This window comes from Nocardia sp. CC201C (assembly GCF_030010695.1).
Lineage (GTDB): Bacteria > Actinomycetota > Actinomycetes > Mycobacteriales > Mycobacteriaceae > Nocardia > Nocardia otitidiscaviarum.
In genome coordinates, this window is the sequence record NZ_JASCXP010000005.1 from 1 (window position 1) to 47,826 (window position 47,826).

Sequence of the window (47,826 nt, forward strand, 5' to 3'; positions counted from 1 at the left end):
TGCTCCGCGAACGCAGTGCTCCGCGAACGCAGTGCTCGGCGGACTCAGTGCTGGCGGGGCAGCAGGTGGACGCCCGCCTTGTCCGTGGACAACGCCAGCGAGCTGATGTACTGGATCTCGCCCTCCGGCCCCGGCACCGCCGAGGCGATCATGTCGGGCCGCTCGAACTCCATGCCGGTCACCACACAGGGCAGCGTCTCGCCGGACGGGTTGCCGTGCTCGTCGAACATCGGCGCGTCGATGCCGTCGTCGGCGCGGCGCAGGTAGTACCGGCCCTTCGTGGCGATGGCCGTGACCGGCGTCGCGACGAAGGCGACCACGATGGCGACCAGCGGCGAATACGGCTTCAGCAGATCGCCGAACAGGCCGAAGAAGGTGGCGATGGACAGCACCGTCGACAGTCCGAAGCCGACCAGGCCCACCGGGTTGAAGTCGTAGAGCATGCCGCGGCGGAACTCCGGCACCTTGGGCGAGAGCTTCAGCACGTACTTGTTGATCGCGATATCCGTTGCGACGGTGACGATCCAGGCGATGCCGCAGTTGGCGTAGAAGCCGAGGATGTTGTTCAGGAAGTCGAACATGTTGGCTTCCATGAGCACCAGCGCGATGGCCAGGTTCACCACCAGGAAGACCAGGCGGCCCGGGTAGGTCTTGGTGACTCGGGTGTAGGAGTTGGTCCAGGCCAGCGAGCCCGAGTAGGCATTGGTCACGTTGATCTTGATCTGTGAGATGACCACCAGCACCACGGCGAGGGTCATGGCCAGCCAGCCCGGCACCATATCCTTGTAGATCTCCAGGAACTGGTGCACCGGCTGATTCGCGATGCCCTGCGCCGCAGGCAGATTCGCGATCAGGTAGACCGCCAGGAACAGGCCGACGACCTGCTTGAGCGCGCCGAAGACCACCCAGCCGGGTCCGGCCAGCAGCATCCAGGTCCACCAGCGGCGCGCGTTCTCCGGCGTCCGCGGCGGCATGAAGCGCAGATAGTCGATCTGCTCGGCGATCTGCGCGATGAGCGACAGGCACACGCCCGCGGCCAGCAGGGTGCCCGACAGGCTCACGCCCGCGCCGTCCTCGCCGCCGTAGGCGAAGAACGCCGACACCGAATCGGGATGGCGCACCAGCAGGAATCCGAACGGCAGCACCATCAGCAGCAACCACAGCGGAGTCGTCCACACCTGCAACTTGGCGAGGGTGTTCATGCCGTAGATGACCAGCGGGAAGATGATGAGCGTGGAGACCAGATAACCCAGCCAGAGCGGCACGCCCAGGCCCAGCTCCAGGCCTTGGGCCATGATGGAGCCCTCGAGTGCGAAGAAGATGAAGGTGAACGAGGCGAACACCACATTCGTCACGATGGAGCCGTAGTAACCGAATCCGCTACCGCGCGTGATGAGATCGAGATCGAGGTTGTAGCGCGCGGCGTAATAGGCCAGCGGAAATCCGGTGAGCATGACGACGATCGCGAAAATACCTATGCCCAGCAGCGCGTTTCCGGTGCCGTGCGCGATGCCGATATTCGCTCCGATGGCGAAGTCGGCCAGGTAGGCGATACCGCCGAGGGCGGAGACCCCGACCACCGCCGGACTCCATTTGCGATAGCTGCGCGGGGCGAATCGGAGGGTGTAGTCCTCCAAAGTCTCCTTGGCGGCGGCTATTCCATCGGAATCGGTCGCGCGGGTATCGATATCGACCACGTGCTACTCCCGTCAAAACCTCTCAGCGTGCACAGCAACCATGTGAACTTCGTACAGGGATGTGCACGGGCAATTGCCGATCCATTACGCCGCCGTTACGGCATCCTCGCCGGTGGTGTGGATCACAGATGCTGGCTATCGGCTGGCGTACCGGTTACGCGTGCGCCCGCGACGAAGCGCACATACACCTCTAGCTGTATGTGCAATATCCCTACGTCTACCTGGACGTTTAGTCATCAGAATCAGAGCAATCGGGTGAGCCCTTGTCTAGTTACGTGCAGAGCTGTATGTTTGTGGCCAGTTCGATCCGAACGGATCGCGAATGTGAGGAGTTCGATGACGAACAAGGTCTACGTCGTCGGCGTCGGCATGACGAAGTTCGAGAAGCCGGGCCGCCGCAAGAACGAGGACGGCAGCGACTGGGACTACCCCGATATGGCGCGGGAGTCCGGGACCAAGGCTCTCGCGGACGCCGGAATCGACTATCGGGAAGTGCAGCAGGCCTACGTCGGCTACGTGTACGGCGAGTCCACCTCGGGCCAGCGCGCCGTCTACGAGCTCGGCATGACCGGCATCCCGGTCGTCAATGTGAACAACAACTGCTCGACCGGTTCGACCGCGCTCTACCTTGCGGCGCAGGCCATTCGGGGCGGGCTCGCGGACTGCACCCTCGCTCTGGGCTTCGAGCGCATGAAGCCGGGTTCGCTGGAGTCCACCTGGGACGATCGCGAACAGCCCATGGGCAAGCACATTCTCGCCCTCGCCGAGATCTCCGAGGTGCTGTTCCCGGTGGCGCCGTGGATGTTCGGCGCGGCCGGGCGTGAGCACATGAAGCAGTACGGCACCACCGCCGAACACTTCGCCAAGATCGGCTACAAGAACCACAAGCACTCGGTCAACAACCCGTATTCGCAGTTCCAGGACGAGTATTCGCTCGACGACATCCTGGGCGCGCGCATGATCTACGACCCGCTGACCAAACTCCAGTGCTCGCCCACGTCCGACGGCTCCGGCGCGGTCATCCTGGCCAGCGAGGCGTTCGTGGACAAGCACGGCCTCGCCGGACAGGCGGTGGAGATCGTCGGCCAGGCCATGACCACCGACTTCGCCTCCACCTTCGACGGCACCGCCAAGAACCTCATCGGCTACGACATGAATGTCCAGGCCGCGCGCAGCGTGTACGACCAGGCCGGGCTGGGCCCGGAGGACTTCCAGGTCATCGAACTGCACGACTGCTTCTCCGCCAATGAACTGCTGCTGTACGAGGCCCTGGGCCTGTGCGGCGAGGGCGAAGCCGGGAAGCTCATCGACGCGAATCAGACCACCTACGGCGGCACGTGGGTGGTGAACCCCTCCGGCGGGCTCATCTCCAAGGGGCATCCGCTGGGCGCGACCGGTCTGGCGCAGTGTTCGGAACTGACCTGGCAGCTGCGCGGTCGGGCCGACAAGCGCCAGGTGGACAACGTGACCGCCGCACTCCAGCACAACATCGGGCTCGGCGGCGCGGCCGTCGTCACCGCCTACCAGCGCGCCGAGCGCTGAGGCAGCCGACCTTCCCATCCCAACCGACCGCCGCGTCCGGCAGCGCCGGGTCCGCGGCACAGCACAGGAGTTTCCCCATGGGCCACATCGAAGCCAGCAAAACCCTCAACGCCACCCCCGAAGCCCTGTGGGCGGTCGTCTCCGACCCGCAGACCTGGGACAAGTGGTTCTCCATCCACGAGCGCTGGATGGAGGAGCCGCCCGCCACCCTGGCCCCCGGCGCCAAGCTGGTCGCCAAGATCGTCATGCTCGGTATGGCGAACAAGATCGAGTGGGTGGTGGAGAGCGTCGACTCGCCCAACCAGATGGTGCTCAGCGGCACCGGCATGGCCGGGGTGAAGGTGCGGTTCACCTTCGACATCACCGCCGAGGGCGAGGGCACCAAGTTCGCCGTCTCCGGCGACTTCGAGGGCGCGCTCATCAAGGGCGCGCTCGGCAAGGCGGTCGAGAAGGACGGCCTGACCCAGCTGGACAAGACCCTCGCGCAGCTCGACAGCCTCGCCACGGCGGCCTGAGATGACAAGCACCGCAGTCGAATTCGACCCCAAGGGGCTCGACGTCTGGAGCGACGAGGAGCCCTTCGAGGTCACGCGGGAGCGGATCGCCGAATACGCTGCCGCCACCAACGATCCCATCGAAGCGCATCTGAAGGGCGATATCGCACCGCCGATCTTCGGGATCGTGCCGGTCTTCGACGCCATGATGGTGCCGATCATCGACGTGGTGCCGATGGACGTCTTCGGGCGGGTCGTGCACGGGGAGCAGGACTTCCACTTCCACCGGCCGATCCGTCCCGGCGACAGGTTGCGGTCGCGGGCCAAGGTCATCGGCTACGAGGGCCGCGACAACGGCTCCACCATCACCGTGCTCATCGAATGCCGCGCCGAGGACGGGGAACTGGTCAACGAGCAGTATCTGACCGCGTTCTTCCGCAATCTCGACGCCGGGCCGCGCGTGGGCGACACCGCTCCGGCGCACAAGTTCGATCCGGCGCTGGCGGAACGGGATCCGCTGGCGACGGTGTCCGCGCACGTGGACGCCGACCAGACCTACCGCTACTCACCGGCCTCCGGTGATCCGGTGCCGATCCACCTGGACGAGCAGGTGGCCAAGGACGCCGGACTGCCCGGCATCATCGCGCACGGCCTGTGCACCATGGCCATGTCGTCCTGGGGCGTGCTCACCGCGGTGGCGGACTCCGATGTGCACCGGCTGCGGCGGTTCGCGGTGCGCTTCTCGAAGATGGTCTTCCCCAACGACGACCTGGAGACCCGGATCTGGCGGACCGGCAGCGCGGACGGGCGCACCACCTATGCCTTCGTGACCGCACGCGGTGACGATCTGGTGCTGACCGACGGCGTGGCCGTCATCGCCGACTGAAAACCGCCCAGCCACAGACATTTCGAAGGAGAGTTTCCATGGGTGCACTCGAGGGCCGGGTGGCCGTCATCACCGGCGCCGGTCGCGGCATCGGCCGGGAGCACGCGCTGCTGTTCGCGCGTGAGGGCGCGGCCGTCGTCGTGAACGACCTGGGCGGCAGCAATGCCGGTGAGGGCTCCGACGCCGGCCCGGCGCAGGAGGTCGTGAACGAGATCGTCGCCGCAGGGGGGCGAGCGGTAGCGAACACCGACAACATCGCCGACTGGCAGGGCTCGAGAAGCCTGGTGGACCAGGCCGTGTCCGAGTTCGGCCGCCTCGATGTGGTGGTGAACAACGCGGGCATCCTGCGCGACGGCTTCATCGCGGGCATGGACGAAGCGCAGTGGGACGCGGTCATCGCCGTGCACCTCAAGGGGCACGCGGCGGTACTGCGGCACGCCGCCGCGTACTGGAAGGACCAGTCCAAGGCGGGCAACCAGCCCAATGCCGCGGTCGTCAACACCGCCTCGGCGTCGGGCACCACCGTCCCGAACGCCGGTCAGGCGAATTACGGTGCGGCCAAGGCGGGTATCGCCGCGCTCACCCTGGTGGCCGCCGATGAGCTGGCCCGCTACGGCGTGCGCGTGAACGCCATCGCCCCGATCGCCCGCACCCGCCTCACCCTGGCCACGCCGGGCATGGGCGCGATGATGGCGGCCGAGGCGGATGCGGTGGAGGAGGGGGGATTCGACGCCTTCAGTCCCGCCAACATCTCCCCGCTGGTGGCCTACCTGGCCACCGAGAAGTGCCCGATCACCGGCAAGGTGTTCGCGGTGCAGGGCGGCGCCATCTCCGAACTGGCGGGCTGGCACGACGTGAAGACCATCGAGACCGAAGGTCCGTGGACCCTCGACGATATCGCCAACCGCCTACCCTGACCTCTATTGACCCCACAGATCTTCGAAAGATCGAGGAGAACAACGATGTTCGAGTGGTCCGAGACCGACGAGATGATCCGCGGCGCGGTCCGCGCGTTCATCGACAAGGAGGTCCGCCCCAACCTGGACGCCCTGGACAGCGGCGAGATGTCCCCCTACCCGGTCATCCGAAAGCTGTTCAGCGAGTTCGGCATCGACGTCATGACCGGTGAGATGGTCGCCAAGATGCTGGCCAAGCAGCGGGTGAAGGAGGAGGCGCTGGCCGCGGGGGAGCCGCTGCCGGAGAGGCCGAAGCAGGACTCCGGCGGTGGTAGCCCGTTCGGCGGTCAGGAATCGCTGATGGCCGTGCTCATCGGCGAACTGTCCGGTGTCTGCATGGGTTTGGTGAGCGCCATGGGCGTGTCCATCGGTCTCGGGGCCACCACCATCATGTCGCGCGGCACGCTCGCCCAGAAGGAGCGGTGGCTGCCCGATATCGTGACCATGAAGAAGGTCGCGGCCTGGGCGATCACCGAACCGGATTCGGGTTCCGATGCGTTCGGCGGGATGAAGACCTACGTCAAGCGCGACGGCGAGGATTACATCCTCAACGGGCAGAAGACCTTCATCACCAATGGTCCGTACGCCGACGTGGTGGTGGTCTACGCCAAGCTCGACGAGGGCGACGGCGCGGAAAAGCGGGATCGCAAGGTGCTGACCTTCGTGCTGGACAAGGGCATGGAGGGCTTCACCCAGGGCAAGCCGTTCAAGAAGATGGGCCTGCACTCCTCACCGACCGGTGAACTCTTCTTCGACAATGTGCGGCTCACCAAGGATCGTCTGCTCGGGGAGACCGAGGAGCACAAGGGCGGCGACGGACGCGACAGCGCCCGTTCGAGTTTCACCGCCGAGCGGGTCGGCGTGGCCTTCATGGCGCTGGGCATCATCAACGAATGTCACCGCCTCTGTATCGATTACGCCAAGAACCGCAAGCTGTGGGGCCAGGAGATCGGCCGCTTCCAGCTGGTGCAACTCAAGCTGGCCAAGATGGAGGTGGCGCGAATCAATGTGCAGAACATGGTGTTCAGCGCGCTGGAGCGGGGCCGGGCCGGAAAGCAGCCCACCCTGGCGGAAGCCTCGGCCATGAAGCTGTACGCCTCGGAGGCCGCCACCGAGGTGGCCATGGAGGCGGTGCAGTTGTTCGGCGGCAACGGCTACATGACCGAGTACCGGGTGGAACAGCTGGCCCGCGACGCCAAGTCGCTCATGATCTACGCCGGTAGCAACGAGATCCAGGTGACCCACGTGGCCAAGGGGCTGCTCGCGCAGTAGCGGTCACGCCCGGAGCCGCCCGCGCACGGCGGGCGGCGCCGGTGCTCGCGGGGTGCGTATACACGCACTCGTGGTCGGCGGGCCGGCGCCGTGCGCGTGGACCGGGCGCACGCGGGGAAGCGGGCCGGATGATCGCCCGAGCCCGTCCAGCGCGGTATCGCGGCTCGGTGCTCTCGGGTACCCGGCGATTCGCCCGAATCCGTGCGGGATTGCGGTGGGGCGATGAATCATCGAAATAGTGACCCGGCCGGTGTTCCGGCCGATGCCGACTTGGAGGCGAGATGAGTACGGCGGCGACAATCGCGGGCAAGGTCGTGGTGATCACGGGAGGGGCGCGCGGCATCGGTTTCGCGACCGCGCGCGCCCTGCGGGATCTCGGGGCGCTGGTGGCCATCGGCGATGTGGACGAGGCCAAGGTCAAGGAGGCGGGCGCGGATCTGGGGCTGGAGGTCTACGGGAAGCTCGACGTCACCGATCCCGACAGCTTCGCGGCCTTCCTGGACGAGGTCGAGCGGCGGTTGGGGCCGCTCGACGTGCTGGTCAACAATGCCGGGATCATGCCCGCGGGCCGCTTCGCCGACGAACCCGACCGGGTCACCCGGCGCATCCTCGACATCAATGTGTACGGCGTGGTGCTGGGCAGCAAACTGGCCGCGCAGCGCATGCTGCCGCGCGGACGCGGCCACATCATCAATATCGCCTCGTTGGCGGGCGAAGCGCCGACCCCGGGGCTGGCCACCTACTGCGCCAGCAAGGCCGCGGTGCTCCAGCTCACCGAGGCGCTGCGGCTCGAGCACCGCGACTCCGGCGTGCATTTCTCCGCCGTCGCCCCGACCTTCACCAATACCGAACTCATCGCCGGTACCGAGGGAGCCAAGGGGCTGCGCAACGCCGAGCCGAAGGACATCGCCGACGCGGTCGCCGGACTCATCGCCAAGCCACGCCACCGCGTGTCGGTGACCCGCGTCGCGGGTGCGCTCGTCCACCTCCAGTACTTCCTGCCGCGGGTGGCCAACGAATTCCTGGCGCGCTCGTTCGGGCTCGATCACGTGTTCACCGACGAGGTCGACCAGGACGCGCGGCGCGCCTACGAACAGCGCGCCCGCGGCGAGAACTGAATCGGGCGACCGTCGCCCACGCGGCGGCTCGCGGTACGGCCGGGATCCCGGCCGTGGGCGGCGACCGTCCCGGCGGTGATTCCACCGTGCGCAGGCGGGCGCGGCCTTCCCGCGCGTGCGGACCGCCGGCGCGGCCGATCATCTCGGTCGTGCTCACACCGCCCGCGGGCGGGTGCGGCTCGACGATCCGGATCACCGAACGAATTCGATCAGCTCACACCGCGCGCAGGCGGGTGCGGCTGGCGTAGACGTGCTCGGCGATGAGGGTCGCGATCCGGTCCGGGGCCTCCAGCATGGGGACGTGTCCGACGCCGTGGATCATGATGCGGTCCGCGGTGTCGGGCAGTTCCTTCAGGAAGCGGCGGGCGTAGACCCGGTTCGGAATGATGTGGTCGTGCTCGCACATCAGCAGCCGCACCGGGGTGGGCAGATCGCCCAGATGCTCGAGGCAGGGTGCGCGCAGGCCGCTGACCAGCATGGGGATCATGGCCTTGCAGTTCAGGGCCGAGGTGATGGCCGCCTCCACGCCGCGCCGGTGCGCGGCCGAGAAGTTCTTGGTGAGCAGGGCCGCGACGAGCTGGCGGATCGGCGCGCTGAACGCGACCGCCTCGGGCAGGCGCTTGCCGATCTCCACCACCGGTACCAGCGACAGGAATTTCATGCCCACCCGGATCTGCAGGCTGGACGGGGTTTGCCAGCCGCCCGCCGGGGCGATGGCGGTGAGCGTGCGCGCCCGGCCGCGGCGGGCCAACTCGAAGCCCACCCAGCCGCCCAGCGAATTCCCGGCTATATGGCAGGAGCGCCAGCCCATCTCGTCGAGTTGATCCTCGATGCGATCGGCGAGGGCGCTGACGTCCAGGTACCAGCCCTCGAAATCCGGTCCGCCCCAATGCCCGGTGAAGGCGGGGGCGAAGACCTCGCAGTGGTTGGCCATCCGCTGCGCCACCTGTTCCCAGCAGTGCGGGGAGAGCATGAAGCCGTGCAGCAGGAGCAGCGGTTCGCCGGAACCCATGTGGAGGGCTCTCATCGGCGCGAGCGGGGTGGTGGGCGCGGTGGTGCCTGACGTCATCGTCATCACCCCTTCCTGGACCTCGATGTCCACGAGAAGAGTGGGATAGCCGCATTGTACGGTCGTACCGTGCCCACCATCATCTCTACGATCAACGTCAACGGGATCCGCGCGGCCACCGGCAAGACCGGGAAGGGGATGCTCGAGTGGCTGGACGTCACCGAGGCCGACGTCATCTGCCTGCAGGAGACGCGGGCAACCGAGGAGCAGACGCGTAAGGCGCTGGCTCCGGCCCTGGATGCCGGATGGTTCCTGAGCCACGCCGAACCGGGCGTGAAGGGACGGGCGGGCGTGGGTGTGCTGTCGCGGCGCGAGCCCCGCGCGGTGCGCGTCGGCATCGGCCACGACGACAACGGAACCTGGGTTCCCAGTACCGAATTCGGTGCCACCGGCCGCTATATCGAGGTCGACTTCGATGAGCTGACCGTGGCGAGCGTGTACGTCCACACCGGCGAGGCGGATACGCCCATGCAGGACGAGAAGTACCGCTTCCTGGACGCGGTGGGCGCGCGCATGCTGGCGCACACCGGCGATTTCGTCATCTGCGGTGACTGGAATATCGGCCACACCGAACTCGACATCAAGAACTGGAAGGGCAACGTCAAGAACGCCGGATTCCTGCCGGGGGAGCGGGCCTGGGTGTCGAGCATGCTGGCCGCCGGATACGTGGACGTGGTGCGCGAACTGCATCCGGGCGAGCCCGGACCCTACAGTTGGTGGTCCTACCGCGGCCGCGCCTACGACAATGACGCTGGCTGGCGCATCGACTATCACCTGGCTCGTGGCGAGATCGCCGTGCGCGCCAAGCAGGCCGTGGTGGAGAAGGCTCCGACCTATGCGCTGCGCTGGTCCGACCACGCTCCCGTCACGGTGCAGTACCGGTGACGGTGTCGCCGCGGCTGCGCGCCTGGCTGTTGCTGGGCGTCGCCCTGGTGGCGCTGGCGGTGGCGGTGCTCGGCTCGCGTGGCGGCGACTCCGGCCGAGAGGCGGCCTCGCCCAGCGGAAATCGCCCAGCGGCCACCTCGACCACCGCGGCCGATCGGGACGCCGGGATAGCGAGCACCGCGCCGAAACCCGGCCCCGCCAACGGAAATCGCGGAACCCCGACGACGGCGGCCGCGCTCAGCCGGGTCCCGGGCGTCCCCGACCGCGCCTACCGCACCCTCGTCGAGATCGACGCGGGCCGCTGGCCGGACTCCGCCGACGCTCCCGGAACCCACGGCGGCGACCGGTATTTCAACCGCTCCCGAGCCCTGCCGAGCAAGGACGCCGCGGGCAATCCGATCACCTACCGCGAATGGGACGTGAACCCCAAGCAGCGGGGCCGGGGCCGCGACGCCGAACGCATCGTCACCGGCAGCGACGGCTCCGCCTACTACACCGGCGACCACTACGACACCTTCACGAGGATGCGCTGATGCCCCAGCCGATCTCGCTGTCCCAGTTCCTGTCCGCCGACGCTGTCCGCACGGAATCGGCCGCCCCGCACCCGAAATCCGGGGTCACCGACGCTGTCCCGGACACGGGCCGGACGGAATCGGCCGGTGATACGCCCGGGGCGTCGAGCGCGGCCGGATCAGGCCCGGATGCGGCCGCATCGGCTGTGGCAGGGGCCGAGCGAGCCGAAACGGCCGAGGGAACGGGCGCGGTCGAGCGGAACCGGGCGGGGCGGACGGATGCACGCGCCCAGGATCCGCGGGAGCGACGTGGCGTGGGAGGGAACGGGGCTGATGAGTCGGGCGTGCCGGGTCCGGCCGCTCCCGTGCGGCCGACCGACCGGACCGACCCGGTAGCACCCACGCCCGTGCTCGGCGCACTCGACGTGAGCGCCCCCGAGTTCGGCGGTGTCCGCTACGCGGTGCCGGACGGCTATGTGGTGCGCGAGGTGCGCGGGCGCAGTATGCGCACGGTGGCGGGTGTGCTCGACGAGTTCGCCGCCGCCTTGCAGTTCCCGTACTACTTCGGCGGCAATCGCGACGCCTTCGACGACAGCCTGCGCGACCTGGACGACCGCCTCGGCCCCGCGCGGGGCTATGTGATCGCCGTGCGCGACGCGGACCAACTGCTCGCCGACGCACCCGAGCAGCGGTCCTGGTTCGACTCGGCCATGACCGACGCGGCGGACTACTGGGCGCGGCGCGGGGTGGTCTTCCGTGTGGTGTTGCAGGGTGCCGTGCCGCCCGCCTCCGCGACGGCGTCGCTGGTATTCGATACGCGGGAAGCCGACTGACTCCGGCGAACCGGGCAGCTTTGCCGCCGACCGGGTCAGTGGTGACCCCGTCCGTTGCCCGGTCACCGTCACCTCCGCGCGGATCCGATCGGCGTGCAGGAAAGCCGTGGCGTGCGATCGATCAATCGATGGTGGTCAAAACCGTGGTCCTGGGGGCGCGCAACACCTTGGTCGCCTCGTGCATCCCGGACTGGGCGGCGTCCTCCATATGCGCGTCGAAGGCAGCCGTGCTCTCTCACACCTGCACCGCGTAGATCGCGCCGGCGTCGTCGAGATTCGCGTACTCGAGAGCCGCACCGAGGTTCAGCGCAGCCGCTGCGCCAGGTCCTCGGCCAGCAGCACGAACACGTCGGTGGTCTGGTCGATGAGTTCGTCGCGGGTCATGGCGAGGTCGCCTTCGACCCAGCTGGCCAGGATCTGCACCAGGCCGCCGACCAGGTAGGTGGCGCGGAAGGCGATGGCCGGGTCGGGGTCGGCCTCGGTGAGGCCGTAGAAGTCGATGCCCTCGGCGGCGACCAGGTTCGCGAAGGTGCGGATGGTGTGCAGGGTGCGGGAGCGCAGTTCCGGGGTGGCCGCGCTGACCAGCAGCGCCACCCGGGTCTTGCGCGGGTCGTCGGCGAGGACGCCGATTCCGGCGGATACGGCGGCGTGCGCCTTGCCGTGGGTGTCGTCGGGAGCGGTGAGCAACGCGCGCAGTACCGTCGCCGCCAACTCCTCGGCGATGCCGTCGAACAGCGCGGTGAGTACGGCGTCGCGGCTGTCGAACTGTTCGTAGTAGTAGCGCTCGTTGAGTCCGGCGCGGGCGCAGAGTCCGGCGACGGTGAGCCGTTCCAGACCCTCGCTGCCGAGGATGTCCAGGGCGGCGGCGAGCAGGGCCGCCCGGCGTCCCGCGCGTCGTTGTTCCGCGGAGACGCCACCGTAGGTTCGCTGCCCGGTCACGAGTCGATTCTGGCATGGTCGCGTTTTTGGCAGGGGTCCTTGCCAGAATCGTAATTCTGGGGGATGCTCTTGCCAGATGGACGTGCGTCCCCCTGACTGGAGGCAACGATGCCCGCACGCGAGCCCGGATACTTCTCCGACGATTCGATGATTCGCCGCGTCATGCGCAAGCGGGCGGTGGGACTCACCTACGGCCAGCGAGCGCTGGTGATCGGCGCGGTCAATCCGCTGCTGTACGTCGGCACCGCCGAGAACACCCAGCACCGGACCACCCCCTACACCCGGCTCGCCCTGACCGGCCGCCTGTTCGAGGCCGTCTTCCTGGGCAGCAAGGCCGAGGCCGACCGGGCCCTGGCCTTCACCCGCAAACGGCACGCCCCGGTGAGCGGCGCACTGCCGGAGGCCGCGGGGGACAAGCATCCGGCCGGGTCCCGCTACTCCGCCCGCGACCCGCACCTGATGTACATGACCATGGCGTTCACCTTCGACTCCGCCGAGGTCATGCACGACCTGCTGGTCCGCCGCCTGACCGACACCGAGCGCGAGGGCCTCTACCAGGACTATGTGCGCTGGGGTGAACTGTTCGGCATGCCGCGTTCGGCCGCCCCCGCCAGCTACCGCGAGTTCCGCCGCTCCTTCGACGCCTACCTGGCCTCCGACGAGCTGTACCTCACCGACGAGGCCGAACTGGTCGGCTCCTATCTCATGGGGCAGCGGGTCGCCTACCCGCTGCCGCTGCCGTTCCAGTCCGCCGCGTCGGGATTCTCGCTGCTCGTGCAGGGCAGCCTGCCGCCCCGCATCCGGGAGATGTACGGGGTGAGGTGGGGCCTGCCCGAGGAGGTCGCCTTCCGCGGCCTGACCCGGGCCGTTCGCACCGCCCATATCGCCCCGCCGCTGGTGCCCGCCCCGCTGCGCGGCCCCCTCTCCGGCCCCAGCCACCCGCTCTATCGCCTGCTCACCCGCCGGGAACAGCAGCTGGTGAACTCCGGTCGGCCCAGCATGCCGGGGGTGGATCCGCGTCCGCTGGCGGCGCGGCTCGGCGCCTGACGGGCGGTGCGGGCGGCCCCGTGCGGCCGGGCGGGGTGGCCCGAAATCCCGCTGGACGCGGCATGGGAAGATCGGGGCATGTCCAGTCCTGCACCCACCCCCGATCGCAAGCAGCGGGTCCTGTCCGGGATCCAGCCGACCAGCGGGTCCTTCCACCTCGGCAACTACCTTGGCGCGGTGCAGTATTGGGTGGGCATGCAGGAGGACTACGACGCCTTCTACTTCATCCCGGATATGCACGCCATCACGGTGACGCAGGATCCCAAGCAACTGCGCGAGCGCACCAAGATCTCGGCTGCCCAGCTGCTCGCCGTCGGCGTCGACCCCAAGAAGTCGACGCTGTTCGTGCAGTCGCACGTGCCCGAGCACGCCGAACTGACCTGGGTGCTGAACTGCATCACCGGTTTCGGCGAGGCCAGCCGGATGACCCAGTTCAAGGACAAGTCGGCCAAGCAGGGCGCGGACAACGCGACCGTGGGCCTGTTCACCTATCCGGTGCTCATGGCCGCCGACATCCTGCTCTACCGCGCGCATCAGGTGCCGGTCGGCGAGGATCAGCGCCAGCACCTGGAACTCACCCGAAATCTGGCGCAGCGCTTCAACACTCGGTTCAAGAAGACCTTCGTGGTGCCCGAGGCGCATATCGTGTCCGGCACCGCCAAGATCTACGACCTGCAGGATCCGACCTCGAAGATGAGCAAGTCGGCCGCCAGCGATTCCGGGCTGATCAACCTGCTCGACGATCCCAAGGTCTCGGCCAAGAAGATCCGCTCGGCCGTCACCGACACCGAACGCGAGATCCGCTACGACCCCGAGCACAAGCCCGGCGTCTCGAACCTGCTGGCCATTCTCAGCGCGCTCACCGAGACCCCGATCGTCACCCTCGAGCAGGATTACGCGGGTAAGGGCTACGGCGATCTCAAGGCCGATACCGCCGACGCGCTGATCGAATTTGTCACTCCCTTCCAGGCGAAGGTGGGAGAGTATATGGCTGACCAGGGCGAACTCGACCGCATTCTCGCCGCGGGCGCGGAGCGGGCGCGTGAGGTCGCCGGCAAGACCCTCGCGCAGGTGTACGACCGGGTCGGCTTCCTGGCTCGGCCGAGCTGATTCGGCCGGGTCGGCGCAGCGCCGATATCCGCCGCACCCGCGCGGGGCCGTGGCGGAGGTGAATGGTGCTCGACAAGGTCAAAGCGCGAATCGAGGGGTGGATCCAGGCCCGCCCGTGGCTGGACCATATGGTGCGCGCGGGCGGCCGATATCAGCGGCAGCGCGGCGACTATTACGCGGCGGGCATTACGTATTTCACTGTGCTGTCGCTGTTTCCGCTGCTCATGGTGGGTTTCGCGGTGGCGGGCTTCGTACTGGCCAACAATCCCGAGCTGCTCACCGACATACAGGAGAAGATCGTCGAGAACATTCCGGGCTCGGCGGGCGAGCAGCTCAACGACCTCATCGACCAGGCCGTCGAATCCCGCGCCGGGGTCGGCATCATCGGTTTGGCGGCGGGCCTCTACTCCGGGCTGGGGTGGGTGGCGAATCTGCGCGCGGCGCTCACCGAGCAGTGGGAGCAGAAGGCCGAGGAGCGGAACTGGTTCGTGACCAAGGGGTCCGACCTGCTCGCTCTCGTCGGTCTCGGACTCGCCTCGGTGGTGTCGCTGGGCCTGTCGGTGCTGGCGGGCAGCGGACTCGCGGGGGAACTGCTCGAAACTGTGGGGCTCGACCATGTTCCGGGCGCGACCGCCGTGCTGACCGCACTGTCGCTGCTGCTGGCGGTACTGGCCACCTGGGCGCTGTTCGTCTGGATCATCGCCCGCATGCCCAGGCATGCGGTGACCCTGCGTAGTGCGGCCCGCGCGGCCCTCATGGCGGCCATCGCCTTCGAAATCTTCAAGCAGCTGGCCACATTCGTTCTCAAGCGGGTGGCGACCAGTCCGGCCGGGGTCGCCTTCGGTCCGATCCTCGGCCTGATGGTGTTCAGCTACATCACCGCGCGCATCATCCTGTTCGCCACCGCGTGGGCGGCCACCGCCTCGGAAAACGACGTCCCGGCGGATATCCCGGCGCCGGGACCGGCGGTCATCGAACCGCGGGTGAGCGGTCCGGGGCTCACCGCCGGGGCGGGGGCGGCCCTGTTCGGCGCGGGAGCCCTTGCCGCCGGGCTGCTGTCGACGCTGCGCCGCCGACGATGAAGCTCCCCGCCCCGATCGATCGGTACCCGGTGGCGGGCGGTTTCAGTAGCGACGGCGGCTGATGCGGCGCGCCCCGGCCAGTAGCACGAGCACCAGGATGGTGCCGCCGACCATGAGGGTGACCCGCAGATTGTCGTGATCTCGGCCGCGTGGCGACAGCGCCCCGGCGTCGTCCAGTGGTGGACTCGCCACGGCCACAGCGGAATCGGTGCTCTCGGTACGTTCGGACCCGACATCCGCCAGTGATCCGATGGTCGCCCCGTCCGGCAGGGCGAAACCGTAGTCCAGCAGCCGGGCCGCCTGTTCCCACGGCCGCAGTGGACGCACCTCGGCCTGCAACAGGGTCACCACCAGTCGGCGGCCGCCCCGTTCGGCGGCGGCCACGAACGTCTGCCGGGCATCGTCGGTGAAACCGGTCTTGCCGCCCAGCGCGCCCTCGTAGTTGAAGAGCAGGTGGTTGTCGTTTCCGATGGCGAAGCCGGGATGGTCCTCGTCGCCGGGCACCAGCGGATTCGCCGGAAAGCCCGGAAAGTCCACCTGTTCGGTGCGAATCAGTTCGGCGAACAGCGGGATCTCCATGGCATCGCGGAACAGCACCGCCAGGTCGTAGGCCGAGGTGCTCATGCCCGGACCGTCCAGACCCGACGGGGTGGCGGCGCGAGTGTCCAGGGCGCGCAGCTGTTTCGCTCGCGCGTTCATCTTCGCCACCGCGGCCTCGTCGCCGCCGAGTTGCGCGGCGATGGCGTGCGCGGCGTCATTGCCCGAGGCCATGATGAGCGCCTGGAACAGTTGCCGATTGGTGTAGCGGCCACCCGGCCCGATGCCGACCCGGGTGCCCTCCACATTCGCGTCCTCCTGGGTGCCGATCACCACCCGGTCGAGATCGAGGGTGCGCAGCGCCACGGCGGCCAGCAGCACCTTGATGGTGGAGGCGGGCCGGTAGCGGCCGTGCGGATCCTTGGCGGCGAGCACCGCGCCGGTATCGAGGTCCGATACCACCCACGCGGTGGCGGAGATGTCCTCCGGCACCGTCGGCGCGCCCTCGGGCAGCACCAGGCCGCAGCCGCCGAGCTGGTCGCCACCAACGGGTTTCGCCGGAATCGGCAGCGGGGTGGGCGTGGGCTGGCCGGGGGCGGGCACCTCCGAGGTGTCGACCGGTGGTGGCGGCTGCGTCTTGTTCGGGCAGGCGTCGGTATTGGGGGTGGTGAACGGTGCCGTGGTGGTCGGATCGGCGGCGGGCGGTTGCGCGGTGGCGGGACCGATCGCCGACAAGGCGATGAGGACGACTGCGAGCAGTGGTGCGCGCAGCGCCGCGAACCGGCCGGTCCGAATGCCCCGGCATCCGCCCGCGAGGTGCCGGGCGGGTTCGGTGGCGTAGTCGTGGGGTGCTGGCCCGCGGCGAATACTCATCGTGGATGAGCTTAACGGTGGCCGATTCGCGGTCCACCGCATGTGCCGGGAACCGTCGGTCCCATATCCGGCCGGACGGTGTGCGGGCCCGGTGCCGACCGTACGGACGGGAGCTGCCGCGATGCGGTCGCGCGCACCGTATTCCGGCGCGTCGCCGACCGCGCGGAGGCCGACGACGCTCGAAGATCTCCCCCCGGAGTGGTCGCCGAATCCGGGTGACGAGCCCGTGTATCGGCGCAGCGGCGGTAACCGCTTGGGGGAGAGTGCTATTCGGTGCTCTTGTGCACGGGGCAGCCGTGCGCGAGCGGGCCGAGCAGCTTGTTGTTGTCGTAGAAGTGCTCGAGTTCGAGAATGCGCAGATCCTCGCTGACCTTGGCGATGGTGATGCCGGTCATCTCGATGAGCTCACCGGTGGGCTCGTGGCCCTGGTACGCACCGGTGTAGCGGCCCCAGTGCCGCCACTTGAAGGTGACGGTGGGTGGGCCCGCCAGTACCTCGAGCACCTCCCAGAAGAAACCGCCCGGGAAGGCGGTGTGGAAGATGTGGTGCGAGGATTCGAAGTCCTCGCCCGCCGGGTAGTAGGGGTTGTCGCCGATCAGGATGTTGTAGCTGCCGATGCGGGCGAACTCTTCGGCGTTCTGCCAGGGACCGCCGTTGACCCGGCCGCGGTAGTGCTCGGCGACCAGGGAGACCCAGGTGGCCGGGTCCTTCTTGTGCGACACCTCCATTTCGAAGACCTTCACCAGCTCCTCGACGATGGCCTCCAGCGAACCGGGGGCGTGGTCGGTGGTGCGCTCCTTGGGCATGACCTCCTTGCTCAGGTGGTAGTCCGGAGCCTCCGCGCGCCAATCCTCCGCTGCCGCAGCGGCGATCACGGCGTCGCGGCCCTGGAGGTGGAGTGGGGTCTCGGTGGCTTCGGATTCTGTTGTATCAACCGTCATTTCGTGCCTCTTGTGTCCAGACCCGATGTGGGTCAGTCGATCTCGTTTCGGACCGGTTGAACCTAACAGCGAACGCGGGCGGCGTCGCGTCGAACGCGACCGACGTGACAGCTATTGACAGCGACTAGTAAATGATAGACGCTTTCAAAATATAGTAACTAGCAAATGATCGGAGCTGTCATGAAGGCTGCGGACACCCGCCGCTGGCTGGCCCTCGGCGCGCTCTCGGTGGCCATGCTCACCATCGGACTCGATGTCACCGTGCTGACCGTGGCGCTACCCACCGTGGCCGTCGACCTGCACGCCGACACCGCCGCGCTGCAGTGGTTCACCAGCGCCTACACCCTCGCGCTGGCCGCGCTCATGCTGCCCGCCGGTGCGCTGGGCGACCGCTACGGCCGCCGCAGGTTCCTGCTCGGCGCCTTGCTGCTGTTCGGCGTCGCCTCGGTGGCGTGCGCCTTCGCGGCCACCTCCGGCCAGCTCATCGCCGCCCGCGCCGCGCTCGGGGTCGGTGCGGCGGCCATGATGCCGCTGTCCATGGCGGCCCTGCCCGGCCTGTTCCCAGACCCCGACGAGCGGCAGCGCGCCCTGACCATCTGGATCACCGCCACCGCCATCGGCCTGCCGCTCGGCCCCATCGTGGGCGGCTGGCTGCTCCAGCACTACTGGTGGGGCTCGGTGTTCCTGATCAATGTGCCGCTGGTGATCGTGGGCGCGATCGCGGTGCCGCTGCTGCTGCCGGAATCCCGCGGCGACACTGTGGTCCGCATGGACCTGCCGGGTGTGGCACTGTCGGTGCTCGGCATGCTCGGTCTCACCTACGGCTTCATCCGCTGCGGCGACGAGGGCTGGGGCGACGGCATCGCCTGGGCCTGCATCGCCGCCGGGGTGGCGCTGCTGGCGGCGTTCGCGCTGTGGCAGCGGCGGACCACCCATCCGCTGATCGATCCGGAACTGTTCCGGGCGCGCGGATTCCGCTGGGGCACCGTGTACATGGTCCTGGTGCAATTCGCCATGTTCGGCCTGTTCTTCACCATGCCGCAGTACTTCCAGGCCGTGCTGGACGCGGATGCGCTCGGCAGCGGGCTGCGGCTGCTGCCGCTCATCGCGGGTCTGCTCATCGGCACCCGGGTGACCGACCGACTCCTGCCCGCGGCCGGACCGCGCGTGGTGCTCACCTCCGGATTCGCGCTGCTCGCCGGAGGGCTCGCCCTGGGCGCATTCATCACGGTGGACAGCGGCTATCCAGTCGCGGCCACCTCCCTGACACTGCTCGGTATCGGCATGGGTTTCGTCATGCCCGCCGCTATGGGGCTGGCCATCGACGATCTCTCGGCCGAGCGCGCCGGTTCCGGCTCGGCATTGCTACAGGCGCTGCGTCAGGCGGGCGGCACCATCGGCATCGCCGTACTCGGCACGGTACTGTCCACCGCCTACCGCGCCGGACTCGGCGACCTGGATCGCGCGCCGATCAGCGACAGCGTGAATTCCGGTGTGGCGGTGGCAGATCAGCTCGGCGACGGCGCGCTGCACACGGTGCGGACCGCCTTCGTCGGCGGTATGAGCGCCATGCTGTGGGTATGCGCGGCGATCTGTCTGGCCGCGGCCGGGCTCGCGGCGCTGACCACCGGGCCGCGAGCCGGAGGTCGGACGCGCGCGGCCGATACGGGACAATCACTGCATGTCGGTTGAGTCGAAGCCCGAGACCCGCCGAGCCGCCGGGCGGTCCGGCGGGTCGCTGCGTGAGCGGAAGAAGGAGCGCACCCGCCGGGCCATCCGCGTCGAGGCTTTTCGACTGTTCCGCGAGCAGGGCTATGCCGCGACCACCGTGGAGCAGATCGCCGAGGCGGCCGAGGTGTCGCCCAGCACCTTCTTCCGCTATTTCCCGTCCAAGGAACAACTGGTGCTGGCGGACGACCTCGACCCGATCCTGATCGCGAAATACCGGGAGCAGCCGCGGGAACTGCCCGCGCTGGAAGCCATCAAACGGGCCATGCTGGAGGCTGTCGCCGCACTCGACCCGAGTCAGTTCGCGTTCGAGCGTGAGCGCGCGGATCTGGTGCGCAGCGTCCCGGAACTGCGCGGCGCGCTGGCCCGGGAGATGGACCGCAATGTCGACCTCATCGCTGGGATGGTCGCCGAACGGGTCGGCCGCGATGCCCGCGACGTCGAGGTGCGCGCCCTGGCCGGGGCGCTGATCGGAGCCGCCGAGGCGGTACTGATGGACCCCGACCGCGACCCGTTCGATCTCGCGGCCGTCGCCGGGATCATCGACTTCCTGTCGGCCGGGATGCCACTCTGAGCGGCGACTCGTCGTCCATCTCGGCGAAAAAGCCGCCCACCACGTCCTCGATCTCGGCCACGGACTCGGCGCAGTACAGCACCGGCTGGTAATGCGTGATGTCGTAGCTGATGGTGCCCATCTGGGCGATGTCCAACGGCCGCAGCTCGGCGGCGCGGAACTCTTCGATCTCGCCGTACGAGGACAGCAATCCGGCACCGTAGCAACGGACCTCGCCCTCCTCGCGGACCACGCCGAACTCCATGGAGAACCAGAAGACATCGGCCAGGAATTTCAGCGCGGTGTCGGTCTCCAACCGGGCCACCGCCGCGCCCACCTCGGAGTAGATGGCGGCGAAGCGCGGGCTCGCCAATTGATTGGCGTGGCCCAGGATTTCGTGCACCGCATCCGGCTCCGGGGTGTACAGCGGCGCGCTGTGATGGCGAATGTACTGCGTGGAGTGGAAGATCCGGTCCGCGAAGGAACCGAAGAACTCCCGCAGCGGCACCAGCCCGGCCGCGGGCACGTAGCGGAAGCCGGTGAGCGGGGTCAGGGCCGCGGACACCTCGTCGAGTTGGGGAATGCGGTCGGCGGGCAGCGCCAGCCGCTCGGCGGCCGCCCGCACCTCCGCACAGGCGTAGCGGCGGCGTTTGCGGGCCAGCTCGGCGGAGACGATCCGCCAGACCTCCTGTTCCTCGCCGGTGTAGTCGACGTGGGGCACCGGCTCCCCGGGGCGATACGACAGTGCGAGGGCGGCAATGGCATTGCGGCGGGCCCGATACTCCGGATCGTGCACGCCGGGATGCTCGTCGCTCAGATGCACCGTCACATCACCGTCGGCGCCCGTGGTCACCGGCGAGTACAGCTGAGCTTCGGTGAACATGCCTCCAGGCAAGCACTACCGCCTCACCATGACAACAAAAGCCTCTTCAGCTACACAAATTGTCTAGTTGTGCCCCGGATATCGCCGAGGGGCGCGCCGGGTGTCCTCAGCTCCGAAATGTGGTTCCTCGGGCCAGCTTCCGGTCACCGTGTGGATGAGTCGAGCGGCCACCACGGCGAGTTTGATATTGCGGTGCTGTGAGGTCTCGCGCAGCACGGCGAAGGCCTCTTCGCGGCCGCAGTGCCGCCGTCCCATCACGATGCCCAAAGCCTGGTCGATGACCGAGCGGGAGGCCAGCGCGTCGAGCAATTGATCGGTCAGCGCGGCTTGGCGCGCGGTTGCGAGCACCGCCGACAGCAGGACTCCGGTATGAGCGGCGGTCAGCGTGATCGCCTCGGTCACCGGGTGGTCGAACTCGTGGGGCTGGGCCGAGTACAGGTTCAGGATACCGACATCGTCGGGCGTGATGGCCATGGGCTCGGAGTGGATCGATCGGACACCATGTGCCAGGACCTGCGTGGGGTACTCGCCCCAGCGGTGTTCTCCGGCGGCATCGACCACCTTGATCGGCTGCCTCGTTTCGATGGCCTCCAGGCCGGGTCCGCATCCGAGGTGGTATTGGATCGCATCGGCCGCTCGCGCCCGGACGCAACTAGCGGCTGTCAGCGGTGCACGGCCGGTACGTGCGATGCTGATCGCCGTCATGGGTTGACCGGGCAGCATTCGGGAGATCGCCTCGGCCGAGCCGTACAGCGATCCCTCGATATCCGATGTGGACAGCAGCGCCGCGGTCAGCTCGGACAGTCCTACCGCGAGTTCGGATTGCATCTGTTCGTCGGTTTCCCACGCCCCACGGACGTAGTATGCGCGTCGACCACGGAAATGTGAAACAGAAGTTGATACCCGCTCGGGGCGGGACATGAGCCCGTGCTCCCCGCGTGTATCAGGCTTGCGCACGTGTCGGGGCCACGCGGGTGATCGGCCGAGGAAATATGCGCGCCGTCATCCCGCGAAACCCTCCGGTCCCGCTCCCGGCGTCATCGTGGGCGTATTGTCGCGCATCCGCGTGCCCGTGCGTCCGGGCGTGTCCATACCACTGATCGATATCGCCGAGGACGTCCGGCATGCTCAGACATACGATCTTGTCGGCCGCGTCGGCGAGCCGACCTACCGCACGGTACTCGGCGACGGGTGCGGCCACCACGACGCGGAGCGCGCCGCCGTGGTACACGGCACGTACCGCGGCCCGCACGTCGGCCACGTCGTCGACGTGGAACGCATCCCGTACCAGCACCACGGTGCGGCCCCGTAGCGGTCTCGCCGATGTTCCCGCGACAGCGGCGTGGGCGTCGTGCATCATGAGGACGCCATGCGGCACCCCGAGTGCGGTGGCGATCTCGTCGGCGATGACGACACCGTCCGGCGGCATGCCGAGGACAAGGATGTCCGGTCCCCGAAAGGCCCGGAGACGTTCGACGAGTCGGCGGCCCGCATCGCGGCGATCGGCGAATGGCATGATGAACCTCCTGTACCGGGTGAATCTCACGTGTGTCGCCGACCGCTGCGGGTCGCATCTTCCCGCGTGGCATCTCGCGCACATCGACACGCCGGCAGGAAGGCCGTCGGGGCGGGTTGGGACATGTCGCGATACCCGATGGTCGGGAGCGGAACACGGAGAGTGCGAGCGATGCCGGACATCTGGCCTTCCAAGGGTTGGCAAGGATCCAGAGCCGCGCTTCGGGACTCGGGGAAACGTGAGAAGAACTATACGCGCGATGGCGTGCCGCGGGACCGGAATCGGTCGGCTCCGGGCCCGTGTACTCGTAGCGGAACGGGTCGGTTGGTTCGGAGTATATGACCGGATAAAACGTTGCAAACAAATACAATTCATAGACCTGGGGGCCAACTACGTAGGAAAATAGTTCAACTCGTGTTCGCAGCCTGGAAATACCTTGTGCTGCATTGCTAATCGAGCGGATTGAGGTCGGCTACACGCGCGTGGAACCTACTGTCCGCGGGACGTCGGTCCTGCCACTGCAAGGATCTGGCGCCCGCGTCGGCCAGCAGCGCGAACAGTAATTCGTCATGCTCCATTGACGTATTCGCCGACTCGTAGTGGCACGACAGCACTCCGACGATGCGCCCGCTCGTCGTTATCATGGGAAGTGACAGCACAGCGTAGGCGTGCGCGTCGAGCAGCACCGTCCGGCTGGATTCGTCGAAGACCTGGCTGTGCGCGATATCGTGCACCAATACCGCCTCCGCGCGGATCACGGCCGCGGTCGCCGCCGTGCCCCCCGCGACCACCGACTCCAAGAGGGTGGGGAAGGGCTGATCGAAGCCCCGGCACGCCGCGATCCGCAACTCGCTCCGGGCGGGATCGAACAGCTGCACGTTCCCCATATCCGCCGACGAACCGGCGACGGCAGTGTCCAGCAGCACATTGAGCAGTCGCGCACGGCCGGTGGATGCCAAGAAGTAGGGGTCGAGTGCCTCCATGCCCGGATACCGTGTCCGGCCTGGGACAGCCAGGGTATCGAGCAACCGCTCGGTCGCGCTGACCTCGGTATCGACCCGGTGCTGCTGCATCGCCGCCCGCTCTCGCACCAGCAGGTCGGTCACAGTGGACCGCGACGCCTCCGCCCGTTCCCGAGCCAGATCGGCGAGGCACCGCAGTCGTTCGACTCGATCACGGGCAGTCGCGCCGGAAGTGGACCGGTCGCCGGTCGGGGCGGTATCCGCCATACGGTCAGCCTAGCCCCACCCGTGATCGGTCCAGAGAGTACTCGGTCACCGCGATCGGCAGCGTTCCAGCACCCTGTGCGCCAGCTCCGACAATGAGACTCCCTCGGCGAACGCACGGGCTCGCAGTAGCGCCAGCGCCGTATCCAGGTCATGGCCGTGCTGCGCCGCGACCACACCGGTCGCCTGGTTGACGATACTCGGGTAGTCCGCGTCGTCGAACAGGGTGCCGCGCAGCACGAGTTCGTTCGAGTCGTTCTGCTCGGCGAGCAGAACGGTGCTGGACAGTGTGTCCGCCACCCGGGCCGCGCGGGTGAGCGCGTCGTCGTTCGTACTGGACCGGCGGGAGTAGCCGCACAATGCGCCGAGCCGGCGTGACACGACCCGCAGGGGCACCGCCAGCACCGTGTGAATGCCCAGATCATCTGCGACCCGGCCGAACTGGGGCCAGGACCGGGTCACCTCCGCGCCGGTGGCGAGCACTCGGTCGGTTCCGGCGGCGATATCGAGGGTAGGGCCGTCGCCGAGCACCGACTCCGCTTCGTGTGCCGCCCGCGCCGTGTCGTCGGATACTGCCGTGAGCAACTCGTGCCGCTTGTCGTCGAAGATGACGACGGCCGCGCTGTCCATGTGCAGCTGGTCGGCGACCACGGCCATGAAAACGGGCCGCTGCGCCGGCTGTCCACCGGCGCGCCAGCGCAGCAGTCGCAGGATGTACAGGTGATAGAGCCGCGCGCAGGCGCGCTGGCGTGCCTCTGTCTGCCGATGCAGCGTGGCCATTCGCAGCCGGAACGGACGCATCGACTCGGGCCGAAGGGCGGCCTGTGACTCGTAACGCATAGCGGTCGATGCGGCATTGGCAGCGCGCTCCAATGCCTGCCTGTAGCACCTCCACGCCTCGGCGATCTCTGGGTGCGCGGCCACTGGCGACGACACCAGAACAGCTTAGCGCCGATCGCGGCCGACCGGGCCTGCTGAGCGGATTTCTTTGTGGGTCACTGCTGTTGCGCGGCGGCGGTCGTCGGCGTCTCCTCCATGAGCAGCACCACCCCGTCTCGGGAACCATCCAGCCGGGAGCACGTCACCGCGCACACGATGGAACGGCCGATGCGGTTGACCGCCGGGACATCGACCGGTCCGGTGCGCCGACCGGTGCGCAGCGTCTGCGCGATGGCGTCGTTGAGCCGGTGGGTGGGCAGTCCGAAATCGAGGGTCAGGAAGTACTGCTGGTTCACCTCGTCAGCGCGCAGTCCCCACAATTCCTCGGCGCCGCGGTTCCAGCTACGCACCCGCAGATCGGCGTCGAGAACCACCACGCCCGCCGCGACGCTGGACAGCACTCCCTCCAGGAACGTCCGGGCCTCGTCGAGTTCAGTGCTGCGAATGCGCATCTCCTCGTTCATGGTTTCGAGTTCCTCGTTACCCGACTGGAGTTCTTCGTTGGTGGTTTCGAGTTCTTCGTTGGTGGATTGCAGTTCTTCGTTGGTGGTTTCGAGTTCCTCGATGCTGGATTGCAGTTCTTCGTTGGTGGTTTCGAGCTCTTCGTTGGTGGATTGCAGTTCTTCGTAGGCGGTTTCGAGTTCCTCGCGCTTGACCTTGAGCTCGAGTGAGAGCCGGGTGGGCACCGTCGTGTCGACGAAACTCACCGCCGCACCGATATTTGTCCCGTCCGAGTTCCACAGCGGCTGCACGATCACGTCGAAGAACTGGCTGTCGTCCGGACCCAGCCGACGTTCCACCGAGGTCAGCCTGATGGCCCGGCGCTCGGCGACCGCCTGCTCGATCAATGACCGCAACTCGACCGGCCGGTAGGATATCTCCAGATCGCTGAGCGGTCGGCCCAGGTCGTGCTGGTTCAGGCCGAACTGTCCGCGCATCTGGTTGTTGATGACGGTCACTTTGCCGTCGGCATCGACCCCGGTGAGCGCGAAAGGCGCTGTTTCCAGCGCGAGTTCACTCAGCTGCCGCCGCTTGACGAATCCTTGCACCTCCTGCCCCAGACCGGTGTCCAGCCGCGGCGGAACGACGGGTTGCTGCGATGCGGCCTCCCCCGCTCGACGCCGGAAGACACGCTGGCGCATACTGGCTACCTCGAAGCGCTCGCTGTCCGACAGCAGCATCTCGGCCTTGCCCAGAAACAGGAATCCGCCGTCGCGCAACGCGAAGTGGAAGCGATCGAGGATCTGCGACTGGGCCTCCACATTGAAATACATCAGGGTATTGCGGCATATCAGCAGGTCCAGCCGGGAGATGGGGGCGTCGCGAGTGATGTCGTGGCGGCCGAAGATGACGCGGCGGCGCAGGTCGGGGCGGAAGACGAACTTGTCCCCGGTGGGTTCGAAATAGCGCCCGCGTAGTTCGGTCGACAGCGGCTCCAGCGCTTTGGCGGTGAAAAGGCCGGTGCGGGCGTCGCGCAGCGCTTCCTCGTCGACATCGGTGCCGTAGATCTTGACACGTTTGACGCATTCGTCGATACCCAGCACTTCGGCGAAAGCGATCGCGAGAGAGTACGCCTCCTCCCCGCTGGAGCAGCCCGCACTCCAGATCCGGATCTCGCCGCCCGAGGTGCCGGTGACGATTTCGGGAACGATCTCGCGCTGCAGGTACTGCCAGGCGTCGATATCGCGGAAGAAGCTCGTGACGTTGATGAGAATGGTGTTGAACAGGTACTGGAATTCCTCGGCGTTGCTCTCCAGATAGTCGCGGTAGTCGAGATACTCCATGATGCGTACCTCGTGCATGCGCTTGCGGATGCGGCGGGCCAGGGACGAGCGCTTGTAGCCGGTGAAATCGAATCCGCGCGCGTCGCGGATGAAGATCAGCAGATCCTCCAGCGGTCCGTCGACCCGCGCGGTCGTGTCGACCTCCGGCACGCCGTCGGACTGCTTGGATTCCGTCACGATCCCCTCACTTCGACCAGGCCGCGGATTACCCTGGCGATCTCCTCCAAAGGCAGCACGAAATCCACCGAACCGGTATGCAGCGCGGCATCCGGCATACCGCTGAACTCCGCATCCTCCGGGTCCTGCACGATGACGGTGCCGCCGCGGGCTTTCACCGCACTTACTCCCATCGCGCCGTCGCTGCCGGATCCGGTGAGCACACACGCGATGGCGCGTTCGCCGTACGTGCCGGCCACCGACTCGAACAGTAAATCGGCCGAAGGCCGGACGAAATGCACGAGTTCGCTGCTGGACAATGCCAGCACTCCCTTCGAGCCGACCAGCAGGTGATAGTTGGGCGGTGCCACGTACACGATGCCGGGCTCGGCGCGTACATCCGGTTCGGCCAGGCGCACCGGCAACTGAGCTCGGCGGGACAGTACGTCGGCGATGACGGTCTCGTGTCGCGGGTCCAAGTGCTGCACCACCAGAACGGGCAGGGGAAAGTCGGCTCCCAGCCCGCCCAGCACCTTGCTCAGCGCGGTGATGCCCCCGGCGGAGGAGGCCACCGCGACGATGTCGAAATTCGCGGATGAGGGTTGTCGGCCGATGTCGCCTCGCATCGACTCAGCCTAGCGCGCGGGGCCGTCCCGCGCCGACGCCGAGCCGTCGGCCTTGCGATCGCGCCGGGGCGCCTTCCGGAAACCACCGGCATCGACCGTGCGGTCCGCTACACGTCGGTGAAACTTGTTGCGGGACATCCTGACCGAGACGATCGCCACGCCGCCCTCGAACCGATCGGTTGCGGGTCGAGGGTCCGCCCGTGTGCATCACGGACGGGCCCTCGACGGCGAGCGGTCAGCGGGCGAACAGCAGCGCGCGCTTGACTTCCTGGATGGCCTTGGTGACCTCGATGCCGCGGGGGCAGGCGTCGGTGCAGTTGAAGGTGGTGCGGCAGCGCCACACACCCTCGACGTCGTTGAGGATGTCCAGGCGTTCGCGGGCGCCCTCGTCACGGCTGTCGAAGATGAAGCGGTGCGCGTTCACGATCGCGGCCGGGCCGAAGTAGCTGCCGTCGCTCCAGTACACGGGGCAGGAGGTGGTGCAGCAGGCGCACAGGATGCACTTGGTGGTGTCGTCGAAGCGGGCGCGGTCGTGCTGGGACTGGATGCGCTCGCGGGTCGGCTCGTTGCCCGAGGTGATCAGGTACGGCTTGACCGCCTTGAAGGCGTCGAAGAACGGCTCCATGTCCACCACGAGGTCCTTCTCCACGGGCAGGCCGCGGATGGGCTCGACGGTGACGGTGATGTCCTTGCCGTTCTTCGGCAGCATGTCCTTCATGAGGATCTTGCACGCCAGCCGGTTCACGCCGTTGATGCGCATGGCGTCGGATCCGCAGACGCCGTGCGCGCAGGAGCGGCGGAAGGTGAGCGTGCCGTCCAGGTAGGACTTGATGTAGATCAGCACGTTCAGGAACCGGTCGGTCGGCAGCACCGGCACCTGGAAGGAATCCCAGTGCTGGCCCTGGCCGTCCTCCGGATTGAACCGGGCGATCTTGACCGTGATGATCGTCGAGCCCTCGGGGACCGGAGCCGCCTTCTGCGGCGTTTCAGCGACAGCAGTCATCAGTACTTACGCTCCATCGGCTCGTAACGGGTCTGCACCACCGGCTTGTAGTCCAGCCGGATATCGGAGATGAGCTCCGGACCGGTCTTGTAGGCCATGGTGTGGCGCATGTAGTTGGTGTCGTCGCGATCCGGGTAGTCGTCGCGGGCGTGGCCGCCGCGCGACTCCTTGCGGTTGAGCGCGCCGACCACGGTGACCTCGGCCAGCTCCAGCAGGAAGCCCAGCTCGACGGCCTCCAGCAGGTCGCTGTTGTAGCGCTTGCCCTTGTCCTGCACGGTGATCCGCGTGTACCGCTCCTTGAGCGCGTGGATATCGGTGAGCGCCTGCTTGAGGGTGTCCTCGGTGCGGAACACGGCGGCGTTCATATCCATCGTGTACTGCAACTCGGTGCGGATGTCGGCCACCCGCTCGTTGCCGTGGTCGGACAGGATCAGCGCCAGCCAGTCCTGCACCATCTGCGCCGGGTTCTCCGGCATCTCCACGAACTCGCTGCGCTGCGCGTACTCGGCGGCGGCGATACCCGCGCGGCGGCCGAACACGTTGATGTCGAGCAGCGAGTTGGTGCCCAGGCGGTTCGAGCCGTGCACCGACACACACGCGCACTCGCCCGCGGCGTACAGGCCGGGGACGATATCGGTGTTGTTGCGCAGCACCTCACCGCGGATGCGGGTCGGGATGCCGCCCATCACGTAGTGACAGGTCGGCATGACCGGCACCGGCTCCTTCACCGGGTCCACACCCAGGTAGGTGCGGGAGAACTCGGTGATATCGGGCAGCTTCTCCTCGAGCACGTCCTCGCCGAGGTGGGTCACGTCGATGTAGACGTAGTCCTTGTTCGGGCCCGCGCCGCGGCCCTCGAGCACCTCGAGCACCATGGAGCGCGCCACGATGTCACGCGGCGCCAGGTCCTTGATGGTGGGGGCGTAGCGCTCCATGAAGCGCTCGCCGGAGGCGTTGCGCAGGATGCCGCCCTCGCCGCGGACGGCCTCCGAGATGAGGATGCCGAGGCCCGCCAGGCCCGTCGGATGGAACTGGTGGAACTCCATGTCCTCCAGTGGCAGACCCTTGCGGAACACGATCGCCATGCCGTCGCCGGTCAGCGTGTGCGCGTTCGAGGTGGTCTTGTACATGCGGCCGGAGCCGCCGGTGGCGAACACGATCGACTTGGCGTGGAACACGTGCAGGTCGCCGGTCGCCAGCTCGTAGGCCACCACACCGGTGGCCACCGGGCCGCGCTCGCCGTCGGTCAGGATCAGGTCCAGCACGTAGAACTCGTTGAAGAACTCCACGTCGTGCTTGACGCAGTTCTGGTACAGCGTCTGCAGGATCATGTGGCCGGTGCGGTCGGCGGCGTAGCAGGCGCGGCGGACCGGGGCCTTGCCGTGGTCGCGGGTGTGGCCGCCGAAGCGCCGCTGGTCGATCTTGCCTTCCGGCGTGCGGTTGAACGGCAGGCCCATCTTCTCCAGGTCGAGCACGGCGTCGATGGCCTCCTTGGCCATGATCTCCGCGGCGTCCTGGTCGACCAGGTAGTCACCACCCTTGACGGTGTCGAAGGTGTGCCACTCCCAGTTGTCCTCTTCCACGTTCGCCAGCGCGGCACACATGCCGCCCTGCGCCGCGCCCGTATGCGAGCGGGTCGGGTAGAGCTTGGTCAGTACGGCGGTGCGGACGCGAGGACCGGCCTCGATCGCCGCACGCATGCCAGCGCCACCGGCACCGACGATGATGACGTCGTAGCGGTGCTCCTGAACAGGGCGAGATTCACCAGCACTGTTGATTCGTTCGCTGCGCTCACTCATGCGAGGTGGCCTGTTCCTAACTGATGTTGGGGTCGAAGGTGAAGATGACGTAGGTGCCCACGCCCATGACCAGGATCATCGAGACGACCAGCAGGGTCTTCAGCCAGAAGCGGGTGGAGTCCTTGCGGGCGTAGTCGTCGATGACGGTGCGCAGGCCGTTGCCGCCGTGCAGCTGGGCCAGCCACAGCATGGTGAGGTCCCAGATCTGCCAGAACGGGGAGGCCCAGCGACCCGCCACGAAGGCGAAGTTCAGGCGCTTCACGCCGCCGTCGATCATCAGCATGATGAACATGTGGCCGAGCACCAGGACGATCAGCAGCAGGCCGGAGAAGCGCATGAAGATCCACGCGTACTTCTCGAAGTTGTTGCCGGAGGTGCGGCGCGGCGCGCGGGGCGCGTCCAGGCTGGCGGGGCGGTCGTAGGACTTACCGAGAACAGGTGCGCTCATTGTCAGTGCTCCGTCAGCAGGTAGAAGAACTGGCGGCCGATGCCCGCCCCGGCGAGGAGGATCCAGATGGTCAGCACGATCCAGAGCATCTGCCGCTGGTAGCGGGGGCCCTTCTCCCAGAAGTCGACCAGGATGACCCGGACGCCGTTGAGCGCGTGGAACAGCACGCACACGACCAGGCCCATCTCCAGCAGGGCGACGATGGGGGTCTTGTACGTCTCGATCGTCTGGTCGTAGGTGTCCGGGCTGACCCGCACCAGGGCGGTGTCCAGAACGTGGACGAACAGGAAGAAGAAGATCGTGACACCGGTGATGCGGTGCAAAGCCCAGGACCACATGCCGGGGTCGCCTCGGTACAGGGTCCGCTTCGGCTTGGCCGGAGCTTCTAGCGTGGTCATAGAGTGCGGTGCCTCCAACGTCGTTGATGGACCCGGTCAGATCCCTCGCGGAGCCGCGTAGGCTTACTTGATAACACCAGCTCACAGCCGGAATCGTTATCCCGGTTGCGGTGGTCCGGTCCGCTGCCGGGTACCTGAACCGATCTGTCGTGAACTCTAATCCCACGCGTTTGGGGGAACTAATTCGGCGTGCCGCTCGTTGCCGCCGAATTGCCTGAGTTAGGTTTGCCTTTCCTGATTTGCAAGGCCGGTTGTCAAGGCTGTTAACGCGCTACCGTCGTGCCCATGCGAGGAAGGTCCGATATGCCGGAAGTAGATTGGAATGCCTTGCGCCGCAACGCATTCGAAGTCATGCACAATGCCTATGCGCCCTACTCCCGATTCCCGGTCGGGGCGGCCGCTCTCACCGTAGACCGACGTATTGTGAGCGGCTGCAATGTGGAAAATATCTCATACGGTCTAGGCCTCTGCGCCGAATGTGTACTGGTCGGTAACTTGATTTCGGGCGGTGGGGGACGACTGGCCGCGGTGTCGGTCTGCGACTCGCGCGGGGAGATCCTGATGCCGTGCGGCCGGTGTCGGCAGATCCTGTTCGAGCACGGCGGTAACGAGCTGCTGGTCGACCATCGCGGCGGGCCGGTGGCGCTGCGCGCGCTGCTGCCCGACGCATTCGGGCCCGACGATCTCGCCGCCGGGCAACGCTAGCGTCCGATCGGCGGCGGGCTCGCGGTCGATCCACGGGCCGGGCGGCGGTGGCCATCGCTGCGATGTCCGGCCCGTCGCGGTGCCGGCGTGGCGGGACGGCGGGTGGCGCTACCGGCGGTGCGCGGTGCGGCACGGGGTGCGCGAAGGCATTCGCCCGGGTGCGGATCGGCTGAGCGGCCATAGGATCGACACATGCGGAGCGCGGTGGGGGTCATCACGACCAAGCGGGACGGCGGGGAGCTCAGCGACGCCCAGATCGACTGGGTGATCGACGCGTTCACCCGCGGTGAGGTGGCCGACGAGCAGATGGCGGCGCTGGCCATGGCCGTGGTGTGGCGGGGGATGACGCGCCGGGAGACCGCGCGGTGGACCGCCGCCATGATCGGCTCCGGGCAGCGTATGGACTTCACCGACCTACCGCGCCCGACCGTGGACAAGCACTCGACCGGCGGCGTGGGGGACAAGATCACGCTCCCGCTGGCCCCGCTGGTCGCCGCCTGCGGCGCTGCGGTGCCGCAGCTGTCCGGGCGCGGGCTCGGTCACACCGGCGGGACCTTGGATAAGCTCGAGTCCATCCCGGGCTGGCGGGCCGAGCTGCCGGTCGCCCGGATGCGGGAGATCCTCGCCGACCCGAAGATCGGCGCGGTGGTGTGCGCGGCGGGCGCGGACCTGGCCCCCGCCGACAAACGGCTCTACGCGCTGCGCGATGTGACGGGCACGGTCGAATCCATCCCGCTGATCGCCAGCTCGATCATGAGCAAGAAGATCGCCGAGGGCACAGGCGCGCTGGTGCTGGACGTGAAGGTCGGGCGCGGCGCGTTCATGAAGGACTTCGCGAACGCCCGCGAACTGGCAACGGCCATGGTGGAACTCGGCACCGACGCGGGCGTGCGGACGGTGGCATTGCTCACCGATATGAACACGCCGCTGGGCCGCACCGCGGGCAATGCGCTCGAGGTGGCCGAATCGCTGGAAGTGCTGTCCGGCGGCGGCCCGGCCGATGTGGTGGAACTCACCCTCGTCCTGGCGCGGGAGATGCTGGCGCAGGCCGGAATCCACGATGTCGACCCCGCGGACGCGCTGGCCGACGGGCGCGCCATGGATCATTGGCGGGTGATGATCACCGCCCAGGACGGCGATCCCGATGCCGCCCTGCCCCGGGCCGCGCACACCGAAACGGTGCCGGCCCCCTCGACAGGAACCCTCACCCGCCTGGACGCCCTCGATATCGGCCTGGCCGCCTGGCGGCTGGGTGCGGGCCGCGCTCGCCAGGGCGACCCGGTGCAATGGGGCGCGGGCATCGAAATGCACGCCAAGCCGGGCGATCCGGTGACCGCGGGCCAGCCTCTGCTCACCCTGCACACCGACACCCCCGCCGCCATTCCCGCCGCCCTCGACGACCTCCGCGACGCCTACACCATCGGCACCCCCGACGAATTCACCTCCACACCACTGGTTCTCGATCGAATCGAACCCTGACCCGGCCTCCGTCGTATGTCGAATCGAGCGGCCGAGACATCTGCCGTGACATCGATATCGACCTACGCTCGGGAGGCGTGATGCACAGAACACATTTCCGGCGGGCGAGCCTGGCCACCGCCTTGGCCGCCGCGGCAGTGGGCGCGACGCTGGCGCTGTCCGCCCCCGCCGCGGCGGGAATCGACGACAACCCCGACGGCGACTCCACCAAGACCACCCAATCGGAGGACCGCCACCCCTACTACGTCAACTGCACCCAGGTGCGACGCGAGACCAACGGCCCCCTCATGCGCGGTGAGCCCGGCTACCGCCGCGGCCTGGACAAGGACAACGACGGCATCGCCTGCAACTGACGCCGGGATGACCCGGGAGCAACGGGCGGGCAACAACACGCCACAGTGCGGATGGCCGTACCGCGACTACCCTGACGCCGCACGTTTTCCCGACTAACGTGGGTACATGACTGGACCGACGCCCCTTACCCTTGCTTCGATCCGCCAAGCGCCCAAGGCCGTGCTGCACGATCATCTCGACGGCGGGTTACGGCCCGCGACCGTGCTCGAGCTGGCGCGCGACTGCGGCTACGACCAGCTTCCGGCACACGACGCCGAAACCCTCGGGCGCTGGTTCCGAGACGCCGCGGACAGCGGATCGCTCGAACGCTATCTGGAGACCTTCGCCCACACCGTGGCCGTCATGCAGACCCCGGACGGGCTGCGGCGAGTGGCCCGCGAATGCGCGCTCGACCTCGCCGCCGACGGCGTCGTCTACGCCGAGGTGCGGTTCGCACCCGAGCAGCACCTCGAGGCCGGACTGACGCTGGACGAGGTGGTGCAGTACACCCTCGAGGGCTTCCGCGAGGGTGAGGCACTGGCCGCGGAGGAGGGCCATCCCATCCGCGTCACCTGCCTGCTGACCGCCATGCGGCACGCGGCACGCTCGCGGGAGATCGCGGAGTTGTCGGTGCGCTGGCGCGACCGCGGCGTCTGCGGCTTCGACATCGCCGGGGCCGAGGCCGGATACCCGCCCACCCGGCACCTGGACGCCTTCGAGTACCTGCGGGCCAACCACGCGCACTTCACGATTCACGCCGGTGAGGCGTTCGGACTGCCGTCCATCCACGAGGCGCTGGCCTTCTGCGGCTGCGACCGACTCGGCCACGGGGTGCGCATCACCGACGACATCGTCGACTCGACGGACGGCCCCCGGCTCGGCCTGGTCGCGAACTACGTCCGAGACATGCGGATCCCGCTCGAGCTGTGCCCGTCCTCGAATGTGCAGACCGGTGCGGTGCCGTCGCTGGAGAAGCATCCCTTCGACCTGCTGGCCCGGCTGCGCTTTCGCGTCACCGTGAACACCGACAACCGCCTCATGAGCGACACCACCATGAGCCGCGAGATGCTCAAGCTCGTCGAAACCTTCGACTACGGCTGGAGCGATCTGGAACGGTTCACCATCAACGCTATGAAGTCGGCGTTCATCCCGTTCCCCGACCGCCTCCGCATCATCGACGAGGTGATCAAACCCGGGTACGCGGTACTGCTGGGCTGAGCCGCTCGCGAGGGCGTCCGCTCCGCGACGGCTGCCCGGGGTGGCCGTGATCCTCGCAGCGTTGGTGCCCGGTCGAGTCCGTGGTTGGTGCCCGGCCGAGTCCATGCGAACCGTCGGCCCGGTCGGTCGGCGTCGCTCGGAGGCGTTCGATCATGCTCGTGTCGGCGAATCCACCGGCCCGGCCGACCATGCGTCGGCCGGGCATACTCCGGCCGTGTACGGACGGATCCGGGGGACCTCGAGCGATCCGGTGCTGACCGCGCACCTGCTGGCGGAACCGGGCCGGTTCCCGCCGCCGCGACCGCGCCTCGGTGCGCTCGCGGCCCCACGGGCCCGTTGCACGGCGCGCGGAATCCCCTCTGCGCCTCGGCTCGGCGGGGAAAAGGAGTACCGGTATCCCGATCCACCGCACCGCGCCCAACTTCGTTACCGTGGCGAACTATGAAGACTGTGCGCATTCCGGGCCGCTTCAACGGCCCGCCCGGCTCCGGCAACGGCGGCTATGTGGCGGGCCTGCTGGCCGACCAGCACGACGCCGCCACCGTGCGCGTCATCCTGCGCAGCCCGCCGCCGCTGGAGGTGGATCTGCGCTTCGCGGACGGTGACCTGTTCAACGGCGACACCCTGGTCGCGCAGTCGACCCCCGGCGACTTCGACCGAACCGCACCCGACCCGGTGGCGTTCGCGACCGCATCCACCGCCACCAGCGAATACCGGAACAACGACCTGTTCGGCCACTGTTTCGTCTGCGGCAGCCTGCGCTCCGACGGCCTGCGCATCGAACCCGGCCCGGTCGCCGACGGCATCGTGGCCGCCCCCTGGACCCCGGACGGCACCGTGCCCATCGGCGCGCCGCTGCTCTGGGCCGCCATGGACTGCCCCGGCGCCTGGGCGGTTCCCGGAATGTTCGACCGTCCGGCGGTTCTCGGCTCCATGACCGCCACGATCACCGCCCGGCCCGAACCGGGTGAACAGTGCGTGGTGATCGGAGCCTTCCACGGCGAGGAGGGCCGCAAGGCGCACACCTCCACCGCCCTCTACGGGGCCGACGACCGTCTGCTGGGCCGCTCCGAACAGATCTGGATCCGCCTCAACGCCGCCTGACGCCACGCGCCGCCCGCTCGACGCCTCTGACGCACACGCCGCCCGCTTGATGCCCCGCGCCGCCCGCCCGACACGGACTAGCGCCCGACGCCCGACGGCCGCCCGCGGACGCTGGTCGGATCGGCGCGGGCTGTCGCACACACAGCCGTGCCCGCCTTCCAAGACCTCCGGAAGGCGGGCACACCCGGTGAAACCTGCTGCCGCTCAGCCCTTGTGCACGCTGAGGCGGCTCTCGAAGCCCTGCTCCAGCGCCTTCCACGCCTCCGCCTCGGCGGCGAACGGCGGGTTCGGCGCCAGCCGGGTCGGGTCCGGGTTGAGCAGGTAGGACACGTACCAGCCCAGCGGGGTGGACACCGCCAGCGCCGTCTCCACCGCGTCGTCCTCGGCGTAATCGGCGGCGTCGGTGAACAACTCGACCGCCAGGTCGAGCTGGTCCACATCCACGGCCTTCGGGCCCTCGGCGAGGTCGTCGGCCAGTCCGGGCAGCACATAGACGTTCTCGTCGGTCACCTCGACCTCGAGCGAGCCGTCCACGGCGGCGGTCTGCACCTCACCGTAGGTGCTCACCTGCGCCAGGTCGTGGTCGTGCTCGTCGGCCAGGTAGCGGGCCAGCGCGCGCTCGGATCCGAAGACGGTGATGGTGCCGTCGGTGCCCAGGAAGACCGGCTCGTCGTCGAGATAGCAGCGCAGCGTGAAGTAGACGCCCTCGGAGGTGACGATCTTGACCGGGTCGATGCCGACCTCGTGCCAGAACGACTCGTCCTCGTCCTCGTCGTCCTCCTCGTCGAGGTCGACCGGCTCGATGTCCTCGTCGGTCTCGGCCGCGTCCTCGGCGTCGACGATGTTCTCCTCCGCCGCAAGCAGTTCGGCCTCCGCGACCGCGACCGCGTCGGCATCCACCTCCGGCGTCTTCACCACCGAGTCGACGGCGTCGAGCACGGAGTCCCAGTCCTTGGCGATGGCCGCGCCGATCTGGTCCCAGAGCTCGAGTCCCTCCTGGCCGGTGAAGGCGCTCACCCCGGCGGGCAGCGCGCCCAGCACCGGATGCGAGCCGAAGAACTTGGTGATCACGTCGAGTTCGCAGACCTCGCCGATATTGCGCACCATGTCGAGGGTTTCCTCGAGCTCGGCGACGACCTCCGGATCCGGGTCGCCCGCCGCCAGCTCCAGCACGCCGACGAGGTCGAAGACGTACTGCTCCTCGGGCTCCAGTTCCGCCGCCGACAGCCCGGCGATGATCTTCCACGCCGGGTGGTCTACGAGGTCGTTGTCGGAGTCGGCGCGAATGAACGCGGCCAGCTCCGCGACCGAGTCGAAACCGTAGAGGGAGTCCTCGTGACCGAGGAACGCCTCCCACTCGTCGTCACCGTCCCGCCAGCGCGGCGCCCACAGGGTGACGAGGTCGCCATTTGTCAGACCGAGCTCGATCGGGACGATGTCTCCAGAAGCCATGACCGGAAGCCTAGCCAGTGGTGGCGTCAGGCACTATCCGGGTTCCCCGCAACATTTCCCGGCGTGAAGGACTCGTTCAGCCGGGCAACGATTCGGGACCGCTGCGTACCGGCCTCCGCGGCCGCTCGCCCGCATGCCCAGAGGATCGATTGCGCGACCTCCGCCGGGGGTCGGGAGGTCACCGATTCGGCCAGCCAGAGGCCGGTGAGCGCGCCGTCGCCGTCCACCTCGGCGGTGACCGAACCATCCTCGGCGGTGAATCGGCCGCGCACCCGCTTCAGGTCGTAGAGCGCGGCCTCCAGCGCTTCCAGTTGGTTGGTAACCCCGGTGACCAGGGCGTCCATCTCGGCGCTCATACCGGCTTCACCCAGCTCGTCTGCCCGGTGTCGGCGTCGTCGAGGAGATCCAGCGCCTCGACCGCGGCCCGGCGGCTGGGCAGCCCCAGCCGGTCGAGCGCGTCGTCGGGCAGGCCCGCCTCCGCCAGCAGTTCACGCCGCCGCGCCTTGGCCGCGATGGCGGACCGCTTGGTCAGCCGCAGGATCTCGTCGGCGACTGCCTGTGCACCGTAACGGTATTCGCCGCGCTCGAAGGAGATCTCCACCGGCATCCCCTGATCGGTGGCGCGCACCGTGACCGTGCCCGCGCGATTGGAACTGCTCGCCGTGGTCACGTTCGGGACCTGTGCTTCGCTCATGCGGTGACCTTCCGGAAGTGGGTGGTGACCTGTCGGCCCTGGGCTGTGCTCGTTCGAGCGGGGACGGGTGGGGCGTGGGCCGGGGCCGGTGGGACGTCGGCGAGGACCATTCGGGCGAGGGCGGGGCGGTATGCGGCCCGCCCGGCGCTCGCCCGGCAGCCTGCCGCTCGGCTCGCCCGGAACCCGCGCCGTCTGCCGAGCGCCTGACCACTCATGCTGTCGCCTCCACGGTCGAGTGCGCTGCTGTACCCCGCTCGTCCATCGTGTTCCGCTCGGTCGTGCTTCGCCCATCGTGCTCTGGCGGTTGTGCTCCGCTGGTGGCGCTCCGCCGGTCGTGCTTTCCACCGGACGCCAGCCGCCAGCGGTTTCGGCTCGTCAGGCGGTCGGGCGGTAGAAACCGAGGAACCGCATCCCGCTGTTCTCGGTGCGGATCGGACCCACCTGGACCGGGTCGCCCGCCTCCACCAGTTGGCCGTTGCCGATCACCATGGCCACGTGCCCGTCCCATACCACCAGATCGCCCGGCAGCAATTCTCCCGGACCCACCCGCAGATGCCCATCGCCCTGGTGCTGGGCCAGGCGCGGCAGCGGTACGCCCGCCTCCGCGTAGGCCCACTGCGTCAGTCCGCTGCAATCCAGGCCGACGCCGGGAGTGGTGCCGCCCCAGACATACGGGGTGCCGACCGCGCCGAGCGCATTGCGTACGGCATCCGCCGCCTGCTGATTGGGCGCTTCCACGGTACTGCCGTCGGGGAGGGTGAGCTTCACCCCCTGTCCGGTTGAACTGGGCTCGGTGCGGTCCTCGGACAGCGCGCCCGTGCCCGGGGTGCTCATCGCGGCCGGGACGGTGCGTGCGGAGTCGGCGAATCGCGATGCGGTGTCGAACATCCCGGCTCCCGAACGAACCGGACTGTTCGATGCGGGTCCGAGCGCGGCCGGGGTCGTAGCGCCACCCATCGGCTCGGCCGTGCTCGGCGGACCGGCCGTGCTCGGCGGACCGGCCGTGCTCGGCGGACCGGCCGTGCTCGCCGGTGCGGTCGCGGACGCCTCCGCCTCGACCGGTAGGGGAGTGGGTATCGGCTCGGCCAGGTCGAGCAGTGCCGCCGTCTCGTCTTCGAGGTCCACCCGTACCCGGCCCACCACCGCCAGCGCCCGCCCCAGATGTTCGATGGCGGCCGCCACGATCAGGCTGACGCCCGGCGGTGTCGCCACCGCCGGGCCGAGCGCGGTCACGCTCGTGCCGAACGACCGCAGAATCTCCTCCAGCCCGCGTTCTCCCGCGCTCACCTCCCCGGACGCGCGTTCCACCACCTCGGCCACCGCCCGGCCGCGATCGGCCAGTTCCGCCACCGCCGTCTGCACCCGCAACCCGGTGCCCAGCGCGGCATCCCCGGCCTCACCCCGCCACGCGTCCGCCAGCTGGTCGATACCGGCCCGCCCCGAGCCGAGCAGCCCGTCGAGCTCATCCGACAATCGCCGCAACGCCTCCACCGCGGCCGCCACCTGCGCCGCGTCCCCGAGACTCGCCCGTAACTCGACGATCGGCCGCGCCAACGCCCCGACATCGACCCCGCTCACCGCGCACCCCCGCCCGCGTCACCCGGCGACCCCCGCCGCCCCGAGCATCGACCCCACCGCCCCGCCCGCACCCGGCACCCGGTCGGCCCGACCGCCCGCCGCGACCACCGCGCACACACCTTCTCCCCGCGCGCACGCCCGGCACCGTGCCCGGTATTCATGCGACCACCCCCGACAACCTGGGCCGCGAATCCTCACGCATGCGGTCCGCGTCCTGCCGGATAGTCATGCGACCACCTCCACCGTGCTCGGTCGCAAGGCCCCCGTACAGGTATCCGTCCCGCCCTGTCGAGCTGTCGCGCCCACAGCCGCGGTGCGATCGGTCCCGGCTTCTCGATCTGTGTCCTGCCGCGCCGTGCCGAGCGTTCCCACCCCCGCCTCCGAGGTGACCGAAAGTGGTTTCAGCGCAGGCGCGGAGGAACCCGTGTCCGGTGGTCGTCCAGGGTGTCGTCGTGGTGGGTGTGGTGTTCGGAGGGGGTGCGGTCCGCGTTCGGCTCGGTGTTCGTGCGCTCCCGTCCACGGTGGTCGGGTAGTGCTCGAGGCTGGTGTTCGTGCCGTGCCGGGTGGTCATGCGCTCGCCGCGGGGGCGGGTCGTGGTCGCCCGGGTGTGGAGGTGGCCGGTACCTCGTTCGGTGCTCATGCGCTCATCTCCCCGGTGGTCGGGCGCAGTCCCGCGGCGCGGGCGCCGTCCAGGGCGGTGTAGGTATTGGCCGAGCCGGTGGCGGTGGCGGCCATGGTGGTCAGGACGGTGGCGAGGGCGCTGATGGTGGCGAGGTGGGTGGTGTGGGCCGCGGTGTACGCGGCGAGGAGGTCGGGGGCCAGCAGGCCGAAGCGCGGCGCGAGTAGGGGCGGGCTGGCGGGCGCGGCTCGGGTGGCGGCGGCGGTGAGGTCGGCCGCCCGGAGGTTCGTGGCTGTGGCGTAGGTCGTCATGCCGGTCGGGTCGACGGTGAGGTCGTACATCCGAATCCCCCAATCACGCTTCGGCCGCCACGGGCAGCCGGGGTACGTCGGGACGTCTCGGCGGGCTGCCGACGGCGGAGTGGTTCGTTCATGGGATTGGACGCGGGCCGACCCGGGCCGGTTCCGGTCGGCGCGGAAATGCGCAGGCCGTCGGCGTGGCGCGTGGCAACTCGCCGTATCCTCTTCGTACATGCGCACCCAGATCGTCGATCATCCGCTCGCGGCCGCACTGCTCACCACCATGCGCGACGCCCGCACCCCCAATCCGACATTCCGGGCAGCGCTGCGTGATCTCACCGCGCTGCTGGTCTACGAGGCCATGCGGGAAGCGCCGGTGGAGACCTTCCCCATCACCACCCCGGTCGCCGCGGCCGAGGGCACCCGGCTGGCCGCACCGCCGCTGCTGGTCCCGGTGCTGCGCGCGGGGCTGGGCATGGTCGAGACCGCCGAGAATCTGATCCCGGACGCTCGCATCGGATTCGTCGGCCTGGCGCGCGACGAGAAGACCCACCAGCCGACGCCCTACATGGAATCCCTGCCGGACGATCTGTCCCGGACCCCGGTCATCGTGCTGGATCCGATGCTCGCCACCGGCGGCTCCATGGTGTACACCCTCGACCTGCTGGCTACCCGCAACGCCCGCGACATCACCGTGCTGTGCGTGGTCGCCGCCCCCGAGGGCATTGCCGCCCTGGAGAAGTCGGGCCACGCCATCCGCCTGGTCACCGCCTCGATGGACCGCGGCCTCAACTCCGAAGCCTTCATCGTCCCCGGCCTCGGTGACGCCGGAGACCGCCAATTCGGCCCCCGCTGAGCACTTTCCGGCCCGGCTCCAGCTCGTCGTGTCCGCACGAGGCGCAGCGCTGACCGTTCATGGTGTGGTTCACAGCTTTTCGCAGTAATCTCGGATTCCGGCGAGCCGCTGCTCGGCGGCGGCGCGCGCGGTGGCGAGTTGGGCCGGGTCCGGGACCGGTTCGAAGGTCTCCAGGTAGCACTTGAGCTTCGGCTCGGTGCCGGACGGGCGGACCACCAGGCGCAGGGCGTCGCTCTCGAAGATCAGGGCGTCGGTGCGCATGCGCCCGCGCACCTGGAGCAGATCCGTGGAAGTGACCGGCTCCCCGGCGATCTCGGTGGGCGGCTCGGCGCGCAACCGTGCCACCACGGCCGCGGCCTCGGTGGGGTCGGCCAGGCGCAGCGACACCTGGGCACCGGCGTGCACGCCGAATTCGACCGCGTAGTCGTCTAGTACGTCGTCGACGGTGCGTCCGGCGGCCCGCAGCCGCGCCACCAGATCGACCGCCGCGACGGCGGCGGAGATACCGTCCTTGTCGCGCACCGCGGCCGGGTCCACACAGTGCCCGATGGCCTCCTCGTAGGCGTAGACCAGCCCGTCGCCCGCACGGGCCAGCCACTTGAACCCGGTGAGCGTTTCCGCGTAGCGCGCCCCGCGTGCCGGAGCGAGTTTGCTCAACAGTCGTGACGAGACGATGGTGGTCGCGACCAGCGCACCCGGAGCGGCCGTGCGCAGCACGTAATCGCCAAGCAGCACCCCGGTCTCATCCCCGCGCAGCATGCGCCAGCCCCCGCGCCCCGGCACCCCGACCGCACACCGGTCGGCATCCGGGTCCAGCGCGATGGCCACATCCGCCCCGACCCGCTCCGCGAGCGCCAGCAGCAGATCGGCGGCCCCCGGCTCCTCCGGATTCGGGAACGCGACGGTGGGAAAGTCGGGATCCGCCGCGAACTGCTCCGTCACCACCTCCACATCCGCGAACCCGGCCGCCCGCAACGCCCGCACCGCGAGCTCACCGCCCACACCGTGCATGGCGGTCAACGCGATACGAATGGGCCTGCGCCACAACCGCTCAGCACCGTCGCCACCGGACGTCCCCACGGTATCGACGGCGGACTCCGGGCCGTATGCACCGGCAGCTCCGGTGGTCGGCGTCGCGCGCATGTGGGCGCTCACCTGGTCGCCGCCCGCGGTCGTACCGCCGATGCGCGCGGTCGCACCCGAGATGGAGGAGCCCCCGGTGCTGGATGTGCTGGTCGGGGTGCTGAGTTCGTCGGTGCCGGGGGTGGGCGGCGCTTCTGCTGCTGGCGGCCGTGTAGTGGCCCCGGCCGGGATCGTCGGTGCCCTGCGTGATGTGGCGGGTGCCGCACCACCGATGCGGGTCGGCAGTTCGGCGACGCGGGTGAGGTAGCGGCGCACGATCTCCTCGCCCATGTCCGCGACACTGGCATCGGCGGGGAGCGACAGCAGGCCGGGATCCGGTGCGGCGGAGGCGGGATCGGAGCGGGGGACGGGGGTGGTGACCGCTTCGATGCGGTGCTCGATCTCGGTGTCGGCGGGCGGGACGAGCTGGGAGCCGCCATCCAGGTAGAGCTTGTAGCCGTTGTCGGTGGCCGGGTTGTGTGAGGCGGTGATCTGCACGCCCGCAACCGCTTTCAGTTCGCGTACCGCGTAGGCCACGATCGGGGTGGGCAGCGGGCGGGGGAGGGGCAGCACCGTGAAACCGGCGGCGGCGAAGACTTCCGCCGTGGCGGCGGCGAATTCCGCCGACCCGTGCCGGGCGTCGCGGCCGACGATCACCAGACCGCCGCCGAGGCAACGGTCGCGCAGCCAGTCCGCGATTCCGGCGCTGGCGCGCGTCACCGTCTCCACGTTCATACCGTCCGGACCGTCCCGCAGGGGTCCGCGCAGACCGGCGGTGCCGAAGCGCAGCACGAGCGCCTCCTAGAGTCGTTCCAGCACGCCGCGCAGCAATTTCCCCAATCGTGGTGCGGCCGCATGGCCTTCGGCGAGGACCTCCGCATGCGACAGGTGCGCGCCGGTCACCCCGGCGGCGAGGTTGGTCACCAGCGAGATGCCCAGCACCCGCGCCCCCGCCGCTCGCGCGGCGATGGCCTCCAGCACCGTCGACATGCCGACCAGGTCCGCGCCGATGGTACGCAGCATCCGGATCTCGGCCGGGGTCTCGTACTGCGGCCCGGTCAGCCCCGCGTACACGCCTTCGGTCAGACTCGGATCGACTTCCTTTGCCAAAGAACGCAATTCGGGATCCCAAGCATCGACCAGATCCACGAAGTCCGCGCCGACCAGTGGAGTCCGACCGGTCAGATTGAGGTGGTCGCCGATCAACACCGGCTCGCCGACCCGCAAGCCCTGGCGGATGCCGCCCGCCGCATTGGTGAGCAGCACGGTCCGCGCGCCCGCCGCGATGGCGGTGCGCACCGGATGCACCACCTGCGCGGGTTCGTACCCCTCGTACAGGTGCTGCCGCCCCATGAGCAGCAATACGGGCGCATCACCCACGCTGACCGAGTGGATCGTGCCCTGATGTCCCTGCGCCGTCGGCGACCCGAATCCGGGCACCTCGCTCATGGGAATGGAGATGGCCGGCTCCCCGATCTCGAGCGCTGCCTCCTGCCATCCCGACCCGAGCACCACCGCGACTCGGTGCTCCTGCACTCCGGTTCGTTCGGCGATCGCCTCGGCGGCCTGCGCGGCTAGCATGCCGCCCACCCTAGTCCCACTCGATCTCCCGCGCAGTCTCCCATCCATCCCCCGCCCCCTTTGCCCGCTTCCCGGTGGCGGCGAAATACGAGAGCCCTCCGCCGCCAGTTCCTCTGCACCGGGAACCGTGTGGCTACCCGCGAGTAGGTAGTGGGTGGGGGGTGATTACGCTGCACGCATGCCGTATTTGAAGCGTGACGGGGACGTGTTCGTGCTGTACCTCGGCAATGAGGGGCAGACCGACAGCGAGAACCGTTTTCACCCGGACTGGATCGACGAGGTCCACGCGAAGCTGGATGAGGTCGAGGCGTCCGAGGGACCGGGCGCGCTGGTGACGGTGGCGACCGGCAAGTTCTACTCGAACGGACTCGACACCGACTGGCTGTTCGGCAATTTCGACAAGAACCACTGGTACCTGGACCGGGTGCACTCGCTCTACACCCGCCTGCTGGCCTTCCCCATGCCGACCGTGGCGGCGGTGAACGGCCACGCCTTCGGGGCCGGGGCCATGCTGGCCACCTCGCACGACTTCCGGGTCATGCGCGCCGACCGCGGCTTCTGGTGCCTGCCCGAGGTGCATCTGGGCATGCCGTTCACCGTGGCGATGAATGCGCTGGTCACCGGGCGGCTGACCAATCAGGTGGCGGTCGAGGCCATGACGACCGGACGCCGGTACGCGGCCGATGACGCCATCGCGGCGGGCATCGTGGACGACAAAGCGGATGCGGACCAGTTGCTGGGTGCGGCGGTGGCGCGGGCGGCGGCACTCGCGGGCAACCGCAAGCCCAACCTCGCGGTCATCAAGAAGGCGCTGCACGCGCGCACGCTCGAAGGGTTGACGACGCCGACGACGGCGGAGAATCTCGCGTTCAGCCTGGGGTGAGTGGCTGTGGTCGATGCCCCGCGCGCCAGTGGTGCGCGGGGCATCGGCGTTCCAGGCGCGCTTGCGAAGCGGTGCTGGAGCGGTGTGCATGGAGGCCCCCGGCCGAGGGGTGGTGCGGGCGAAGGCGTCGTCGGCTGCTGCTCGGGGGTGGTGGGTGCCGGAGGGTGCCGCACTTGCCCACCCCGCGCTCTGGCGCCGACTGCCCGGGCGCAGCCGCTACGGGGAAGGTGTTTGTTGCGGTTGAGCTCGGGATTACTCCTGGAATCAGGCAGGCGGCGCATCCGCGTCCGAACTCCCCGGATGGCAGGCCGGGCGGTATTGGGGGTGTCGTCCGGGGTCGGCCGCTGCGACATTCGGGTGACACAATGCGAGACTGTCTCCCATGTCAGCGCACAGCGGCGGCGATGACCCGAGTTCGAATGGTCGGCAGCGCACTGCCGACCTATCGGTGCATGCTGCCGTGGCATCGGCGGATTCGGCGCTGCTGACCGGGGCGGACGCGGTGATCGCGGGGGCGCGGGAGCGCCTCGTGGCGCTGTCGCACTCGATTCACGACGAACCGGAACTGGCTTTCGAGGAGCGGCGCAGCGCCGCCAAGGTCATCGAACCGCTCGCCGAGTACGGCTTCGAGATCGAGACCGGCGTGGGTGAGCTGCCCACCGCTTTCACAGCCAGCTACGGCCATGGAGACTTGGTGGTTGGTTTTCTCGCCGAGTACGACGCGCTTCCCGAGATCGGCCACGCCTGCGGGCACAACATCATCGCCGCCGCGTCGGTGGGCGCGGGGTTGGGGCTCGCCGCGGTGGCCGACCGGCTCGGCATCACGGTGAAGGTCTACGGCACGCCCGCCGAGGAGAGCGGCGGCGGCAAGGTGCTCATGCTCGAGCGCGGGGTGTTCGACGACACGGCGATGGCGCTCATGGTGCATCCGGGTCCGGAGGACATCGCGGGCGCGCGCTCGCTGGCCCTCGCCGATCTGCAGGTGGTCTTCCACGGGCGCGAGGCGCATGCCAGCGCGGCCCCGGAATACGGGCGCAATGCGGGGGACGCCGCCACCGTCGCGCAAGTTGCCCTCGGATTGCTGCGTCAACATCTCCTCCCCGGACAGCAACTCCACGGTATAGTCGGATCGGGCGGCGTGGCCCCCAACATCATACCCGGACACGCGGAACTGCTGTATTACCTACGAGCAGAGGATGCCGCGGCCCTCGACGATCTGATGCGACGCGCATCGGCGTGCTTCGAGGCTGGTGCCCTGGCTACCGGATGCACACACGACATCCGGCAGCTCGCGCCCACATATACCGAGCTCACGCCCGATGCGGCATTACTGTTGGCGTATCGCGAACAGATCGTCGGTCTGGGACGCGCTCCGATTGCCCCGGAACTCGAGGCGGCACGACCGTTGGGCAGTACCGATATGGGCAATGTCACCAATGTCATTCCCGGCATTCACCCGATTATCGGCATCGATGCCGGTGGAGCGGTCACGCACCAGCCCGCCTTCGCGGCCGCCGCCGTGAACGCCTCGGCCGATCGCGCCGTCCTCGACGGGGCAACGGCGCTGGCGAGAACGGCGATACAGGTCGCGAGCGATGAATTACACAGAGACAGGTTGTCGGAACGCGTCAAGCAACGGCAGTTTCAGCGACAGGAGGACATTCGGTGAGTACAACCGGCCGGTCCCCGGTGCGAGGGTTGGGCCCGGAGAAGGCGGCTTGCGTGACCACGGACGGATCCGCGAGCACCGCTTCGGGCGCAGCACGAACCGCAGGCCCGGAGGCGGCGGCTTGCGTGACCAGACCGGGCAGAGCGAGCGCCGCCACGGCAGTACAGACCGGGCGTCACGCGGTCGACGCGTGGCTGTCGGAGCACATGGAAGACCTCATTTCCTGGCGACGGCACATCCACGCGAACCCCGAGCTGTCGCGCACCGAGTTCGGCACCACCGAATTCGTGGAGACCTGGCTGGTCAAGGCCGGGCTGGAACCGCGGAAGCTGCCCAGCGGCACCGGGCTGATCTGCGACATCGGCCCCGATGACGGCCCGCGTATCGGCCTGCGCGCGGATATGGACGCGCTGCCGTTGCAGGAATACACCGGACTGCCGTTCGCCTCCACCGTGCCGGGCGTGTCGCACGCCTGCGGGCACGACGCGCACACCACGATCCTGCTCGGCACCGCGCTGGCGCTGGCCGAGGTGCCGGACCTGCCGGTCGGTGTGCGGCTGGTGTTCCAGCCCGCCGAGGAGGTCATGCCCGGCGGTGCGCTGGACATGGTCGCCGCGGGCGCCATGGAGGACGTGTCGCGGATGTTCGCGCTGCACTGCGATCCGCGTTTGGAGGTCGGGCGTGTCGGCATCCGGGTGGGTGCCATCACCTCCGCCGCCGATACCGTCGAACTGGTGCTGGATTCGCCCGGCGGGCACACGTCGCGGCCGCATCTGACCAGCGATCTGGTGTACGCCATCGGCACCGTGATCACCGGTCTGCCGGGGCTGCTGAGTCGCCGCATCGATCCGCGCACCAGCACCGTCATGGTGTGGGGCGCGGTGTCGGCGGGCAAGGCGCCCAACGCCATTCCGCAGACGGGCATGCTCACCGGCACCGTGCGCACCGGCGACCACGCGACCTGGTCGCTGCTCGAGCCCATGGTCCGCGAGATCGTGGACGGGCTGCTGGCCCCGACCGGCGTGCGGTATCAGCTCAACTACAAGCGCGGCGTGCCGCCGGTGGTGAACGACGAGACCGCCGTGCGCATGTTCGAGGAGTCGATCCGGGCGCTCGGACCGGACGCGCTGGCCGATACGCCCCAGTCCGGGGGCGGCGAGGACTTCTCGTGGTACCTGGAGGAGGTGCCCGGCGCCATGGCGCGGCTGGGTGTCTGGTCCGGGCACGGCGAGCAGCTGGACCTGCACCAGCCCACCTTCGACATCGACGAGCGCGCGTTGGCGGTCGGTGTGCGGGTGATGAGCAACCTGGTGCTGAACGCGCACTGACGCACGAAGATTCCAGGCGAGCGGGGGGGGGGGCGCCCGGGGGGGGGGGGCCCC

The 47,826-nt window shown here is 68.7% G+C and carries 46 protein-coding genes; 23 read left to right on the plus strand and 23 right to left on the minus strand.

Translation table 11 applies throughout. The features are described from left to right. Positions 1-44: 44 nt before the first annotated feature. Complete coding sequence (locus tag QK444_RS01135) at positions 45-1,697, minus strand: hypothetical protein (RefSeq protein WP_282776158.1); 1,653 nt, start codon at positions 1,695-1,697, stop codon at positions 45-47. Between the two features lie 336 nt (positions 1,698-2,033). On the opposite strand from QK444_RS01135, the gene QK444_RS01140 reads away from it, so the two are divergent. The 6 genes from QK444_RS01140 to QK444_RS01165 all read left to right on the plus strand — a co-directional run bounded on the left by QK444_RS01140 (position 2,034) and on the right by QK444_RS01165 (position 7,965). Continuing rightward, positions 2,034-3,239 carry a lipid-transfer protein gene (locus tag QK444_RS01140; protein WP_282776160.1) on the plus strand — a complete coding sequence of 402 codons (1,206 nt, stop codon included), beginning with the start codon at positions 2,034-2,036 and terminating at the stop codon, positions 3,237-3,239. Positions 3,240-3,316: 77 nt separating this feature from the next. Continuing rightward, complete coding sequence (locus QK444_RS01145; RefSeq protein WP_282776162.1) at positions 3,317-3,754, plus strand: SRPBCC family protein; 438 nt, start codon at positions 3,317-3,319, stop codon at positions 3,752-3,754. Position 3,755: 1 nt separating this feature from the next. Next, complete coding sequence (locus QK444_RS01150; protein ID WP_282776164.1) at positions 3,756-4,619, plus strand: MaoC/PaaZ C-terminal domain-containing protein; 864 nt, start codon at positions 3,756-3,758, stop codon at positions 4,617-4,619. A gap of 38 nt (positions 4,620-4,657) precedes the next feature. Next, complete coding sequence (locus QK444_RS01155; protein WP_282776165.1) at positions 4,658-5,536, plus strand: SDR family oxidoreductase; 879 nt, start codon at positions 4,658-4,660, stop codon at positions 5,534-5,536. A gap of 45 nt (positions 5,537-5,581) precedes the next feature. Next, complete coding sequence (locus tag QK444_RS01160; protein WP_282776167.1) at positions 5,582-6,847, plus strand: acyl-CoA dehydrogenase family protein; 1,266 nt, start codon at positions 5,582-5,584, stop codon at positions 6,845-6,847. Between the two features lie 281 nt (positions 6,848-7,128). After that, positions 7,129-7,965 carry an SDR family oxidoreductase gene (locus QK444_RS01165; RefSeq protein ID WP_282776169.1) on the plus strand — a complete coding sequence of 279 codons (837 nt, stop codon included), beginning with the start codon at positions 7,129-7,131 and terminating at the stop codon, positions 7,963-7,965. Positions 7,966-8,179: 214 nt separating this feature from the next. Here the strand turns inward: QK444_RS01165 and QK444_RS01170 are convergent, their stop codons facing one another. Beyond that, on the minus strand, positions 8,180-9,040 hold the full coding sequence (locus QK444_RS01170) for an alpha/beta hydrolase (protein WP_282776170.1): 861 nt from the start codon (positions 9,038-9,040) through the stop codon (positions 8,180-8,182). 63 nt (positions 9,041-9,103) lie between these two features. Here QK444_RS01170 and QK444_RS01175 point away from each other — a divergent pair, with 63 nt between their 5' ends. From QK444_RS01175 to QK444_RS01185, 3 genes are all read left to right on the plus strand, one after another. Continuing rightward, positions 9,104-9,919, plus strand: coding sequence for an exodeoxyribonuclease III (locus QK444_RS01175; protein WP_282776172.1), 816 nt, complete (start codon positions 9,104-9,106; stop codon positions 9,917-9,919). Beyond that, a complete protein-coding gene (locus QK444_RS01180) occupies positions 9,916-10,452 on the plus strand; it encodes a ribonuclease domain-containing protein (RefSeq protein ID WP_282776174.1) in 537 nt (178 codons plus the stop codon). Before QK444_RS01175 ends, QK444_RS01180 begins: the two co-directional genes overlap by 4 nt. 323 nt (positions 10,453-10,775) lie before the next feature. Continuing rightward, entirely contained in the window at positions 10,776-11,264 is a 489-nt protein-coding gene (locus QK444_RS01185; protein WP_282776176.1) for a barstar family protein, read from the plus strand. A 303-nt stretch (positions 11,265-11,567) separates the two neighbouring features. On the opposite strand, the gene QK444_RS01190 is transcribed toward QK444_RS01185, so the two are convergent. Next, positions 11,568-12,203 carry a TetR/AcrR family transcriptional regulator gene (locus QK444_RS01190; RefSeq protein WP_282776178.1) on the minus strand — a complete coding sequence of 212 codons (636 nt, stop codon included), beginning with the start codon at positions 12,201-12,203 and terminating at the stop codon, positions 11,568-11,570. Between the two features lie 108 nt (positions 12,204-12,311). Here QK444_RS01190 and QK444_RS01195 point away from each other — a divergent pair, with 108 nt between their 5' ends. The 3 genes from QK444_RS01195 to yhjD all read left to right on the plus strand — a co-directional run bounded on the left by QK444_RS01195 (position 12,312) and on the right by yhjD (position 15,442). Continuing rightward, a complete protein-coding gene (locus QK444_RS01195; RefSeq protein ID WP_282776179.1) occupies positions 12,312-13,250 on the plus strand; it encodes an oxygenase MpaB family protein in 939 nt (312 codons plus the stop codon). Positions 13,251-13,328: 78 nt separating this feature from the next. Then, complete coding sequence (trpS, locus tag QK444_RS01200; protein ID WP_282776181.1) at positions 13,329-14,360, plus strand: tryptophan--tRNA ligase; 1,032 nt, start codon at positions 13,329-13,331, stop codon at positions 14,358-14,360. Positions 14,361-14,422: 62 nt separating this feature from the next. Next, the gene (yhjD, locus tag QK444_RS01205; RefSeq protein WP_282776183.1) at positions 14,423-15,442 is read left to right on the plus strand and encodes an inner membrane protein YhjD; all 1,020 of its coding nucleotides are present in this window, start codon (positions 14,423-14,425) and stop codon (positions 15,440-15,442) included. 42 nt (positions 15,443-15,484) lie between these two features. Here the strand turns inward: yhjD and QK444_RS01210 are convergent, their stop codons facing one another. After that, a complete protein-coding gene (locus QK444_RS01210; protein ID WP_282776185.1) occupies positions 15,485-16,852 on the minus strand; it encodes a D-alanyl-D-alanine carboxypeptidase family protein in 1,368 nt (455 codons plus the stop codon). 266 nt (positions 16,853-17,118) lie between these two features. After that, entirely contained in the window at positions 17,119-17,793 is a 675-nt protein-coding gene (locus QK444_RS01215) for an ester cyclase (protein ID WP_282776187.1), read from the minus strand. Positions 17,794-17,973: 180 nt separating this feature from the next. Between QK444_RS01215 and QK444_RS01220 the strand changes: the two genes are divergently transcribed. After that, positions 17,974-19,485 carry a DHA2 family efflux MFS transporter permease subunit gene (locus QK444_RS01220; protein ID WP_282776189.1) on the plus strand — a complete coding sequence of 504 codons (1,512 nt, stop codon included), beginning with the start codon at positions 17,974-17,976 and terminating at the stop codon, positions 19,483-19,485. Beyond that, entirely contained in the window at positions 19,475-20,095 is a 621-nt protein-coding gene (locus tag QK444_RS01225) for a TetR family transcriptional regulator (RefSeq protein WP_282776191.1), read from the plus strand. The genes QK444_RS01220 and QK444_RS01225 overlap by 11 nt, the downstream gene beginning before the upstream one ends. Here QK444_RS01225 and QK444_RS01230 read toward each other — a convergent pair. From QK444_RS01230 to sdhC, 11 genes are all read right to left on the minus strand, one after another. Further along, on the minus strand, positions 20,061-20,957 hold the full coding sequence (locus tag QK444_RS01230) for a phenylalanine 4-monooxygenase (protein ID WP_282776193.1): 897 nt from the start codon (positions 20,955-20,957) through the stop codon (positions 20,061-20,063). The genes QK444_RS01225 and QK444_RS01230 overlap by 35 nt on opposite strands. 63 nt (positions 20,958-21,020) lie before the next feature. Beyond that, positions 21,021-21,785, minus strand: coding sequence for a GAF and ANTAR domain-containing protein (locus QK444_RS01235; protein ID WP_282776195.1), 765 nt, complete (start codon positions 21,783-21,785; stop codon positions 21,021-21,023). A gap of 115 nt (positions 21,786-21,900) precedes the next feature. Then, positions 21,901-22,473 carry a hypothetical protein gene (locus tag QK444_RS01240; protein ID WP_282776196.1) on the minus strand — a complete coding sequence of 191 codons (573 nt, stop codon included), beginning with the start codon at positions 22,471-22,473 and terminating at the stop codon, positions 21,901-21,903. 449 nt (positions 22,474-22,922) lie between these two features. Beyond that, positions 22,923-23,702, minus strand: a complete 780-nt coding sequence (locus QK444_RS01245) for a GAF domain-containing protein (protein ID WP_282776197.1) — start codon at positions 23,700-23,702, stop codon at positions 22,923-22,925. 45 nt (positions 23,703-23,747) lie between these two features. Beyond that, positions 23,748-24,539: a GAF and ANTAR domain-containing protein gene (locus QK444_RS01250; RefSeq protein WP_282776198.1), complete on the minus strand. Its 792-nt coding sequence runs from the start codon at positions 24,537-24,539 to the stop codon at positions 23,748-23,750. Positions 24,540-24,694: 155 nt separating this feature from the next. Then, positions 24,695-26,599 (minus strand): CheR family methyltransferase, encoded by a 1,905-nt coding sequence (locus tag QK444_RS01255; protein WP_282776199.1) that lies wholly within the window; start codon positions 26,597-26,599, stop codon positions 24,695-24,697. Then, positions 26,596-27,204 carry a chemotaxis protein CheB gene (locus QK444_RS01260; RefSeq protein WP_282776202.1) on the minus strand — a complete coding sequence of 203 codons (609 nt, stop codon included), beginning with the start codon at positions 27,202-27,204 and terminating at the stop codon, positions 26,596-26,598. Before QK444_RS01260 ends, QK444_RS01255 begins: the two co-directional genes overlap by 4 nt. Before the next feature lie 235 nt (positions 27,205-27,439). Beyond that, on the minus strand, positions 27,440-28,207 hold the full coding sequence (locus QK444_RS01265) for a succinate dehydrogenase iron-sulfur subunit (protein ID WP_029925565.1): 768 nt from the start codon (positions 28,205-28,207) through the stop codon (positions 27,440-27,442). Further along, positions 28,207-30,006 (minus strand): succinate dehydrogenase flavoprotein subunit, encoded by a 1,800-nt coding sequence (gene sdhA / locus QK444_RS01270; protein WP_282776206.1) that lies wholly within the window; start codon positions 30,004-30,006, stop codon positions 28,207-28,209. The genes QK444_RS01265 and sdhA overlap by 1 nt, the downstream gene beginning before the upstream one ends. 16 nt (positions 30,007-30,022) lie before the next feature. Continuing rightward, positions 30,023-30,454 carry a succinate dehydrogenase hydrophobic membrane anchor subunit gene (locus QK444_RS01275; RefSeq protein WP_029925568.1) on the minus strand — a complete coding sequence of 144 codons (432 nt, stop codon included), beginning with the start codon at positions 30,452-30,454 and terminating at the stop codon, positions 30,023-30,025. A 2-nt stretch (positions 30,455-30,456) separates the two neighbouring features. Continuing rightward, entirely contained in the window at positions 30,457-30,852 is a 396-nt protein-coding gene (gene sdhC, locus QK444_RS01280) for a succinate dehydrogenase, cytochrome b556 subunit (RefSeq protein ID WP_081592260.1), read from the minus strand. Positions 30,853-31,155: 303 nt separating this feature from the next. On the opposite strand from sdhC, the gene QK444_RS01285 reads away from it, so the two are divergent. The 5 genes from QK444_RS01285 to QK444_RS01305 all read left to right on the plus strand — a co-directional run bounded on the left by QK444_RS01285 (position 31,156) and on the right by QK444_RS01305 (position 35,691). Further along, positions 31,156-31,557 carry a cytidine deaminase gene (locus QK444_RS01285; RefSeq protein ID WP_282776210.1) on the plus strand — a complete coding sequence of 134 codons (402 nt, stop codon included), beginning with the start codon at positions 31,156-31,158 and terminating at the stop codon, positions 31,555-31,557. Positions 31,558-31,749: 192 nt separating this feature from the next. Continuing rightward, complete coding sequence (locus tag QK444_RS01290; protein ID WP_282776212.1) at positions 31,750-33,036, plus strand: thymidine phosphorylase; 1,287 nt, start codon at positions 31,750-31,752, stop codon at positions 33,034-33,036. 80 nt (positions 33,037-33,116) lie between these two features. Next, positions 33,117-33,389: an excalibur calcium-binding domain-containing protein gene (locus QK444_RS01295; RefSeq protein WP_282776214.1), complete on the plus strand. Its 273-nt coding sequence runs from the start codon at positions 33,117-33,119 to the stop codon at positions 33,387-33,389. A 106-nt stretch (positions 33,390-33,495) separates the two neighbouring features. After that, positions 33,496-34,587 (plus strand): adenosine deaminase, encoded by a 1,092-nt coding sequence (locus QK444_RS01300; RefSeq protein WP_282776216.1) that lies wholly within the window; start codon positions 33,496-33,498, stop codon positions 34,585-34,587. A gap of 441 nt (positions 34,588-35,028) precedes the next feature. Continuing rightward, a complete protein-coding gene (locus tag QK444_RS01305) occupies positions 35,029-35,691 on the plus strand; it encodes a hypothetical protein (RefSeq protein ID WP_282776218.1) in 663 nt (220 codons plus the stop codon). A 204-nt stretch (positions 35,692-35,895) separates the two neighbouring features. Here the strand turns inward: QK444_RS01305 and QK444_RS01310 are convergent, their stop codons facing one another. From QK444_RS01310 to QK444_RS01330, 5 genes are all read right to left on the minus strand, one after another. Beyond that, entirely contained in the window at positions 35,896-37,143 is a 1,248-nt protein-coding gene (locus QK444_RS01310; RefSeq protein WP_282776220.1) for a primosomal protein, read from the minus strand. Positions 37,144-37,169: 26 nt separating this feature from the next. Further along, entirely contained in the window at positions 37,170-37,499 is a 330-nt protein-coding gene (locus tag QK444_RS01315) for a YbaB/EbfC family nucleoid-associated protein (protein WP_282776221.1), read from the minus strand. Next, entirely contained in the window at positions 37,496-37,837 is a 342-nt protein-coding gene (locus tag QK444_RS01320) for a hypothetical protein (protein ID WP_282776223.1), read from the minus strand. Before QK444_RS01320 ends, QK444_RS01315 begins: the two co-directional genes overlap by 4 nt. A gap of 375 nt (positions 37,838-38,212) precedes the next feature. Beyond that, positions 38,213-39,415: an NlpC/P60 family protein gene (locus QK444_RS01325; RefSeq protein WP_282776226.1), complete on the minus strand. Its 1,203-nt coding sequence runs from the start codon at positions 39,413-39,415 to the stop codon at positions 38,213-38,215. Between the two features lie 636 nt (positions 39,416-40,051). Further along, positions 40,052-40,375: a type VII secretion target gene (locus QK444_RS01330; protein WP_282776228.1), complete on the minus strand. Its 324-nt coding sequence runs from the start codon at positions 40,373-40,375 to the stop codon at positions 40,052-40,054. 190 nt (positions 40,376-40,565) lie between these two features. Between QK444_RS01330 and upp the strand changes: the two genes are divergently transcribed. Further along, entirely contained in the window at positions 40,566-41,189 is a 624-nt protein-coding gene (gene upp, locus QK444_RS01335; protein ID WP_282776230.1) for a uracil phosphoribosyltransferase, read from the plus strand. Between the two features lie 69 nt (positions 41,190-41,258). Here upp and QK444_RS01340 read toward each other — a convergent pair whose 3' ends face one another. Beyond that, entirely contained in the window at positions 41,259-43,103 is a 1,845-nt protein-coding gene (locus QK444_RS01340) for a phospho-sugar mutase (RefSeq protein ID WP_282776232.1), read from the minus strand. A gap of 9 nt (positions 43,104-43,112) precedes the next feature. Then, positions 43,113-43,892 carry a purine-nucleoside phosphorylase gene (locus tag QK444_RS01345; protein WP_282776234.1) on the minus strand — a complete coding sequence of 260 codons (780 nt, stop codon included), beginning with the start codon at positions 43,890-43,892 and terminating at the stop codon, positions 43,113-43,115. A gap of 178 nt (positions 43,893-44,070) precedes the next feature. On the opposite strand from QK444_RS01345, the gene QK444_RS01350 reads away from it, so the two are divergent. From QK444_RS01350 to QK444_RS01360, 3 genes are all read left to right on the plus strand, one after another. Then, positions 44,071-44,775: an enoyl-CoA hydratase-related protein gene (locus QK444_RS01350; protein ID WP_282776237.1), complete on the plus strand. Its 705-nt coding sequence runs from the start codon at positions 44,071-44,073 to the stop codon at positions 44,773-44,775. Between the two features lie 382 nt (positions 44,776-45,157). After that, positions 45,158-46,444, plus strand: a complete 1,287-nt coding sequence (locus QK444_RS01355; RefSeq protein WP_282776238.1) for a M20 family metallopeptidase — start codon at positions 45,158-45,160, stop codon at positions 46,442-46,444. Positions 46,445-46,650: 206 nt separating this feature from the next. Then, positions 46,651-47,772 carry a M20 family metallopeptidase gene (locus QK444_RS01360; protein WP_282776241.1) on the plus strand — a complete coding sequence of 374 codons (1,122 nt, stop codon included), beginning with the start codon at positions 46,651-46,653 and terminating at the stop codon, positions 47,770-47,772. The last annotated feature ends 54 nt before the right edge of the window (positions 47,773-47,826 follow it).

Coding starts and splice junctions, on each gene's coding strand:
- QK444_RS01155 (WP_282776165.1), top strand. CDS start 4,658: ATGGGTGCACTCGAGGGCCGGGTGGCCGTCATCACCGGCGCCGGTCGC.
- QK444_RS01195 (WP_282776179.1), top strand. CDS start 12,312: ATGCCCGCACGCGAGCCCGGATACTTCTCCGACGATTCGATGATTCGC.
- QK444_RS01310 (WP_282776220.1), bottom strand. CDS start 37,143: ATGGCTTCTGGAGACATCGTCCCGATCGAGCTCGGTCTGACAAATGGC.
- QK444_RS01260 (WP_282776202.1), bottom strand. CDS start 27,204: ATGCGAGGCGACATCGGCCGACAACCCTCATCCGCGAATTTCGACATC.
- QK444_RS01150 (WP_282776164.1), top strand. CDS start 3,756: ATGACAAGCACCGCAGTCGAATTCGACCCCAAGGGGCTCGACGTCTGG.
- QK444_RS01240 (WP_282776196.1), bottom strand. CDS start 22,473: ATGCCATTCGCCGATCGCCGCGATGCGGGCCGCCGACTCGTCGAACGT.
- trpS (WP_282776181.1), top strand. CDS start 13,329: ATGTCCAGTCCTGCACCCACCCCCGATCGCAAGCAGCGGGTCCTGTCC.
- QK444_RS01160 (WP_282776167.1), top strand. CDS start 5,582: ATGTTCGAGTGGTCCGAGACCGACGAGATGATCCGCGGCGCGGTCCGC.
- QK444_RS01140 (WP_282776160.1), top strand. CDS start 2,034: ATGACGAACAAGGTCTACGTCGTCGGCGTCGGCATGACGAAGTTCGAG.
- QK444_RS01330 (WP_282776228.1), bottom strand. CDS start 40,375: ATGTACGACCTCACCGTCGACCCGACCGGCATGACGACCTACGCCACA.
- QK444_RS01355 (WP_282776238.1), top strand. CDS start 45,158: ATGTCAGCGCACAGCGGCGGCGATGACCCGAGTTCGAATGGTCGGCAG.
- QK444_RS01275 (WP_029925568.1), bottom strand. CDS start 30,454: ATGAGCGCACCTGTTCTCGGTAAGTCCTACGACCGCCCCGCCAGCCTG.
- QK444_RS01345 (WP_282776234.1), bottom strand. CDS start 43,892: ATGCTAGCCGCGCAGGCCGCCGAGGCGATCGCCGAACGAACCGGAGTG.
- sdhC (WP_081592260.1), bottom strand. CDS start 30,852: ATGACCACGCTAGAAGCTCCGGCCAAGCCGAAGCGGACCCTGTACCGA.
- QK444_RS01265 (WP_029925565.1), bottom strand. CDS start 28,207: ATGACTGCTGTCGCTGAAACGCCGCAGAAGGCGGCTCCGGTCCCCGAG.
- QK444_RS01170 (WP_282776170.1), bottom strand. CDS start 9,040: ATGACGATGACGTCAGGCACCACCGCGCCCACCACCCCGCTCGCGCCG.
- QK444_RS01295 (WP_282776214.1), top strand. CDS start 33,117: ATGCACAGAACACATTTCCGGCGGGCGAGCCTGGCCACCGCCTTGGCC.
- QK444_RS01300 (WP_282776216.1), top strand. CDS start 33,496: ATGACTGGACCGACGCCCCTTACCCTTGCTTCGATCCGCCAAGCGCCC.
- sdhA (WP_282776206.1), bottom strand. CDS start 30,006: ATGAGTGAGCGCAGCGAACGAATCAACAGTGCTGGTGAATCTCGCCCT.
- QK444_RS01290 (WP_282776212.1), top strand. CDS start 31,750: ATGCGGAGCGCGGTGGGGGTCATCACGACCAAGCGGGACGGCGGGGAG.
- QK444_RS01350 (WP_282776237.1), top strand. CDS start 44,071: ATGCCGTATTTGAAGCGTGACGGGGACGTGTTCGTGCTGTACCTCGGC.
- QK444_RS01305 (WP_282776218.1), top strand. CDS start 35,029: ATGAAGACTGTGCGCATTCCGGGCCGCTTCAACGGCCCGCCCGGCTCC.
- QK444_RS01215 (WP_282776187.1), bottom strand. CDS start 17,793: ATGACGGTTGATACAACAGAATCCGAAGCCACCGAGACCCCACTCCAC.
- QK444_RS01360 (WP_282776241.1), top strand. CDS start 46,651: ATGGAAGACCTCATTTCCTGGCGACGGCACATCCACGCGAACCCCGAG.
- QK444_RS01145 (WP_282776162.1), top strand. CDS start 3,317: ATGGGCCACATCGAAGCCAGCAAAACCCTCAACGCCACCCCCGAAGCC.
- QK444_RS01165 (WP_282776169.1), top strand. CDS start 7,129: ATGAGTACGGCGGCGACAATCGCGGGCAAGGTCGTGGTGATCACGGGA.
- QK444_RS01320 (WP_282776223.1), bottom strand. CDS start 37,837: ATGAGCGAAGCACAGGTCCCGAACGTGACCACGGCGAGCAGTTCCAAT.
- QK444_RS01315 (WP_282776221.1), bottom strand. CDS start 37,499: ATGAGCGCCGAGATGGACGCCCTGGTCACCGGGGTTACCAACCAACTG.
- QK444_RS01230 (WP_282776193.1), bottom strand. CDS start 20,957: ATGTTCACCGAAGCTCAGCTGTACTCGCCGGTGACCACGGGCGCCGAC.
- QK444_RS01220 (WP_282776189.1), top strand. CDS start 17,974: ATGAAGGCTGCGGACACCCGCCGCTGGCTGGCCCTCGGCGCGCTCTCG.
- upp (WP_282776230.1), top strand. CDS start 40,566: ATGCGCACCCAGATCGTCGATCATCCGCTCGCGGCCGCACTGCTCACC.
- QK444_RS01210 (WP_282776185.1), bottom strand. CDS start 16,852: ATGAGTATTCGCCGCGGGCCAGCACCCCACGACTACGCCACCGAACCC.
- QK444_RS01250 (WP_282776198.1), bottom strand. CDS start 24,539: ATGCGTTACGAGTCACAGGCCGCCCTTCGGCCCGAGTCGATGCGTCCG.
- QK444_RS01235 (WP_282776195.1), bottom strand. CDS start 21,785: ATGCAATCCGAACTCGCGGTAGGACTGTCCGAGCTGACCGCGGCGCTG.
- QK444_RS01285 (WP_282776210.1), top strand. CDS start 31,156: ATGCCGGAAGTAGATTGGAATGCCTTGCGCCGCAACGCATTCGAAGTC.
- yhjD (WP_282776183.1), top strand. CDS start 14,423: ATGGTGCTCGACAAGGTCAAAGCGCGAATCGAGGGGTGGATCCAGGCC.
- QK444_RS01245 (WP_282776197.1), bottom strand. CDS start 23,702: ATGGCGGATACCGCCCCGACCGGCGACCGGTCCACTTCCGGCGCGACT.
- QK444_RS01225 (WP_282776191.1), top strand. CDS start 19,475: ATGTCGGTTGAGTCGAAGCCCGAGACCCGCCGAGCCGCCGGGCGGTCC.